The following is a 56,638-nucleotide window of genomic DNA, read 5'->3' as shown; positions in this document are numbered from 1 at the left end:
GGGATCGGGCGTTTCCTGAATGCACAGCTTGCCCTCGACCCGCGACAGAAGCGCGTCACGCGTCTCGGGGGGCAGGTTCGGGTCGAACCCCATCGTCGTCGCGCCGAGGCGCCAGATCGCCAGCGTCGTGAACAGATGGGCGGGCGAGTTGCGCAGCCCGAAGGCCACCACATCGCGCGGCGTCACGCCCTCTTCCATCAGCACGCGGGCATAGCGGTTGACCTGCGCATCCATCTCGGCCCAGGAGAACCGCGTCTCGCGATCATCGGCCGCGATATAGACCAGTGCCAGCGCCTCGCCACGTGCGGCGGCAAGTTCTGCAAGGCGTTCACCGAAGCTGCGGAGGCTGTCTGTCGTCATGGCGATGGTCCTGGAAATGCAGGGCCCCGAGCGCGCAGGCACATCAGGGGCCGGATGTATAATCGCGGCTAGATGTACCTGCCATCATGGGCTTGTCAAGGAAGGCCGCCCTCAGGCGACCATATCCATCATCCGGTAGAGCTGGGTGACCGAGACGATTCCCATCCGGCGTAGCGGCAATGCGGGCAGCTTCGGTGCGGGACCGTTGGGAACCTCGATCTGCGCCAGATTTCCTTTTTCGGCCATGACCTTGCCCACGAGGGTGCCATAGGAGCTGGCCATCGCCACGCCGCGGCCGCAATAGCCATAGGCCGTCCAGATGTTGGGGCGGGGCTGGTCGATACGGGGCATGAAGTCGCGCGTCATCCCGACCCGTCCGGCCCAGCGATGGCTGATGCCGATGTTTTTCAGCTCGGGATAGATGCGGTGCAGGGAGGCGATGACATGGGCGAAATCGCCATTCTTGCGCGGCCCGTCCAGCAAGCCGCGGGTGCCGAACAGCATCCGCCGGTCGCTTTCCATGTGCCAGTAATGCAGGATGCGGCGGCTGTCGGAGGCCGACTGGCCGTGACGCATGATCCGTGCCGCGATCTCCTCGGGGATCGGGTCGGTGGCGACCATATGGGTGTGGATGGTGGCCAGCTGCGCGCCGCTTTCACGGTCGAGCCCGTTGCCATAGGCATTGGTGGTGATCAGCACCTGTCCGGCCCGGACCACGCCCTGTGCGGTCCGCACCCTTGTGCCGTCCGGACCATGCTCGAGGCCGGTGACAGGGCTGTTTTCATGGAGGATGACGCCAAGGCCCTGCGCCGCACGGGCAAGGCCGCGCGCATAGGCCAGCGGGTTGAGCGCACCACATTCGTGGTCGATCATCGCCCCCATATAGGTCTCGGTGCCCAGATGCTCCGCCGTCTGGGCGCGGTCGAGCATCGCGAGGCCCTTCGTGCCATCGGCCGTCCAGCTCTCGCAACGTTCCCTGGTGCGCGCAAGCCCCGCCGCATTATGGGCGGGCAGGATCCAGCCGTTCTTGCGCAGATCGCATCTGATATCGAAGCGCGCGACCAGATCGAAGACCTGCTGCACGGTCCCGTCGCCGAATGCTGACATCGCGCCACCGCGCTCACGTCCATATTGAGCGATCAACCCCGTGCGGCTGGTCTTGAAGCCGCGGATGACAGAGCCGGAATTGCGCCCCGATCCGCCCCAGCCGACATGGCCCGCCTCGAGAAGGCGCACATCGAGCCCGCGCTCGGCCAGCGCGATCGCAGCCGTCAGCCCGCTATAGCCCGCACCGATCACCGCCACATCGCAACGGACCTCGCCCGCGAGAGGGGCCGCGCCCAGTGCGGGTTCCTGCGCGACATCGCCCCAATAGGCTGGAAACTTGACGCTGCAATCCGGCCGGTTTGCGGGCTGCGGGGTGGAAGGGGAAGACATTCGATACCTCGGTGCCGGTCAGGCCTTGGGAGTTGGGGTGATTTCGTGCAACCGCAGGGTGGTTGCATAATGGAAGTCGAGCTCGGCCTTGGCGGTGGCGCCATCGCGACGGGCGAGTGCTGCAAAGATCCGCTGGTGGTCGGCAAGGGCTGCAGCCGGACCGTTATCGCGTTCGAGCTCGTTCGAACGGATCAGACGGACCCTGTCGAGCACGCGGCGGGTCTCGGCGACGAGCATGCTATTTTGCGAAAGCTCCGCGATCAGCATGTGGAAATCGGCATCGAGTGCACTGAATTCGGCGCGTGAACTGCTGGCGAGGGCTCCCGATTGCCGGTCCAGAACATGGGCGATCCGGTCAAGGTCCTCGTCGCGCGCGGATTTCACCAGCCGGTCGACTGCCAGATGTTCGAGCGCCGCCCTGATCCGGTAGGTCACCTCGACCTCGTCATAGCTGTAGTTGCGCACGGCATATTTGCGCCCCACGCGCTCGACCAGCCCTTCGCTCTCGAGCCGTTTGAGCGCATCCCGTGCCGGAACCCGGCTCGCGCCGAACCATGTTGCGACATCCTCCTCGCGCAGGGGATCGCCCATCCGGAACTCATGGCTGATGAGCCGCGCCTTCAGCCCTTCATAGATTTCCGATCCGCGCGTCTGTGGTTGATGTTTTTCGGGCTGGGTCTGGGGAGTCATGAAAACCTCTTTTGGTTTCAGTATACCTAGTTGGAAAAGGCGTTCCATATCCGATTTTCACGAATATAAAAATTTACATAGTATTTGCAATGTTATCCGAATTTTAAGCGTTATATTTGTGCTGTGCCTGTCTTTTGCGCGTGTTGTGCGGGGTTGGTTATGCGCTGTGTTGGTCATTTCGGTATACATTATTGCAACTATAACCCGTGTCCGAGCGGGAGCGAAGCCGCAGGGTTGTCTCCGAAGGCCCCGTGATGCCGTGCGGCCAGTCGACGACCCGCGGCGGATGCGCAGGCCTGTTGCTCCTGTCGATACGGGGGCGAACAGATGGGCGCTTGCCGGTAACGTGCTGCAGAACACCGTAGACTTCGGTGCGTGGCGGGCCTGCGCTCCCGCTCACCGGTCTCCAGAGGGCCCGTTTTTCGCGCCGCGATTTCCAAGAGCCGCGGTATCGCCTAGACTATGTGCTGGATGATGGACAGCGGGCTTCGGCCCGACATGCTGGATGTGGATTGAAGACATGAAGATGATTATCGATACGGACCCGGGCGTTGATGACGCGATGGCGATCCTTTACGCCGCTGCGCACCCCGGGATCGAGTTGCTGGGGCTGACAACGGTCTTTGGCAATGTGACGGTCGAGCAGGCCACCCGCAACGCGCTGCATCTGGTCGAGCGGGCGGGCCTCGATATACCGGTGGCGCAGGGGGCCTTCAAGCCGTTGGTGAACGGGCCGATCGAGCCCAGTCAGCATGTGCACGGGCCGGAAGGGTTTGGCGATATTACCGATATCACCGTGTCGCGCAAAGCGATCTCCGAGAGCGCGCCGGAGTTTCTGGTCAGGATGGCGCGCGAATATCGTGGCGAGCTGGTCCTGTGCCCTGTCGGGCCGATCACCAATATCGCCCATGCGATCGCGCTCGATCCCGGTTTTGCCGGCAATCTGGCGGAGATCGTGTTCATGGGCGGGGCACTCGATGTGCCGGGCAATGTCTCGCCCGTGGCCGAGGCCAATACCTATCACGATCCCCATGCGCTGGATGTCGTGGTGCAGAGCGGCGCGAAGATCCGCATGGTCGGGCTGGATGTGACCAATAAGGTGCTGCTCGATGCCGCTGATTTCGCGGCGCTCGAAGGGATCAACCCCACCCACGGGGCCTTCCTGCGCGAGATGAGCCATTTCTATCTGGAGTTCTACAAATCCCGTGGCCAGATCGGATGCGGGCTTCATGATCCGTTGACATTGATGTCGGCGGTGATGCCGGATCTTCTGGGGCTGACAGTGACACCTCTGGCGGTGACGCTGGAGGGGCCCGAGGCAGGCGCTACGCGGCGTGGGGCAGGGCGTCCGCCGATCGAGGTGGCCACCAGTTGTAATCCCGATCAGGTCAAGGATCTGTTCTTCGCGCCCTTCCGCTAGGACGTGTCGCGCCACCTTCCGGGGTGGCGCGCTTATTCGGTGGCGGCCTTGTCAGGAGGTCGCACGGTTGCGATAGCGGGCCGAATGGATACGGTTGCCGCAGGTCTTGCTGTTGCAATAGAGCCGCTTGCCATTGCGGGTCGTATCCAGAAACAGCCGGTTGCAATCATGGCCTTCGCAGGTGCGCAGCCGTCCCCATTCCCCTATGATGATGAGGCGCGACAGTGCGTAGGTGGTGATCGCCTTGATATGGTCGATATAGCTCGCATCCTCCAGCGTATAATGGAAATGCGGGGTCGGATCCTCGGGGTGGGTCACGATCTGCGGGATCGCCGAGGCAGAGAAGAACAGTTCGTTGAGCATATCCATGCGCGGTTGCAGCTCTGGGGTACGGATGATTTCATTGAGCCGCTGGCGCAGATTGCGCATGGCCAGTAGCTCGGCCTGTGAGCCATCGGGCTGATAGAAGATTTGTAGCGCGCGCCCCATTCTCAGCAGCGACTCGCTATCGGGCAGCCCTTCCTGCCCGCCGCGTTCGGGCAACGAATTGACCAGCGCGACGGCCATTTCTGCCGATGGCTGGGTATCAGTACCAAAAAGCATCTTGCTCATTTTGCGGGCTTCCCTCTCTGGAGCGGGGTGGTATCGCCCCATAAATCAGCAAAAGATATTTAGTCAATGAATAAAACACTTCTGATCAATCCGGCGCAAGCTGAAAAATTTCCTTGTTTTAAAGACTAAAAATCGCATGAAAAATAGATATTGTCGGATTTTCTCCAGCAATTCGTCAGTTTCAAAACTATTGACAGACCTGTTTATGCTTCTGCTTACTTGTCCTGCATCGTGCTTTATTCGCCTGATGTTACCCATAAAATTATGAAGCGGATGACAATTTACTGATCCAAAAATCAATTTGCACATGGTTGTCATAGTCCCGCCCATGTCCCAACAGGAGCAAGCAAACAAGATGTCCCACATTTCTTTGCCGATACTCACGCGACACAGTTCCACAGCTTCGGCCCGCGCGGCGCTTGGCGCTGTCATGGTGGTCTGGGCAACGGGTCAGGCGTTCGCCGCCGATACCGACACGATCCATATCGCCTCGAGCGCCCCCCTGACCGGACCGGCCGCGGCCTACGGGATCGAAACGATGAACGGGCTGCATCTGGCCATCGACGAGATCAACAAGGCGGGCGGGATCGGTGGCAAGCAGATCGAGCTGACCGAGCTGGATGACCAATGCGATCCCACACAGGCGGCCACGGCGGCCAATCGTATCATCTCGGACCGCTCCATCGTGGCGGTGGTAGGCAATGTCTGCAGCTCGGCGACGCTGGCACAGATGCCGATCTTCGGACGGGTCAAGCTACCGGTCATTGCCGCGACCGCCAGCTCACCTGCCCTGTCGAAAAAGGGCTTCGCCAATTTCGCGCGCATCATTCCCAATGACGATCTGCAAGGCGCGGGCAGTGTCGAGCTCGGCACCGATGTGCTGGGATACAAGAAGCTCGCCGTGCTCTATCCCAGCGATGATTACGGACAGGTCTTGCTTGATATCGCTAAGGATACGGCGGCCAAAACGGGCGGCGAGATCGTGGCCTCCGAGACCTATGTCTCGGGCTCGACCAATGACTTCTCCTCGCTGCTGGCCAATGTCGCGGCCGCCAAACCCGATGCCCTGTTTCTTGCGGGCTATTATGCCGATATGGGTGCTGCGGTCAGCCAGTCTGTGCGGGCCTTTGGCGGCGAGAAGATCCCGCTTCTGGCCAATGCCCAGACACAGGTGCCCGAATATGTCGATCTGGCAGGCAAGGCCGCAGAGGGCACCTGGGTGACCAATGTCTATGATGTCCACAATCCCAGCCCGCAGAACCAAGCCTTTGTGAGCGCCTATGAAGCGACTTTCGATGCTACGCCCGGTGTTCAGGCGGCGGCCGGTTATGACAATATCTATGTGCTCAAACAGGCGATCGAGGATAATGGTGGCGAGACCTCCGATCTGATGCCGGCAATTCTCGCCTCGAAATATGACGGTGCGATGGGCCCGATCCGTTTCGACGAGACGGGCGACAATACCGGTGGCGCGCTCGTTGTGCTGCAGCTCAAGAACGGGTCGTGGGATTTCGATGAGACCCGCACCGAAGAGCTTCACGCCGACTGACGCCCGATATGCGCGGGTGCCGTCCCGCGCATCTTCTCCAGTTTCCCCAATCGGGCCGCTTCCGGCCAGCGGCTTTGCCATGCGCGATGGACGCGCATCCCAGAGAGGTGTTTTCCGATGCAATTCCTTGCAACCCAGATGCTGAACGGTCTGACCGCCGGTGTCGTCTATGCGATGCTCGCGGTGGGCTATTCGCTGGTCTACGGCATTCTGCAGCAGATCAATTTCGCCCATGGCTATGTCTATATGTTCGGCACCTTCGTGACCGCCTCGCTGATTGCGGGGGGCGCGCCCTTGTGGCTGGCAATCGTGGCTGGGCTCCTGACGGGGGCGGTAATGGCCATTGCCATCGAGCGCTTCGCCTACCGGCCCGTGCGCGGCAACCGCATGGCGCCCACGGTTACGGCCGTGGGGATCGGGCTCATCATCGAGAATGTCGCCCAGTTGATCTGGTCCTCGCGCATCCGCCCGATGCCCTTCCCGATGCAGGATGACATCTTCCATCTCGGTCCCGTGGTGCTGAGCCCGCTGCAGCTGGTCGTCGCAGTGGTCGGGCTGGCCATGGCCGGGCTCTTGTGGTTCCTCACGACCAAAACCGATCTGGGTCGCGCCATGCGCGCGGTGAAGGATGATCTGGCGACCGCCGAGCTGATGGGGGTGCCGGTCGATCGGGTGGTGGTCACCGTCTATGTGGTGGGCGCGATCTTCGGCGTGGTGGGCGGTATTCTCTATGGCGCCTATTACAACACCCTCTCCATCACGATGGGCTTTACCGGCACACTCAATGCCTTCACCGCCACGGTGATCGGCGGCATCGGGAGCGTCTGGGGGGCCTTTGCGGGCGGGCTGTTGCTGGGCGTCGTGCAGGCGATGGTCACGGGCTATGTCAGCTCGGCGCTCCTCAATACTGTCACCTTTTCGCTGCTGATCCTGTTCCTGCTCCTGCGTCCCACGGGGATCGCGGGTGTGCAGATCGCGCAACGTCCCTGAGGAGGCCATCATGAGCAATGTGTCGAATATGGAAAATACGGGAGCAATCGGGCAGGGGAGGAGTCTGCCCTGGCCCAGGGGCCGCATCGCGCTGGTCGCGGGCTGGGTGATCGGGCTTGCCATCGTGCTGGCGATCCCGCTGCTCGGGCTCTCGCCCATCTGGCAGGCGGCCGCGCTTCTGACGGTGATCTATGTGCCCGCAGCGGTGGGCCAGAACCTGATCATCGGCAATGCGGGGCTTCTGGCGATGGGTCAGGCGGCCTTTGTGGGCGTGGGCGCCTACGCTTCCTCGGTGCTGGCGGTGCGTTATAACCTTGATGCCTCGATCACCATTCTGGCGGCGATCGTCATTTCGGGCGGGGTCGGTGCGCTGGTGGGCTTTCCGGCGCTACGGATCAGCGGTGACTATCTCTTCATTGTCTCGCTGGGTTTCAACCTGATCGTCATCGACGTGATCTTGCAATGGGGCAGCGTCACGGGCGGGGCCACGGGGCTGACCGGCGTGCCGACCATGCGCCTCTTCGGCTATGATCTGGGGATCGGCCCGGCCTTCTATTTCGGGACGGTGGGGATCGTGCTTCTGAGCCTGCTGGCCACGCAGCGGATCGTCTCGAGCCGTTTCGGCCTGACGATGGAGGCGATCCGCGATGACGAGCTGGCCGCCGCCTCGGTGGGCATCAACACTGCTGCGCCCAAGATCTGTTTCTTCGCCATAGGCTCGGCACTTGCGGGGCTCTCGGGGGCGCTTCTGGGCTATAATCTGGGCTATGTCGGCTTCAAGAGCTTTGACGTTTCGGCGAGTCTGCTGATCTTCCAGATGGCGGTGATCGGCGGGCTCGGGCGCATCAGCGGCTCGATCCTGGGGGTGTGCATCATCATCCTTGTGCCCGAAGTGCTGCGTCCCTTGCAGGAATATCGCCAGCTTCTGGCGGGGCTCTTCATCGTGATCCTCATGGCCACCCGCCCCGAAGGGCTGCTGGGCAAGACCAAGATCACCAATCTGATCAAGAAATGAGGCAGTGATGTTTGATACTACTCCCACAGACACTCCTGCGCTGAGCGTCTCCGGCCTCTCGCTGTCCTATGGCGGGGTGAAGGCGCTCGAGGATGTGAGCGTGACGGTGCCCGAAGGCCGCATCATCGGGTTGATCGGACCGAACGGCTCGGGGAAATCGTCTTTTATCAACGTGATTTCAGGGGCCTATCAGGGCCCCTATGAGGGTGAGGTGCGGATCGGCGGGCGCGAGATGCGCGGCATCCCCGCCAATCGCCGCGCCAAGGCGGGGCTGGGGCGCATCTTTCAGGGGATCCGGCTCTTCGATACACTGACGATCGAGCAGAATATCCTGCTGGGCGGCCATATCCATTACGGTTCGGGCTTTGCCGGCAGCATCCTGCGCACCCCGCAGGCACGGCGCGAACTGGCCCGCCAGCGCGAGCGCGCCTACGAGATCATGGCGCTTTTCGGGGACCGGCTCTTGCCACGCGCGGGCCAGCAGGTTCTGTCACTCTCCTACGCCAATCGCCGGCGGGTCGAGATCGCGCGAGCGCTGATGTCGGCGCCCGAACTTCTCCTGCTCGATGAGCCGATGGCGGGGATGAATCCGCATGAGACCGAGGAGCTGACCGACCAGCTGCGTGCGCTCAATGACACCCGAAAAATCTCGATGCTCCTCGTCGAGCACAAGATGCAGGTGATCAGCGAGCTCTGCGACAGCACCTATGTGCTCAGCAGCGGCAAGATCATCACCCATGGGCCGGTGGCCCGGATCCAAGCAGATGAACGCGTGGTGGAGGCATTCCTTGGCTAATTTCCAGACTGCAGAGGCCGTCTCGGACGTGCCGCTACTCGAGCTTGACAATGTCAGCGTGAATTATGGCCGCTTCCGCGCGCTGAGCAATGTCGGCTACCGCATCTATCCCGGTCAGATCGTGGCGCTTCTGGGGGGCAATGCCTCCGGAAAATCCACCTCCATGAAAACTATCTCGGGCACCACCGATGTGACCGAGGGGCGCATCCTGTGGAAGGGCGAGGCGGTGACCGCCGATAAGACCCCAAAACGTATGTCACGCGGGATCGGCGTTGTGCCCGAGGGCCGGCGGATGTTCGCCTCGCTCACCGTGCTGGAAAACCTCCAGTTGGGTGCATGGGCGGGCGCAAAACGCGGCGCCTCGACCCGCGATATCGAGAAGGTGGTCGAGCTGTTTCCGCCGCTTGCCAAGCTCCTGCACCGCCCCTCGGGAGTGCTCTCGGGCGGCGAGCAGCAGATGGTGGCTTTCGGGCGCGCGCTGATCCGCAACCCCGAGCTGGTGATCATGGACGAGCCCTCCATGGGGCTGGCGCCCGCGCTGGTCAAACGTGTCTTCGAGATTATCGAGGAGATCCGTGCCCGCGGAGTAGCGGTCTTTATCGTCGAACAGAATGCCCGTGCGGCGCTGAAGGTCGCCGATTACGCCTATGTGCTGGCCGCAGGAAATGTCGTGCTGGAAGGCGCCCCTTCGGTCGTGGCGGATGCCCCGATGATGACCGAAGCCTATCTTGGAAAACGGAGTTAAGCCTATGGGTAAGAAGTGGACTATCGTCACAGGCGCGGGCAGTGGCATGGGGCAGGCCTTTGCGCGGCGCTTTATCGCGGCGGGTTGGGGGGTTCTGGCGATGGACCTCTCACCCGAGGGTCTGGCCGCGCTCTCCCCGCAGGACGGTCTGATCACCGCCGTCGTCGATGTGGCCGATCGTGCCGCAGTGGCGCGGGCGATCAAGGAGGCAGGCATCGGGCCCGATCTGCATGCCGCCGTGACCGCCGCCGGGATCTTCCCGCCCACCACGCTGGCGGATTACACCGAAGAGAAATTCACAAAGATCATGAGTGTCAATGTATTGGGGACATTGAACGTGGCGGCCGAAGCGATTTCGGTAATGCAGTCCCATGGCACGAAAGGGGCGATCGTCACCATCAGTTCGGCGGATGCGTTTACCGCCTCGACCGGGCAGCTGGTCTATAGCGCCTCCAAGGCCGCGGTAGTGTCGCTGACGCGGGTTCTGGCGGCAACTGTGGCGGCCTCGGATATCACCGTCAACGGGATCGCGCCCGGTTGGGTCAACACCCCCGGCAATGCCGCGACCGGTCGGATGGTGGGGGCGGAGAAACATATCCCGCTCGGGCGCGTGGCCCAGCCCGACGAGATCGGCCAATGGGTCTGGACCCTGGCCAGCCGCGAGGGCGCTCCCTTCGTCACGGGCGAAACGATCAAGGTCACCGGCGGCGAGCTGATGAGCTGATCCTTGGTGCAACATTTTACGGATTGGAGAAGATGATGGACAAGAAACCGCAACGTATCTGTGTAATCGGCTCTGGCGTGACCGGTCTCGTGGCGATCCGCGAGCTGCTGGCCGAGGGCTACGAGGTGCAGGCGTTCGAGAAATCGGGCGATGTGATCGGGGTCTGGGCGAATGTCTACGACTCTGTGCAGTTGCTGACCTCGCGCAAGGCCACCGCCTTCAAGGGCTATCCGATGCCCGAGGACACGGCGCAATTCCCTACAGGCCAGCAATATCGCGACTATATCCGCTCGGTCGCCAAGAAGGCCGGCCTGTTGCCGCATATCCGCTTCAATTGTGAGGTCGTCTCGGCCGAGCCGGTCGAGAAGGGCGCTAAAGGCTGGCAGATCACGCTGGGTGATGGCACACGCCAGCATTTCGATGCGGTGGTGGCGGCGCATGGCCATCTGTGGTCGCCGCGCATCCCGCAGGTAGAGGGCCGCTTTACCGGCAAGATGATGCATACCTCGCAGTATCGCAGCCCGCAGGATATGGAGGGCGAGAGCGTGCTGGTGGTGGGCTCGGGCAATTCGGCCTGTGATATGGTCACCGATGCCATCGCCTCGGGGCGGCAGGCCTATATGTCGCTCAACCGGCCCACATGGTTCGTGCCGCAATCCTTCTTCGGCACGCCGCGCGCAGATCTGACCTTCCCCGCGCATTTCCCCGGTACCTCGGGCGACGAGATGAACCATCTGATGGTGAAAATGTCGGTGGGCGAGCCGCAATCCTACGGCTTCCCGCAGCCCGCCGACGAGGACTGGAGCGCGCGGCCCCCGACCTTCTCCACGCTGGTTCCCTATTGGGCGCAGCGCGGGCGGGTGAAGCCTGTGCCCAAGATCGCGCGGTTCGAGGGCAGGCAGGTGACCTTCGTCGATGGTAGCACGCTGCAGGTCGACACGCTGATCTGGGCGACCGGCTATCTGGCCCCCGTGCCCTTCCTGCCCGAAGGGCTTCTGGACTATATCGGCGATTTCCCGGCCCGTAAGGTGGGCGGGCTTCTGGCGGCCAATCTGGACAATCTCTATTTCTCCGGCATGTGCAGCCCGCGCGGCGGTGCGCCCAACAATTACGGGCGCGGAGCCGAGACGTTGGCCAAGCTCGTGACCGCACGGTTCCGGCTCGGGGCCTCGCTCTGCGAGACGGTCTTTGCCGATGAGGCGCCGACGGGGCGGATGGACTGGATGCTGGCGCATTGGGTGGCGGAACTCGAGGCCGCCGAGGCCCGCCTTGTGCAGGCCTGCGCCGCGGCCCCCGCCCCTGTCGAAGAGGCGCTTGTCGACTGAGGGGGGACAAGCGGGCCAATGGACTCCAAAATATGTCCTCTGGTATATATTTCTATTTTATACGCTAGAGGACATATTGAAATTTTATATCTTTTGGGGCATATTCTCGACCAAAGGAGAGCCTGATGCCCCATCCCGGTCCCCTATTGGCCCGCACGCCCGCCGATATCGGTCATGCGATCCGCGCTGCTCGCAAGGCGCGCGGCCTGACACAAACCCAGCTCGCAACTCTGAGCAATGTCGGACAGGCCACGATCTCTAAGCTGGAAAGCGGGGCGGTGGTGCCGACGCTGGAGACGGTTTTCGATATTCTGGCGGTGCTGGATCTGGAGCTGCAGGTCACCCCCCGTAGCCGCTCGGGCGATCTCGAGGACCTGTTCTGATGGGGCGCAAACGCCATTTCGTGCCGCTCGATGTCTATCTCAACGGGCGTCAGGTGGGCCAGCTTGCCCGCGCCGCAAGCGGAGCGGTGTATTTTGCCTATGGCCGTGACTGGCTCGATTGGGAGCATAGCTTTCCGGTCTCGCTCTCGCTGCCGCTCCGCGAGGGCCGCTATAGTGGTGCGGTGGTGCTGGCGGTGTTCGACAACCTGCTGCCCGATTACGAGCCGATCCGTCGCCGTGTCGCCGAGCGGGTGGGGGCGCAGGGCGCCGATACCTACGGGCTTTTGTCGGCCATCGGGCGCGATTGCGTAGGGGCGTTGCAGTTTCTGCCCGAGGGCGAGGCGCCGCAGGCGCTCGACCGGCTCAGCGGCACCGTGCTGGACGAGGCGCAGATCGCCGCCCGTCTGCGCGATCTGGATCTCGCCCCACTGGGGCTGCGCGCTGAAAGCGGCTTCCGCATCTCGATTGCGGGTGCGCAGGAAAAGACGGCGCTCCTGTACCAGAACGGACAATGGATCGAGCCCGATGGCACCACACCCACGACCCATATCCTCAAGCCCCAGATCGGACGCCTGCCCAACGGAATGGACCTGTCGGACAGCGTCGAGAACGAGCATCTGTGCCTGACCCTTCTGGAGGCTTTCGGGCTGTCGGTGGCCCAGACGCGGATCGCGCGGTTCGAGGACCAGAAGGTGCTGGTGGTCGAGCGTTTCGACAGGCGTTGGGCGCGGGACGGGCGGCTGTTGCGGCTGCCGCAGGAGGATATGTGCCAGGCGCTGTCCATCCCGCCCTCGCGCAAATACCAGAACGAGGGCGGGCCGGGCATCGCCGAGATCATGGCGCTTTTGCGCGGCAGTGACCAGCCGCTACAGGACCGGCTGGATTTCTTCAGGGCCAATGTGCTCTTCTGGCTGATGGGCGCGACCGATGGGCATGCCAAGAATTTCAGCCTCGCGCTGGCACCGGGCGGGCGCTTCCGGATGACCCCGCTCTATGATGTGTTGAGCGTGCAGCCCGGCGTGGATACCCGCCAGATCCAGCGCAAGGAGTTCCGGCTGGCCATGCGCTGGGGAGGGTCCAACAATTACCGGGTCCAGGATATTGTCGGACGCCATATCATCGAGACGGGACTGGCCTCGGGCCTCTCGCGCGAGATGATCGCAAGCCTGTGCGAAGAGCTGCGGGACAGGGCCGAAGGCGCCATCGCGCGCAGCTACGGTGCGCTGCCCGAGGAGGTGCCAGAACGCATTCTCGACAGTATCGCTTCGGCGATGACCGCGCGGCTGCAACAGCTGGTCTGAGAAGTTGCCTTGCCCTGTCGCCGCTGCGGCGGAGCGGGCCTAGGACGTGGCGTGGCGCTCCACATCGAAGCCTGCGGCCTGCCATTCGGCAAAGCCTTCCTCGAGACGGCGGATGTTGTACCCCATCGCCCTAAGCTTTGCCACCAGCCGGAATGACGACACGCAATAGGTGCCGCGGCAATAGGCGACGATTTCCTGATCGCGGGGCAGCTTTTCCAGTATTGCCTCGATTGTCTCATCGGGCACGCTCAGCGCGCCGGGCAGATGGCCGAGCGCGTATTCGTCCTCGGGGCGGGCATCGAGCACCGTCACTGCCCCGTCCTGCAACCGCATCTGCAATTCATCGCGCGAGACAGGTTCCAGCGCATCCAGATTGCGGAAGTAATCCGACAAAACTTCGCGCAGGGTCGCGCTGCTTTGCTCGGCCAACACCGAGAGCGATTGCAGCACGGTCAGGATCTGGTCGCTGGCCAGCCGGTAGTGCACATGCTTGCCCTTGCGCCGCCCGACGACCAATGCGTTGCGCTTGAGCGATTGCAGATGCTGGGAGGTATTGGCGATAGACAGGCCCGTCAGTTCGGCCAGCCTTTCCACGCTGCGCTCTCCTTGCGAGACCAGTTGCAACAGCACCAGCCGGTGCGGATTGCCCAAGGCACGGGAAATCTCCGCCATGCGGTGGAACACCATATTCCGCGGATGGACCTTCGTCATGACGATCTCCTACTCTCCGAGCCAAACACGGGAGCATTTTCTTAATTTGTCCGGTCGAGGTCAAGTCGAGCCCCGATTACATTGACCATGCTTCATTCAATACTTTACTTGAATGGGAGAACGGCACAGCGCGCGAGGCCACGTAAGGGTGGTTCGGGCAGCTTAGGCCCGCATTTAAAAGGTTACGACCGGAGGCATCATGGAAGATCAAACTATCGCATTCATCGGTCTGGGGAATATGGGCGGCGCGATGTCGTCCAATCTGGTGAAGGCCGGCTACAAGGTAACGGGCTACGATCCCGCACAAGGCGCGCGGGCACAGGCCGAAGCGAATGGCGTGGCTCTGGCTGACAGCGCAGTCGAGGCGGTGGCTGGTGCCGACATCATCCTGACCATGTTGCCCGATGCCTCTTTCGTGCGCGACGTCTGGGCCGAGATCCTGCCCCATGCCAAGAAGGGTGCGCTGATCGCCGATAGCTCGACTATCGACGTGATGAGCGCACGCGAGATCCACCAGATGGCTGCTCAGGCGGGTCTGCAAAGCGTCGATGCGCCGGTCTCGGGCGGTGTTGCCGGTGCACAGGCGGCCAAGCTGACCTTCATGCTGGGCGGCTCCGAGGAGGCGCTCGCGCGGATCGAGCCGGTGCTGGCCGTTATGGGCCAGAAATCGGTGCGCTGCGGCGAGGCGGGCTCGGGGCAGGCGGCCAAGATCTGCAACAACATGATCTTGGGTGTGAATATCGTCGCCGTCTCCGAAGCATTCGCGCTGGCCGAGAAGCTGGGTCTTTCGGCACAGGCGATGTTCGATGTGGCTTCGGGATCGACGGGCCAGTGCTGGGCGCTGACGAGCTATTGCCCCGTGCCGGGCATCGTGCCGACCGCGCCGTCGAACAACGATTACAAACCTGGGGCTGCGGCGACCATGCTGCTCAAGGATCTGCGTCTGGCGCAGGAGGCGGCAGGGTCGGTCTCGGCCAACACCCCGCTGGGGACGCATGTGACCGAAATCTACGAGAAATTCGTCGAAGCCGGATTTGGTGGCGAGGATTTCTCGGCCATCATCAAATCCCTGCGCTAAGCGCCACGGAAGGAGAGGTTTGACAATGACATATCCCGGCCCCGTGGTCAGTGCGGACTGGTTGAAAGACCATCTTGCCGATCCGAATGTGGTGATCGTCGATGGCACCGTGCATCTGGCCGATACCGGTCGCAACGCCAAGGAGGAATATGCCGCCGCGCATATTCCCGGTGCGCTGTTCTTCGATCTCGATATCCTTGCCGATCCCGATAATCCGCGCCCGCGCAAGATCCCGAGCCGTGCGCGCTTCATCGACGAGGTCGGCAAGCTGGGCATAGCCGCGGGCCAGCATATCGTCGTCTACGATGTGCCCGGGCTCTATAGCGCAGCGCGTGTGTGGTGGCTGTTCCGCCAGTTCGGCTATGACAATGTCTCGGTGCTCGATGGCGGCATGGTGGCATGGAAGGCCGCAGGCGGCGCGCTCGAGACGGGCGTGGTCGAACGCTCCGCGACGGTCTTCGCATCGGGGGAGAGCCGCGACCTTCTGGCACTGGCGCCCGATGTTCTTGAGCGGTCCAACGCGGGCCAGCAGATCATCGATGCCCGCACCGCAGGGCGATGGGCAGGCACCGAGACCGACCGCTATCCGGGCGCACGGGCGGGCCATATCCCCAATAGCCTCAATCTCTACTGGGCCAATCTTCTGGACCCGCAGGCGCGCACTTTCCTGCCTGACGCAGAGATTGACGCGAAGTTCCGCGAGGCGGGGCTGGATCTGGATCAGCCGGTCACGATTTCCTGCGGCTCGGGGTTGACCGCCTGCATTCTGGCGCTCGCTCTGCACCGTCTGGGCCGCGATGACTGGCAGGTCTATGACGGCAGCTGGGACGAATGGGGCCGCAACCATGATCTGCCGGTGGCCGTGAAGGGAGAGGTGCAATGAGCAATACGATTGTATCGGTGGAGGAGCTTGCCGCCCATCCCGAATGGCGCGTCTTCGATTGCACCCATTCGATGAGCGACCCGCAAGCCGGCCACGCCGCCTATCTCGAGAGCCACATCCCCAATGCGCTGCATGCGCAGATGGAGACCGTTCTGTCGGGGCCGCGGAGCGGGAGCAATGGCCGCAACCCTCTGCCCGACCCGCAGGTTTTTGCGGATTGGCTGGGGCAGGCGGGGCTGCGCAGCGATGATCAGGTGGTCTGCTATGACCGTGGCGGCAATGCCGCCGCCGCCCGCATGTGGTGGATGCTGCGCTGGATCGGCTTCGAGAGGGTTGCCGTGCTGGATGGCGGGATGCAGGCATGGCAGGCGGCGGGGCTCCCTCTGACCTCCGAGGTGCCGGAATTCGCGCCGACCACGGTAAGCGCGCAACCCGATAACACCCGCTTTGTCGATCTTGAGGCAGTGAAAGCCAGCCTCGAAAGCGGTGATTTTGTCACCGTTGATGCGCGCGGGGCCGAGAAATATCACGGGATCAATGAGACCACCGATCCGCGTGGCGGGCATATTCCGGGGGCGCTGAACCGGCCGTTCTCGCAAAATACCGATGCTTCGGGGCTTTTCAAATCGCCCGAGGCGCTGCGGGAGGAATGGCAGGCCGTGTTGGGCGATCGCCCGATGGCGCAGGTGGTTGCGAGCTGCGGTTCGGGGGTGAGTGCGGCGCATAACCTCCTGTCGCTGGAACTTGCGGGCCTGAAGGGCGTGCGGCTTTACCCTGGCTCGTGGAGCGAGTGGAGCAGTCATCCCGATCTTCCGGCCGAAACCGAATAACCTATAGAAAAGAGAGCAAGACATGTCGCAATGGACCGATATGCTCAAGGGCATCCAGAAAGACTCGGCGCTTCTGAAGGACGCCAATCCGACAATCATCGAGGCCTTCAACGCCGTGCGCGAGGCAGGCCACAAGAATGACGCGATCGACGCCAAGACCCGCGAACTGATCGCGATCGGCGTGGCGGTGGCGCTGCATTGCGAGGGCTGCATCGCCTCGCATGTCTATCAGGCCAAGCGCGCGGGTGCGACAGCCGAGGAGGTTGCGGCAGCTGCCGGCACCGCCATGCTGATCGGGATCGGCTCCGCCTATACCAAGAGCATCGACGTGATGCGCGCCTACGAGGAATTCTGATCTTCTACGCGGCCGCAGGCCAAACCTTGCCCTGACCCTCCGCCGCCTCCGGGCGGAGGGAATATTTTTACGCGCCATTTCCGGGCGCCTCTCCTGTAAAGCCATCCTATAAGGGATCCCCTCATGAGCGTCCTGATCGTATTGGCGGCCCTGGCCGGACTGATCATCACGGCCTATCGCGGCCATAGCGTCATCCTGTTTGCACCTATCTTCGCGATGGCGGCGGTTGTTCTGACCCTGCCTGCCGCCGTGGCCCCCGCCTATTCGAGCCTCTTCATGGCAAAGATGGCGGGCTTCGTGCAGAGCTATTTTCCGGTCTTCCTGCTCGGCGCGATCTTCGGCAAACTCATGGAAGTATCGGGCTTCGCACACTCCATCGTGCAGGCAATGATCCGGCTTTTCGGCGCGCAGCGTTCGATTGCGGTGATCGCGCTGACGGCGACACTGCTGACCTATGGCGGTGTATCGGTCTTTGTGGTGGTCTTCGCGATCTACCCGTTCGGCGCGGCGGCCTTCCGTGCGGCGGGCATCCCCAAGCGGCTTTTGCCCGCAACCATCGCGCTTGGCGCAATGACCTATCCCATCGATGCACTCCCCGGCTCGCCGCAGATCCAGAACATCATCCCCACCACCTTTTTCGGCACTACCAGCTGGGCGGCACCGGTGCTGGGGCTCTTGGGAGCTGCGTTCATCTTCCTGCTGGGCTGGCAATATCTGGAACATCTCCGCCGCAAGGCGCAGGCGGCGGGCGAGGGCTACGGCGCACATGACGATGCCGATCCGGCTGCGTCTCACGATACGGCATTGTTCCATCCGTTGATCGCGATCGCGCCTCTGGTGCTGGTGGGTGTTGTGAATTTCGTCCTGACGCGCTGGCTACCGGTGATTTACGGCGAGAACTTCAGTCTCCAGCTTCCGGGTATGGCGAAGGCCACAGAGGTCGCGGTCAAGTCAAACCTCGGCATCTGGTCGGTGATGGCAGGAATGATCGTGGCGATCCTCTTCGTGCTGGTGGTCGCCCGCCGCCCGCTTGCGGGGCGTTTCACCGAAACAAGCAAACCGGCCATCGCGGGCGCGCTTCTGGCAACGATGAACACGGCGTCCGAATTCGGCTTCGGAGCGATCATCGCAGCGCTTCCGGGCTTTGTGGTGGTGGCCAACGCACTTGGCGCGATTCCCAATCCTCTTCTGAACGAGGCGGTGACGATCAATATCCTATCGGGGATCACGGGCTCTGCAGCGGCAGGTCTGAGCATTGCACTCGGATCGATGGCCGACCAGTTCGTGGCGGCGGCCAATGCCTCGGGCATCCCGATGGAGGTTCTGCACCGGGTCGCCGCGATGGCTGCGGGGGGTATGGATACCCTTCCGCATAACGGAGCGATCATTACATTGCTGGCGGTCACAGGGATGACCCACCGCGAGGCTTATGGTCCGATCTTCGTGATGACAGTTCTGAAGACGTTGGCCTCCTTCCTTGTTATCGCGCTCTTCTACGCCACCGGTTGGGTATAATCCTCCGGGGTCAGGACGCCGCCCGCGGGCGGCGTCCTGTGGTATTATTCTGCCGGTATAGCCTCGGATTTGACGACCTTATCGGGCGCGAGCGGGAAATGGCACGCCACGCGGATGCGCTCTCCGGCCGTATGCAGGTGCGGGTCACTCTCGCGGCATTTCGCCTGTGCGGCCGGGCAGCGTTCGGCAAAGGCACATCCGGGGGGCAGGCGGATCGGCGAGGGCGGTTCGCCATCGACCAGACATTCCGCAGGATCGTAGGGCGAGGCCTCAAGCGTGGGTGCCGCCGACAGAAGCGCGCGCGTATAGGGGTGGCGCGGATTCAGGAACAGCTCGTCATTGGGGCCCGCTTCCACGATCCGCCCCAGATACATCACCGCCACCCGTGAAGCCACGCGCCGCACCAGTGCCAGATCGTGGCTGATGAAGATGCAGGTGATCGCGCGGTCGCGTTGCAGCTGGCGGAAGAGCTCGATGAGGGGCGTTTGTTCCATCGGGTCGAGCGCCGAGAAGGTCTCGTCGAGAAGCAGCACCTTGGGTTCTAGAACGATGGCACGGGCCACGTTGATCCGCTGGCGCTGACCTGCCGACAACCCGCTGGGCAGTTTGTCATGCAGTGACGGGTCCAGCCCGACCTCGGCCATCGTGGCCTCGACCTTGGCGCGGCGCTCTTTACCCCCGAGCTTTGAGTGGAGCCTGAGCGATTCCGAAATTGTGCGGCCAATGGTCCAATGCGCGGGGATCGAGCCATAGGGGTCTTGCAGCACCAGCTGCAACTGTGCGCGCAGATCAAACCGTTCCTTGGTGGTGAAGGCTCCGACATTGCGCCCCTCGAAGGAGACCGAACCCTCGTCAGGGGCCTCAAGCCAGGTCAGAAGCCGCATCAGCGTGGATTTTCCGCAACCGGATTCCCCCACGATCGCAAGGCTTTCGCCCGGATAGACATCGAAATCGGCGCCGCGCACGGCCTGCACTTCAACCTTGCCAAAGAGCCTGTCCTTGCGGCGGACCTTATAGCTGCGCTTGAGGCCGGTAATGGCCAGCGCGGGCGGGCGGTTCATCACATCGGCCGCCGACAGGCTCTCGGGCGCCTGTGCTCCCCAGATACGCGGGCTCTGCGCGATCATGGTTTCTGCCTGCTGGGTCTTGGGCGCATCGATCAGCTGTTGGGTCGGGCCTTCCTCGACCACGCGGCCTTCATCCATGACGATGATCCGGTCGGCGAAATCCTTGATGACCGGCACAGAGGACGTGATGAACACAAAGGCCGTGCCAAGACGTTCTCGCAGATCCTGGAAGAGCCGGATGATCTGGGCGGCCACCGTCACATCGAGCGGCTGGGTGACGTTGTCGGCCACCACGACCTTGGTCTCGCCGATGATCGCATCCACGATCGCCGCGCGCTGGATCATGCCGCCCGAATATTTCGAGGGGAGTTCGTCCATCCGGTGGCGCGCCTCCGGGATCCGTACCAGATCGAAGAGTTCATGCACACGTTCGAGCGCCTCCTTCATCGAGACCTCGGGCCGCAGCATGCGGTATTTCTCGGCGATCTGGGTGCCGACGCTCAGCGTCGGGTCAAACACACGGGTCGGGTCGGCCCCGACATAGCCGATGCCGGTGCCGCGCAGACGCTGCAGATCACCGCCGCGGGCGGCAAGGATGTCCTCGCCCGCGATCTCGATACGGCCCGATTGCAGGCCCAGCGGCCGTTCGATCCAGCCGACCAATGCGCGGCCCAGCACGCTTTTGCCCGCGCCCGAGCGGCCGACGATGGCCACGGCCTCGCCTTTGGCAACCTCGAGCGAGAGGTTGTCGAGGATCGGCGGCAGGGCAGGGTTGGCGGTGTTGGTAATGCTCAGACCGGAAACCTTGAGAAGGGGATCGGACATTATTTCTCTCCTTCGAAGACGGCGTTACGGGCACGTTCCAGAGCGACACCCATCATGTTGAGCGAGAGCAGGAGCAGCATCAGGAACAGGCCGGGCAGGACGGTGACCCACCATGCGTTCATCAGGTATTTGCGGCCATCGGCGATGATCGACCCGAGCGTCGGGATCGGCGGCTGGAGGCCGATGCCGAGGAAATCGAGCACGCATTCGAAAATCATGATGCGGGCAAGGTCGAACACGGCGGCAAAGGCCATGGGCGGCAGCGCGACGGGGGCGACCATCAACAGGATGATGCGGATATCGCCTGCGCCCAGCACACGGGCGGCACGGACATATTCCTGCGAGCGCTCGGCCAGCGCGCTGGCACGGGTCAGGCGGGCATAGTTAGGCCATGTCGCCAGCACCAGAACCGAGATGATCAGCGCGGGTGTGGCCCGAGCCAGACCCAGGATGGTGATCGCCAGGATGATCGGCGGGATCGAGAGCTGGATATCGACGACGCGCATCAGGAGCTGGTCGATCTTGCCGCCCACAAAGCCGGCATAGAGCCCCACGGCCGAACCGATAACGAAGGACAGGAAGGTTGCGGCCACGCCGATCACGAAGGTGATCTGCAGGCCCACCAGGGCACGCGAGAGCATGTCACGTCCCAGCTGGTCGGTGCCGAGCGGGAAGTCGGGGTTTGAGCCCTCGAAGCCCCAAGGCGCGCTGAATTTCGCCACGAAATTCATCTTGGTCGGGTCGACATTGAAGACGAAGACCGAAACGAAGGCGAGAACCAGCAGGGCAGCGAAGAGGATTGCACCGCCCAGGAACCACGGCGAGGACCGTGTGGCCAGCCAGATTCGGCGACCCATGGCGAGTTCTTTGGTCTTGGGCTTGGCGGGGGTCATATTGGTGGTTTCGAGTGTCATCAGTATTCAAGCCTCGGGTCGAACAGGCCGCTTACGAAATCGACGGCAATATTGACCGCCACGAAGAAGGCGCTGATGATGATGGCGATGGCCTGCACCAGCGGGAAGTCGCGCTGCAGCACAGCCTCGACGGTCAGTTTGCCCAGTCCGGGGAAGTCGAAGACGAATTCGATCACCAGAAGGCTGCCGATCAGGCCGGTCAGCATTACGCCGAGCGTGTTGATGAAAGGCACGGCCGCGCCGCGGAGGATATGGCGGGTGAAGATGGTGCGACGGTCGAGACCGCGGGCAGGCGCTACCTGAATGAAATCGCGACGCGTCATCGACGAGATGGCGGAGGACCATGTGCGGATGAAGATGGGGGCCATTTCGATGGCCAGCACAATGGCCGGAAGGATCATATAGCTGAAGCCGTTATAGCCCACTGGTGGAAGCCATTGCAGCTTGATCGAGACAAGGAGAACCAGAAGCCCCGCGATCCAGAAGCTGGGCATCGAGACGAGGATCGAGGAGCCCATCAGGGTCAGTGCTTCGGGCATGCGGCCCGCGTTGAGCCCTGCCCAGATCCCGATTGGAGCCGAGATCACCAGCGCCAGCCCCATGCCGAGCGCGGCAAGCTCGAGGCTCAGCGGAAGGCGTGCCGCGATCAGACCGATCACATCGGCCTTACCGGCGGTCGGATTGTCGCCGCCACTTCCTGCCAGACCGGATTCCGAGCGGACATAGGATTTTCCGAAATCGCCATGCAGGACAATGCCACCGACATATTTTCCGAACTGCACGAGGAAGGGGTCATCAAGCCCCATTTCCTTGGCAAGCGCGTCGACGCTGGCCTGATCGGAGAGGCCGCCCGCCAGCATCCGTGCGGGATCGCCCGGACCGATGCGCAGGAGCGTGAAAACGATCAGTGCTGCGAGGAGGATGATGGCAACACCTTGTGAAAGGCGTCGGGTGAGAAACGAGACGATAGCTATCATGGAACTCCTCGCAGTCGCTGTCAGAGTGGCCACCCTCGCGGGAGGATGGCCTCGGGGAAAAAGGACCTCAGGCGAGGGTCGCTTGCGTCATATCCAGATCGCCTGCCGCGGTCATCCGCACGCCTTTGAGCGCGGCCGAAGTGGCGATCATCATGTTGGAGTTGTAGAGCACCAGATTGGGCATCTTCTCCGCGACCATCGGCAGCACTTCGTCGCTGATGATCTTGGCGCGCTTGTCCATATCGGTCTCGGACACCTGCTTGAGCAGGACCGCATCGAGCTCGGGCTCGTTCACGCCCGTAACCAGACCGATCTTGGAGTAGTATTGCAGCATGATCTGGATATTCGGCTCGGGGCTGTCGGGCGCCCAGCCACCGTCGATCATGTTGCCGGCATTGACGTTGTAATATTTATCATTCCATGCGGCGACTTCCATCACGGTCAGCGTGACGGGGAAGCCCTGCGCCTGCAACATCGCGGCAATCGCCTCGGAGACTTCCTTGCTCTTGGGGTAGAAGCCGGTGGAGGTGATATATTCGATCGGCGGCAGACCCTGACCGTTCGGATAGCCCGCCTCGGCCAGCAGCTTCTGGGTCAGCTCGGGGTCGAACTTGCCGTAATCTTCCTGATGGGTATAGCCCAGTTTCATCGGCGGCAGAACGCTATCTGCGGCATAGCCCGCATCTCCCACAAGCGACAGCAGGCCCTCGCGGTCGATGGCCGCAGCGGCGGCACGACGCACGCGATAATCATCGAAGGGCGGCTTGTTGCAGCGGAAATGCAGGTAGCGGTTCTCGACCGAGTTCACCTTCTGGGTGGCGACATTGGATTCCGCCGAGAGGCTCGCGAACTGTTCGGGCTCCAGACGTTCGATGATCTCCGCCTCGCCCGACATCAGGGCGAGCATGCGGGCGTTGCCATCGGGCACGTAGCGCACGGTGATCTTCTGGACGTCCTCGTTCAGCGGCCCCCAGTAATCGGCGAAGCGCTCGAAGCTGTGGCCATCGGCAGAGCTGCCGATATAGCGGTAGGCACCGGTGCCGTTCATGCCCGATTGCAGTTTGGCGGGCTCGGCGATGTCGGCGGCGCGCAGGATCGGCGAATATACCTGCAGGAAGAGGAAGGAGTGGGCAGGGAAATCGGGAACCGAGACGGTGAAGGTGTAATCATCCTTAACGGTGACGCCTACGGGTCCCGGATAGAAGGCCCGCGCGATGCCCGGGCGGCTGTAATATTCGAGCGAGGCCTTCACGTCATTGGCGGTCAGCTCGGAGCCGTCGTGGAACTTAACGCCTTTCTTGAGGACGAAATCGACGGTGTGCCCGTCGGTCATGTCATAGCTCTCGACCAGAAGCAGTTCGGGCTTGAGGACATCATCGCCCGGCACCATCGGATAGCGCAGCAGCGAGTCATAGGTCAGGAATTCGCAACGGATATTGGCCTGGGTCGTGTTGCCCGAGGGATCCCAGTTACCGGTGGTGTTTTCGGGGCTGAGCCAGCGCACATGGCCGGGTTCGGCCGCAAATGCCGCGGTGCCCGGAATGGCATAAACCAGCGGCAAGGCCGCGGTGGACTTCAGAAAGGTTCTGCGATTGAGAGCCATAAGATCCGTTCCCTGTTCATGCCGGAGATGGGTGTGCGCGGGTAGATCGGACCGCGGTCGTCTCCGGTTTTTTATGATGTGCTGGATTGTGGCAATTTGCTAATCCACACTCCAGATGCCTTTCATTTCCACATTGATCCACAAAACGGTCAAGAGATTCTCGGGCGTAGTGCGAGAATTGCCAGACCGATTGCCCTGTGTGTTGGAAAATTAGGCGATTGCGAGGCTTCTGTCTAATATTCAATCAAGAAGTTTATTGAATGAGGATGTCTGGCATGAAAAAGGCGCGGAATTCATAACAGAATTCCGCGCCAAATGTGCAAATCGGGATAATTTCAGCCGAGTTCGGCGTAATGGGTCTCGCCGCGAGGGAGTTTGAACGGTGCGGCATGGCTGTCGGTCACCAGATGCTCGACCTCGTCGAGGCGGCAGATTCCCACACGGCTTTCGGTGTTCAGCTTGGCCGAATGGCTCAGCACGATGCAGCTATGCGCGTTGCGGATCATCTTGCGGGCGACCTCAGCTTCATGAAGCTCATAGCTGGTCAATCCGCGAAGCTGGTCGATGGCCACCGGCGAGATGATCGCGAAATCGGCACGGAAGCGGTCGATCTCTGAAAGTGTCAACTCGCCATAGGTGGCGGGCACATCCACATGAGGCGTGCCGCCCAGCAGAAGCGTGTCGCAATTGCGCCCCTTCGTCATTTGCCGCGCTATGTCGAAGGAGTTGGTTATGACCCTATAATCGCCTTTTCTGGCAAGGGTTTGAGCGAATGCGGTGGTCGTGCTGCCGGCGTCGATGAAACAGGTGGACCCTTGCGGGATCAAAGACGCCGCCAGCTCGCCGATGGCCTGTTTCTGGTCGGTGAATTGCGAGACGCGCGATTCGAAGGCGGGCTCGGGTTCGACCTGTTCCTGGGTGACGGCCCCGCCATGGACCCGTTTCAGAACACCGCTGCGTTCCATTTCCAGAAGGTCGCGCCGCACCGTCTCGCGCGAGACATCGAAGCGGTCCGCCAGAAGATTGGTGGCAACCTTACCCTCCTGCTCAAGCAGTTGCAGGATTTTCGAGTGTCTTTCATGGGACCACATTTGGCATCTCCTTACTTAACCGACTCATAAGGGCGTTTGCCGCAGGAAGTCCACAAATTGCATGTGGCAGGAGCGTCTTCTGGCGGCGTTCTCACCTAAATTGCATCACTGCAGCCCATAAAGCAGTGTCTGGCACAGTATAAACTGCCTGTAATTTTAGCAGATGAGGAAAATCGCCATTTTTTCCAAGTCTGTTCTTGCGATTCCACAAATAATCCTAAAAACTCCACATGAACGCAACGAAAGACACTTACCATGACCTCCTCGCCCGAACTCTCCTTTGCCGCCTCTGTCGCAGATGCCGTGCGCGAGCAGGCGCTGCATTACTTCCGTAGTGACCTCAAGGTCGATGACAAGGCCGACAGCTCGCCCGTGACCGTCGCCGATCGCGAGATCGAGGCCTTCATGCGCCAAGAGATCGCCAAGCGCTTCCCCGAAGACGGTATCTTCGGTGAAGAACAGGCGGCAACGCAGCTCGATGCCCGCGATATCTGGGTTGTCGATCCGATCGACGGCACCAAATCCTTCGTCTCCGGTCACCCGCTCTTCGGCAACCTGATTGCCCGCCTGCGCGACGGCGCGCCCTATCTGGGCCAGATCGACATGCCGGCCCTCGGTGATCGCTGGCAGGGGCAGAAAGGCCAGCCCAGCACGTTCAACGGCCAGGTCTGTAAGACCAGCGGCTGCACCGATCTGGCCGAGGCGCGTGCCTACACGACCGATCCCGAGCTGTTCTTCGGCGAGACCCGTCCGGTCTACGAGGCGCTGCGCGAGGCGGTCCATCTCCTACGCTTCGGTGGTGATTGCTACAATTACGGCCTGCTTGCCTCGGGCTATTGCGATATGGTTCTCGAGATCGGCCTGCAGCCCTATGATTATCTGCCCACGGTGCAGATCATCGAGGGCGCGGGCGGTGTGATCACCGATTGGAGCGGCGCGCCGCTGGGCCTTACGTCCAAGGGCGATGTGCTGGCTTCGGCCACGCCCGAGCTGCACGCGGCCATGCTCGCGCGCATCGCGGCTTGTCGCCAACCCGCCTGAGGGCGTCCTATGGGGCCTGCCCGTCCCCGTGGCAGGCCCCGCCAAATTCCACCGGCCCCCAGTGGGCCGTTTGCCGACCGCCACAGAGGCCGGTCCGGAGCGTATAAGAAAGGCCAATCTCTATGTGGGATTTCTCCGCCACCAAACTTATCGAGCAGTATAAAAGCGGCGTGCTTTCGCCCGTGGAGGTCATGACGGCGCTTCTGACGCGCATTGATGAGGTCAATCCGAAGATCAACGCGCTCTATGAGGTCGATGCGGCAGGCGCGATGGCACAGGCCGAAGCATCGGAGGCGCGCTGGAAAGCGGGCGCACCGATGGGACCGCTCGACGGCGTGCCCTGCGTGATCAAAGACAGTTTTGCCGTGAAAGGTATGGTCATGCTGCGCGGGTTGAAGGCGCGCCGCGATGTAGCTCCCGACACCAAGGACTGCCCGCCCGTGGCCCGCTTGCGCGAGGCCGGTGCGATCATCTTCGCCAAGGGCACGATGCCCGATATGGGCTTCCTCGGTGCGGGTGTGAATTCTGCAAATGGGGTGACCCGTAACCCATGGGATCTGTCGCTCAATACCGGCGGGTCCTCGGCGGGTCCGGCCGCAGCCGTGGCGGCTGGGCTTGCCCCGATTTCGGTAGGTTCGGATGTCGGCGGTTCGGTCCGTCTTCCCGCGACCCATTGCGGCCTGTTTGCGCTCAAACCCACGGCTGGTGCGATCCCGCATCTGCCCTATAGCCGTGACCGTGCCGCGGGTCCGATCACCCGCGATGTCAGTGACGCGATCCTGATGATGTCGGTGCTGGGTCTACCCGATGCCGAAGCCTACGAGCCGGGTATGGACATTCCCGCGACGCTGACGCCGGCTGATCTCAAGGGCAAGCGTATCGGCCTTATGCTCTCTATCGGCGATAGCGATGCCCCCGCACCGGAGGTGGAGGCGCTGATCCGCAAGGCGGCGGAGGTCTTCAAAGGGCTGGGCGCCGATGTGACGGAGATGGACAACCCCGTGCCTTTCCCGTTCCTCGAGGCATTGACGAGCTATTTCGCGGTCAAGGCCGCGTCCGAGCGCGCTGGCCTGCCCGAAGACCGTCGCGGCGATATGCTGCCGATCCTGACGCGCTGCTGCGACAAGGGGGATGCGATGAGCGCGCGGGACTTCGCCAAGGCGCTGTCGACAGTGGAAAAGGCCGCGCTCGCGGTCAATCGGGCAACCGATGCCTATGATCTGGTGCTGGCACCCACAATGCCTGTCGCCAATTATCCCGCCGAATTTACATCGGCCGATCCCGAGTTTCCGCATCGGGGCGTTGGCTTCACCGCGCTTTTCAACCAGACGGGCCAGCCTGCGGCGACGGTCGCCTGCGGCTTTGCCGGCACCTCGCCCGTCGGGCTTCAGGTGATCGGGGCGAAAGGCGAGGATGCGGCGATCCTGAGCGCCTGCCTCGCCTATGAGGCAGCCCGCGGTCCGCTCAAGCCGTTTCCGCAAACCGTCGGGGAGTGATCGTGCATGACGCAAGCCAGTCTTACGCAAAACGGCGCCCCCCTGCCTCCCTTGTCAGACAGGGAAACCGCGGGGCTTGCGGCACTGCGTGCCGAACCTGCGGGTGACAGCCTGCCGGCCATTGCCAATCCGATGCATCAGGGGCTCGACGGGCTGACCCGTCCTGCCATCATCGGGGGGCAGGCTGCGCTGGTGAAGAGCTTCTATCAGGGGATCTTCCTGCCGCACGGGTTTGCAGGCGCGGTGGAGGCCACTCGGGCCGCGGCGGCCCTCGGGGTGACGCCGGACCTTCTGGGCGCGGATGACGTCTCGCAGACGATGGGCTTTGTCCGCTTGGGCGAAGACTGGCGTCCAGCGGGTCTGATCGATATGCTCGATCCCGAAATCTTCTCGGCAGTGCTGGCCGCCAAGAAACGGTTCCATGAGGGGGCGACGCTGTCCGGTGCGATCCCGCTGCGCGAGGAGTTCGCGCGGCTTCTTGAGGAGATCCGCCGTCATCCGGTTCTTGTCCCGCCGGTGACCATCCGTATGGGATGGGACCAGATTACCGATTGGGTCGAGCGGATCATTGAAGCCTGCGAAACGCCCATGCAGCCGGGCGCCTGCCATGGGGAGAACGCGCTCTCGAATATCATGATCGGGCCGGAGAAATCGGTGCAGTTGATCGATTTCGACCGGGCGACAATGGGCGATATCTGGCGCGATCTCGGGGCGATGGCGCAGGAGATCTGCGCCGATGACGAGGACCGCGAGGCCTTTATCGCGGCCTATACCGGCGCGCCTGCCACCGCCCCGCAGATGGCGCGGCTGAAGCTTTACGGCATGCTCGATGATGCGCTTTGGGCCATGCAGCTGATGCTGGGCGAGGTTTTCCCCGAACGTCACGGCCCCGAGCTTTACAAATATGCCGCCAACCGGCTGGTCCGGCTGCGCACCCAGATCTCTGCCAATGACATGGCCCGATTGCTGCGGGAGGCCCAAGCATGATCGACATCACTCAGGCGCTTGCCAAGGTTCCCCATTTCGAGGGCCGTGATCTCACGCCCTTCCGCATCAATGGCGGCATCACCAATATCAACTGGCGCGTGCGCGATAACACCTCGGGCGAGATGTTCTTCGTCAAGCAGCACGGTCCGGGCACGAGTGCCTATATCGACCGTCATACCGCGCTGAGTGCGGCCAAGATCGCCGCCGCCAAAGGGGTAGGGCCGCAGGTCATCTATCATGATGATGACGAGGGGCTGGAGGTCCACGAGTTCCTTCAGGGCTTCCGCAGCTGCTCGGTGCTCGATGCGCAGGATGCCGAGATCCGCGCCAAGATCATGACGGCCTATAAGGACATCCATGACGATCTGATGCTCGAGAAGGCCAATACCGGGCTCGAGCAGTTCGAGAGTTTTGCCCGCACCGTGACCCGCGAGAGCACGAATGACTCGCCCCTTCTGCCACGCGATCTGGAGCAGATGCTCTGGCAGGCGCGGCGTGCGGGCGCTGCGATCAAGGCGTCAGGGATCGATCTCGTGGGCTGCCTCAACGATGCCTATATCTCGAACTACATGCGCAACGAGGCTGGCGAGATCCGCCTGATCGATCTGGAATATGCCGCCGCCAACGACCCTTACTGGGATGTGGCGATGTTCAGCTTCGAGATCTTCTTCGATGATCTGCACGGGATTTCCTCCATTCTCGAGATGTATGAGGGGAAGGTCCGTCCCGAGGCTCTGGCACGCACCTATCTCTATATCGGGATCGCTATCACCCGCTGGGGGCTGTGGGCCGTGCATCAGAGCCTGAACTCCCCCATCGCCTTCGATTTCGCCAAATACTCGCGCACGCTTCTGATGCGCGCACGGCGGCAGATGCTGTCACCCGATTGGGAATGGGCACTGGCGCATGTGTGAGCACCTGCGCTAGAGAGAGCGGATGATGATTGTGACCACCCTGTTGATCGGCCTTGTTGCCACAGCCCTTGCGGATCTGTGGCAATACGGATTCCTGCGCTATTTCGATGGCTCCCGTCCGCATTGGGGCAAGGTGGGCCGCTGGGTCGTGGGCATCGCCCGCGAGGGCCGCGTGATCGATGCGGCTATCGGCAAACGTCCGGCGGTGCGGCACGAGAACGCGCTTGGCTGGGCTTTCCACTATGTGATCGGCATCGCCTATGCGGTGATTTATCTGGCCATTCTGGCGCTGCCTCGTCTGCCCAATTCGGCGCTTGCGGGGGCGATTTACGGTATCCTTACACTGGCGGCACCGCTTCTGTTCATGAAGCCCGCAATGGGTGGAGGGATCTGCGGGCGCAATGCGCCCGACCCTTGGGCGAGTTTCGCAAAGACCCTCTCGGCGCATCTGTCCTTCGGCCTGTGCCTATGGATTGCCACTGCCGTGCTGGGCTGAGCTTTGCCGCGTTCAAGGCCTGATGAATACATCTGCAGGCGCGAAGGCACGGAACCGCTCCTGCGCTATGCCCGCGGCATCCATATGCTGCGCCAATAGGGTGACGGGCTCCTCACGGGGCTCGTCGGTGAGCTGGAAAGTCCCCCAGTGGATGCCCAGACCATGGGCCGTGCCCACATCCTGAAAGATCCGCACAGCCTCTTCGGGGCCCACATGCTGTTCCGCCATGAACCAGCGCGGCGCATAGGCTCCGATCGGGATCAGCGCGATGTCGGGGGCGCCGTGATCGGTATGGATCTGGCGGAAGATTGCCCCGTCGCCATAGCCCGTATCTCCGGCAAACCAGATCCGGCCCGCTGCCGTCTCGATCCAGAACCCGCACCAGAGCGCCATACGCCGGTCGCCCAGACCACGGGCCGACCAGTGATGGGCGGGGGTCAGGATGATGCGGCATTCCGGCGTTGCCTCGATCCGGTCATGCCAGTCGCCACTGCGCAGGCGTGCGCGCGGCACCACAGGCGCAAGTGTTGCATCGGTCCCCAGAGGCAGGATGAAAAGAGGTTGATGGACCGCCTCGATACGGCGCAGCGTGGCAATATCGAGATGGTCGTAATGGTTATGGCTGATCAGGACGATGTCGATCTCCGGCAGATCCCCGAAACGGATGCCGGGCTGGATGACGCGTTTGGGGCCGGCAAAGCGCACCGGGCTCGCACGATGCGACCAGACCGGATCGGTGAGGATATTGAGGCCTGCGATCTGGATCAGGGTCGAGGAGTGGCCGACCATGGTGATCCGCGCCTGATTGCTGCGCGCGGGAGGCTGCACCGGGGTGACAGGCACATGGGCTGGCCATTGTGCGCGCTGGCCGTTGCGCTTCCATCGAAGGATCTCGCGCAGGCTCCGGTCGGTGCGCAGGCCCGCGGAGTGGAAGCGCAGCCCGTCGAAATGGGCGGAGGTCGGGCCATTGTAATACCGGTTGCGGGGCATGGACGGTCCTTCCACTCGAACATCTCGGATCAAGCCGATGCTCGGTGCCCGCGCGCCAAAACGCAAGGGCGCGGGTGGGGATTTCCCTCAGATCGGCTCAATTACGGGTGAGCGTAGCGTTAACGGGGCCATAGACGCGGCGCAGCACACCCAGAGCCACAAAGCCCAGAGCCCCTGCCAGCAGCGCCCCACCCGCGATATGCAGCGACAGGTTGAACCCCGATTGCAGATCGCTGACATGGTGCAGCACCAGCTGCACCGTTGCGGGGCCGAGGATCTGCCCGATCGCATAGGCCGCCGTCAACAGTCCGATCAGTTGGGAGACGCGGTTGGGATAGAGGCGCTGTGCCACATCCATCGCGAAGAAATTGATTGCCGTGAAGGGCAGGCCCGCCAGAAGCGCGCCCACCGCCAGCCCCGTCGCATCGGGGCGGAATGTGGTCCACATCACGCCCGCGCTCTGCATCAGGTAGCACAGGATCAGGATGTTCTGTGGCGGCAGCCTGTCATGCAGGCGTGTAGCCAGGAACGAGCCGAGGGCTGCGGCAAAACCGAAGAGCGGCCAGAAGAAATCGACAAGCGCCGATCCGGGCAGTTCGATCCGGGCGATCAGCGGTAGATAGGTGGCGGTGATGATATAGCCAAAGCCTGCAAGCCCGTAGGCCAACACGAAGAGCGCAAGCCTTGCACGGCTGGCCTGCGGGCGCGGCGCGGTAGCCTGTGCGGCGGGCTGTGCACGGGCCGAGGCGGGTGTGCACAGGGCCTCGCGCGCGGGCGTGGCGACAGACCATACAAATCCCGCCATCAGACAGCCGATCAGCGCGAAGCTGACCCAGAGGCTCTGCCAGTCGAGATCGGCTGCGATCATCGCCATACAGATCAGCCCCGAGATCCCGATGCCGAGCCCCACGCCGGTGAACATCGCACTGCCGAGTTTCGCATGCTGCAGATGGGCAAGCGACAGGAAGCACCAGCGCGCCGTCTGCACCATGGTTACCGCGCTGATCACCCCTGCCGCAAAGCGCAGGGCGATCCATAATGTGGGGGAGGGGATGATCATGGCAAGCGATGCCAGCACGGTCGCCAGCAGCCCCAGCCGCAGGATACGCGCGCTGGACTGGCGGGAGGGGATGGTCATACATCCCAAGGCTCCCACGAGATAGCCCAGATAATTGGCGGAGGCGAGGGTGCTGCCCAGCTTCAGATCAAGCGCGTTCTGCGCGATCATCACCGGCAGGATCGCGGTAAAAGCAAAGCGCCCGATCCCCATGGCCAGTGCCAGCGACATGGCCGCGGCGCAGACGATCAGGATAGGTGAGGGGAGTGCGGATCTGGGCGGGGAGGGCTGGGTCATGGCGGGTGTCTCCGGCGCGAGCGGTGGGGATAAGCGGTCCTGCTGCCCGCCTTCATTGCAATATTTCTCCACACATTTCCACGCATATACAGATCAATTCAGAAAAATTAGGTGTGAATATTCAGATATGCCTCGAAAAAGGGCAAATATCTCGTCTTTTTCCAACTATTATCACACAAGCTGGACATGCGGCGCGCGCCTGTCGCGAGCTGCTCACTCAGGTGGATCACTCCGGAGATATCCATTCGGGTGGGTCAGGGCCCGCATCATGACCTCGACCACCCTTGCCAGCAGAACAGAGGGGGTTTTCGGGCCGCTGCACAGGTAGATCTTGGAGCGGAACCTGTCTCCGATGGCGATCGGGCGGTAGCGCAGCCCGTCGAGGGACAACTGCATCGAACTGCGCGGGACCAGTGCAATCCCGAGGCCGCGATTGACGAAATGCAGGATCGAATGGGTCTGGCTCAACTCGAAGCGGATCCTCGGGCTGATCCCTTCATTGGCGAAGAGCGCATCCTGTATCTTGCGCAGGGCGCCACCGCGCTCGGAGGAATAGGCGATGAAATCGGTACTATCCAGATCGAACAGCGTGATCTCGTCACGCGCCAGAAGGCGGTGTCCTGCAGGCAGGGCAAGGACAAAAGGTTCGCTGACGGCGAGCTGCGCATTCAGTTCGCCGCGACGCCCGGGGCTTCGGGTCAGCCCCAGATCGAGCTGGCCGCTGATCAGTGCCTCGACGATCTCGTAACTCATCATCTCGGCGGGCCGGAACCGCACATCTGGCATCTCGCGGGTGAGCGCCGCGGCGATGTCGGGCACGAATCCCACCCCCGCCGAGGGCACAAAGCCCATCGATACCGCGCCCAACTCGCCCCGCTCGGCCTGTCGCGCCGAGAGCAGCGCGAACTCGGCGCGCTGCAGGATCTCGGTGGCGCTGACCAGAAGATTGGCACCAGCAGGGGTCAGCATCACCTGCCGTTTGCTGCGGTCGAACAGCGTCACCCCCATCGCATGTTCCAAAAGCCGGATCTGGCGCGACAAAGGCGGCTGGGTCATGTTCAGCCGCTCCGCCGCTCGCCGGAAATTCAGCTCCTCCGCCACCGCCACGAAGCAGCGCAGCTGGAAGAATTCGAATTTTTCCGAGGCCATTGTTCCCTCCATGAATTCGATACAAAAAATGTATCACATCGATCCATTCTTGGAAGGTAAAATCTCCGCGACGCTGATAGTCTTGCGGGTAGCGCCGTATCGCCCGACGGAGATTATCGTCGCGCGGGCCCATGCCGACAGAGGGAGGAAACTGTCGGCGAGGGTTGGTCCGGCGCGTTAGAGGAGGAAAAACATGTCTTTGAAAACATTCGCTGCCAAGCTGGTGATCGGCTTGGCGGGCAGCTTTGCCCTGTCTTCGGCCACCTACGCGGAAGGCTATCCGCCCAAACCCGTCCAAGTCATCGTGCCGGTCGGCGCGGGCGGTGATACCGATCTCAATGCGCGGCTCTTCAGCCGGTATATGGAGAAGGAGCTGGGTCAGTCCTTCGTTATCGTCAATGTGAAGGGCGCAGGCGGCACGATCGGCATGAAACGCGTGCGCGATGCCGATCCGGATGGCCAGACGGTTCTGTTTTACCACAATGAATCGATGATCCCCGAGCTGATGGGCATGTCCGACATCACGCTCTCGGATTTCGAGATGGCGGGGATCGGTGTGCTGGACAATACGACAGTTCTCGCCGTCAGTAACGACGCGCCCTACAAAAGTCTTGCCGATTTCTCCACCTATGCCAAAGCCCATCCGGGCGAGGTCGAATTCGCGATCCTGACGGGCGGTTATCCGCATCTGGTGGGGCTTGCGCTGGAAGAGGCGATGGGGATCAAGCTGAATATGGTCGATGTTGGCGGCAACTCGGCCAAGATGGTCGCGCTCAAGGGCAAGAAGACCGATATGATCAACATCCAGTATGGTCTGGCGCGCGATTACTTTGCCTCGGGTGATTTCGTGAGCCTCGGCCTGCTCTCGCCCGAGCGCAATCCGCTGATCCCCGATGTGGTCACCACCGCGGAGGAGGGCTATCCGCTCGCCTTTAACAAGTTCTTCTTCTACGCGATGCCCGAAGGCACGCCCGAGGAGACCGTCGAGATCTTCTCTGCCGCGATGAAACGTGTCGTGGAAAACCCAGACTACCAGGCCGAGGCGGAAAAGATCTTCGTGACGCCCACATGGATGAGCCCCGCAGACAGCGCGGCTTATGCCGCAGGCCAGCGCGAGATCTACGCGAAATACGCTGACCTTCTCAAGCAGGGCAACTGAGCGCCCCCGATAGCCCCACCGGCCGGAGCCTCTGCGCCCGGCCGGTGCCTGCTGTGACATAGCCGCGAGCGCATGTTCGCGGATCGGGAGAGATCCACCATGTTCCGTTACCATAACGCGCTGACAGGCGGCGCTATGATCCTGCTCGGGATCGGCCTGTATCTTTCGAGCCTCGATTTCATGGAATTCGGTCGCTCCGCCGTGGGCGCTGACTTCATGCCCAAGCTCTGTGCGGTGCTTCTCGTGGCCTTGGGCGCGCTTTTGCTGCTGGGCGATGTCCGCAGGCCGAAAGCAGCGCCATTCCGCCCCCGCCCGATTGAGGGCGATGCGCCTACCCCCAAAGAGGACCGCCCGCTCATCGGTGGCGGCCTTGCGGTGATCGTGTCGCTGGTGCTGATGCTGGCCTATGTCGCGGCGCTGCCGGTGCTTGGCTATATCCTGTGCTCGGCCCTCTATATCTTCGTCCAGATCCTGATCATCTCGCCCTTCCGGCGCGCGCGTCTGCCGCTCTATCTGGGGATTTCCGTGGCAGTGGCTGCGGGCAGCTATGCGCTGTTCGTGCATGTCTTTCAGGTCACCATCCCCGCCGGATTGCTCGGCTGAGCCGAAAGGAACCCAACGATGATACTTACCGGTATTCTTTCCGTCCTGACGCTGAAAACCCTTCTGATGATCCTTGGCGGCACGATCGTCGGCATTATCGTGGGCTCCGTTCCAGGGCTGACGGTGACGATGGGCGTGGCGCTGTTCTTGCCGATCACCTTCGGTATGAGCCCCGTCGAGGGGCTGTCCCTACTCATGGCGCTCTATATCGGCGGCACCTCGGGGGGGCTGATCTCGGCGATCCTGCTCAAGATCCCCGGCACGCCCGCCTCGATCGCCACCACTTTCGACGGGGCGCCGATGGCGGCGCGCGGCGAGGCGGGGCGGGCGCTCGGCATCGGGATCGTGTTCTCCTTCATCGGGGGCATGCTGAGCCTTGTGGTGCTCTTTACCCTCTCGCCCTTCCTTGCGGATGTGGCGCTGCAATTCGGGCCCTTCGAGTATTTCTCCATCGCGCTCTTCTCGCTCACGCTGGTGGCGGGGCTGTCGGGCAATTCGCTCCTGCGTGGCACGATTGCCGCCGTGCTCGGGGTCTCGGTCGCGCTGGTGGGCATGGCGCCGATCACCGGTTTCCCGCGCCTGACCTTCGGGATCAGCGAGTTGGATGCGGGGATCTCGCTCCTGCCGGCGCTGATCGGGCTGTTCGCGATCTCGCAGGTGCTCGATTATGCCGAGGGCGACACCGATGGCGCGGTCAGTGCCGAGGAACTCAAACGCCATCCGATCAGGGGTTTCGGGCTGTCGCTGCAGGAAACACTGGGCCAGACATGGAACGCGCTGCGCTCCTCGGCCATCGGGGTGGCCATTGGCATCCTGCCGGGTCTGGGCGCCGCAGTCTGCAATATCATCGCCTATGGTGCGGCGCGTAAAGCTTCGAAAACGCCCGAGAAATTCGGCACCGGCATTATCGACGGCATCGTGGCCTCGGAAAGCTCGAACAATGCCTCGACGGGCGGGGCGATGGTGCCGCTGATGACGCTGGGCATACCGGGCGACAATACCACCGCGATCCTTCTGGCGGGGTTCATGATCCATGGCATTACCCCCGGACCGCTTCTGTTCGATAATGATGCGGTGCTGGTCTATGGCATCTTCACCGCGCTGGTGGTGGCCAATGTGGCGATGCTGGGGGCGCTGTTCTTCGGGCTGCCCTTCTTCGTGAAGGTGCTGGCGGTGCCGCGCAATATTCTGTTGCCGGTGATCGTCTCGCTCTGTGTGATCGGCGCCTATGCGATCAACAACCGCATGTTCGATGTCTGGACCATGCTGGCCTTCGGTCTGGTGGGCTATGCGATGAAAAAGGCTCGGCTACCCACGACCCCGTTGCTTCTGGGCTTCATTCTGGCCCCGATCATCGAGACCAACCTGCGTCGTGGCCTGCAGAAAAGCCAGGACAGTTTCCTGCCCTTCCTCACCGAGCCGATCTCGGGCACGATCCTTGTTATGACGCTTATCGTGGTGATCTACACGCTCTGGGCACAGCTGGGTCTGCGCCGACACAAGCGTGCGCAGCCGGTAGCCGAGGCGCGCCGCCGCGAGGCGTGAGTGCCTGGGCCTGCCCGCATCCATGCGCTGGATGCGGGCGGGCTTTCCGACCATCCCCTTTTACTTCACAGACGGAACAGCCGCTATGAAACCCAGAATATTGCAGACCGGTGCGCTGTCGCCGGGTCTTGATGCCCAACTGGCCGAAGAGTTCGATGTGCTCAGACTATGGGAATGCGATACACCGCTTGCCGCGCTTGCGGACTCCGGCGCTCCGGTTCGCGGGATCGCGACCTCGGCGCCGGTGGGCGTCCCCGATGACCTACTGGCGGCTTTGCCCGATCTGGAGGTGATCTCGTGCCGCGGGGTCGGGCTTGACCGGATCGATCTTGCCAGCTGCCGTGCACGCGGCATTCAGGTGGCGGGCACCTTCGGTGTGCTCAGCGATTGCGTGGCCGATCTGGCCCTCGGGCTGATGATCGACGCCGCGCGCCGGATCAGCGAGGCGGAGCGCTTCGTGCGGGCCGGACGCTGGAGCCGCGAGAAATTCCCGCTCGCCACGCGGATCAGCGGACAGCGGCTGGGGATCGTGGGGCTCGGGCAGATCGGGCAGGCGGTGGCCCGCCGCGCGGCCGCATTCGACATGGAGATCCGCTATACCGGACGGATGGAGAAGATCGGCCAACCATGGGCTTATGAGGACTCTCTGGTCGAGTTGGCGGCATGGGCGGATATGCTGGTGCTTACGGTCTTGGGCGGGGCTTCGACCGAAGGGATGGTCTCGGCCGAGGTGCTCGAGGCGCTGGGGCCGCGGGGGTATCTGATCAATGTGGCGCGCGGTTCGGTGGTGGACGAGGCGGCCCTTCTCGGGGCGCTGGCCGGAGGCGGGATCGCGGGAGCGGCGCTCGATGTTTTCGCCGACGAGCCGCATGTGCCCGAGGCATTCCTTGCGCTCGAGAATGTGGTGCTCCTGCCGCATATCGGGTCAGGCACCAAAGAGACACGGCGTGATATGGAGGCGCTGGTGCTGCGCAATTTGCAGAGCTACTTCCGCACAGGCGCGGTAGTGACCCCCGCCCCGGATCCGGGGGCAGAACGCGTCCCGCAGAGCCTGCCGGTCTAGCCATTTGACAAGGGGATCATGGGGGCCGAGGGCTGCCATGTGGATTGGTCCATCGCGAAAGCCGGCTCTCGGCAGAGCCCGTCTCTGACCGATGATGCCATCCAAATGCTGAACGAGGATAATTCCTTAGCGGTTTCATAGGCGTCCCGCCGAGGGCGGGATTAACGGCAAGGAGGCCCTTGGCGTTGCGCTGGGGCTGGGGCTGGCCCATAGCGCAGCACAGACCCCGAACACCGGCAGGGGCGGCAGGTCGGGTCCGATGGCGACCGAAGGCACTGCGCTGCCGACCGGCACGGGGCTGTCCATGCTGGTGGATTTCCACCTGCATGACGCCTCGCTGACCGGGCGTGTCGCGCTGCTCACCCCTGTGCGCCCCATCCTCGCACTGCAGACCGGCCACGCCCTCCGGTGCTACTGCGTTTGCAGATCCTTACGCAGGCTGGCCATGTCGCCCGTATCCACTGCAGGCGCGGCATTGCCCCACGAGTTGCGGATATAATCCAGCACGGCGGCCACCTGGGCATTATCGAGCGTTGCACCGAAGCTGGGCATCACGGGGCCTGTAGGCGCCGCAGCCGTCGCCCCCGCCTGCGACCCCGCGAGCACGACACGACCCAGACTGGTCGGATCATCGGCCACCACCAGTGGGGCGCCCGAGAGCCTTGGATAGAGCCCCGCCACCCCTTTGCCATCCGCCGCATGGCAGGCCGAGCACCGGTCACCATAGATCGCGGCCCCCGCCTGCATACTGGCGCTTTGCGCATCGAGCGGGTCGGGCGCTTTGGCAGAGGCGGGCGCGTCCACCTCGCCTTCCTTGAGATAGGCCGCCACCGAGGCAAGATCGCCATCGCTCCATTTCGACGAAGACAGCGCTACTTCCTCGGCCATCGGTCCCGACGCGGTATCATAGGCGTTATGGCCGGTCTTGAGATAGGCAATGATCTCGTCTTCCGACCATCCGCCCACGCCCAGACGCGGATCGGCAGTGATATCGGGCGCATGCCAGTTCTCGAGCGTCGCGCCGGTCAGGAAATCATCGCCCGTCTTCTCGCCGCCCGTCAGATTGCGCGGGCTGTGGCAGGCAGCACAATGGCCCGGCCCCATGACGATATAGCGCCCCTTGTTCCACTCCTCAGATTTGTCGGGGTTTGTCTCGTAGGTCGCATCGGTCTGGTTGACGAGGTTCCAGCCATAGAGCGCCACCCGCATATTGAGCGGGAAGGGCAGCTGGTTCTCCTCGACCTCGTTGTGGACCGCAGGCACCGTCTGTAGATAATCGTAGATCGCATCGACATCGGCATCGGTCATATTGGCGTAATCGGTATAGGGCATGGCCGGATAGAGGAGATGTCCGTCGGCGGCCTTGCCAGATTTCACCGCGCGGCGGAACTCTTCCTTGGTCCAGCGCCCGATGCCCGTGGCCTGATCGGGGGTGATGTTCGAGCCCACAAGCGTTCCGAAGGGCGTCTCGAGCGGCACACCTCCTGCGAATTCTCCCGCATCTCCCGTATGGCAGGCGGCGCAATCGGCAGTGATCGCCAGTTTGCGACCTTTCTCGACGGCGTTGAAATCCTGCGCGTGGGCGGCGGTGCCTGCCAGAAGCGCGGCGATCAGAACGGGTTTCATCAGCGCGCTCCTCATGCCTGCACCAGCGGTTGATGGGGTGCTTTGAGATAGTCGCGGGTGATGGCCCATGCGGCTTTCACCGCCAGCGCGCCTACCGTGCCCGTGGGGTTGTAGCCCGGGTTTTGCGGGAAGGCATTGGCGCCGACCACGAAGAGATTGGGCACCTGCCAGCTCTGGAGGTATTTATTGGTCCCCGAGGTTTCGGGATCTGCCCCCATCACGAAGCCGCCCACCACATGCGAGGACTGGTAGGGCACGGTGTTCCAATGGCCCGTCATCGCGTTGCGCTCGATCGAGCGCGGGTTCATCGCGCGCCCGATCTCCTCGATCTTGTCGGTGACATATTGCGACATTCTCAGATCGTTTTCGGGGAAGTCGAAAGTGACGCGCAGCAACGGTCTGCCCAGCCGGTCCTTGTAATTGGGATCGAGCGAAAGGTAATTGCCGCGCTGCGCATAGGAGGAACTCTCGCAGCCGATCGACATGGAGCGGTTATAGTTCTCGGTCGTGGCCTGTTTCCATTTGCTGCCCCATTTCGGTGTGCCCTCGGGGACGGGACGCGATCCGATGGGCGGCGCGCCGATCGGCCCCACGCGGGTCGAGCCGCCGCCCACGAAGCCCAGGCCCGAATGGTCGAAATTGTCATTATTCGTCTCGTCGATGGCCATGCCGATGGCGCCGCCGCCGATGAAACTGTTGAATTCCTTGTCGTCGAAAAAGAGCCGCACATTATTGGCGGTCTGGTAGCAGTAGTTGCGCCCTGTCTGGCCTTTGCCCGTGGCCGGATCATAGGGCGTGCCGATCCCCGACAGGAGCATCAGCCGGACGTTCTCGAAGGTGAAAGCTGCGGAGACCACGATATCGGCGGGCTGGAACCATTCCTGCCCGTCGGAGTCGACGAAAGTCACGCCAGTGGCTTTGGTGCCGGTGCTATCGGTCTCGATTTTCAGCACTTCCGAGCGGGTGCGGGCGGTGAAGCCCTGCTGGCGCACAAGCGCAGGCAGCACGCAGGTGATGGCCGAGGCTTTGGACAGGTTCGCGCAGCCGTAATTGGTGCAGAAGCCGCAATAAGTGCAGGGGCCCATCTGCATGCCGTAGATATTGGTATAGGCTTCCGAGAGGATAGAGGAGGGCGTGTGGAAAGGCTTGTAACCCAGATCCTCGGCCACCTGCGCGAAGAGCTTGGGCGCATAGGTGGGGATCGTCGGTCCGGTGGGATAATCGCGGGTGCGCGCGCCCTCGAACGGGTTGCCGCCCGCGAGGATCTCGCCATTGATATTGCCGGCCTTGCCCGAGACGCCTGCGATGCGCTCGAAATAGTCATAGGCCGGTTCCATCTCCGACCAGTCCGTGCCCCAGTCCTGTAACGTCAGGTTCGGGTCGACCTCATCGCCATATTTCTCGCTCAGATACGAGGCGAGGCGGAACTCCTCGGGCTGGAAGCGCCATGTGATGCCTGCCCAGTGCAGCCCCGCGCCGCCCGTGCCATTGCCGGGATGGAACGAGCCCCATTTGCGCATCGGCAGCGCCTCCTGCGCACTGTTGTTGCGCGCGGTCACGGTGTTTTGCACAGTCTGCAGCATCAGCTCCTGACGGCGGGCATAGCGCAGCTCGTCGGGCGCGGTGTTGATGTTGAAATCCACCCCCGTCTCGATCCACCCGCCGCGTTCGAGCCCCACGACATCGAGCCCCGCATCCACCATTTCCTTGGCGATAATCGATCCGGCCCAGCCAAGGCCAATGACAACAGCATCCGTATGAGGAAGTCTTTTTGCTGGTCCGGTCATTGGGTCGCCTCCGTTTGCCATGCTGCGCGGCCTGCCATGGAGACCGGCTCTAGGTCGAGTTTCTCGTTGTATTTCATAAGGTAGGGGCGGTAATCATAGCGCGCGCCCGGAAAGCCAAGCATCTTCCAAGAGGCCATATCGCGATTGCCGCCATAAAGCGGATCGGCAAAGAAGCCCTCCATCACATTGTTCAGGATATCGGAGAACAGAGTCTTGGACGGGATCGGGCTGAGGGCGATATCGCCCGTCTCGAGCCCGCTCAGCACCTCGTCCTGCGTCTCTCCGTCCAGATCGGCGAACTCGTTGGAATAGGTCTTGCGGCAATATTCCGAGAGCGAGGCGAGCCCCATCCGGTAGCGCTCGGCCATGGTCCAGGGGAGCTGGTCGCCCTGTTCGGGCGTGCCTTCCTTGAACGGGCCCTGCATATAGAGCTTCTCGCCCGTGCCATAGCTTCCGGCCAGCTGGCCATCGATGAACTCGGCGCAGCCCGCCTCGCGCCCCGAGACCGACAGATCGTCGGCCGGGATCATCCTATCGGCCATCGCGCCAATGGTGCGGGCCTCGGCCTCGTTGAAAAACCGCCATGTGCCGGTCCAACCCTGTTCGGGCGGATTGGCTGCAAAGGGCTGCCACGGTGCGGTCCCATCAAGAACACGCGCATAGGCGCCGGTAGATATCAGGCTGAGGCCCGCGGCGGCGCTGGCAAGCAGCCGTCTGCGGGTCAATAAGGGGGGCTTCAGGCTCATGGGCTCGCTTTCCATTGCTGGCTGCGTGCTTGGCCCGTTCCGAAATGGGAACGTTAACTAAGCAAGCTAATGAAGATCCAGCTATGCCCACACCTCCGTCGCGCAACTCACAGGGGCGTGAGGATAGGAACGGATTTCTTCAAGTTGTTGTTCTCACGTCAGAAAAAATACGTCATTTTGATGTGTGATTTGGTGTTGTTCCGGGTGTCGCACGGATTTCCCCTAGGGAAGGAGTGGCCGCCCCTATGCCCTGTATAAGCGGCGGAGGGACGGGCTCGGTTCTGGCCGCGTTTACCTGAAAACCGGCGGCACGCGCTCGCGGTCTCCTGCCCAGTCAGGCAGGGCCATCCTGAACAGGCGGAAGGGAGGCTCGATCATGTTCTTGCCGTCGGGCCCGCGATTGGCGGCCAGTCGTCCGGTCTGCGGGATCGGAACATAAAGCGCGCGGTCATCGCTGATTACCATCGCATCCGGACCCCAGAGCCGGTCATCCTGTGCCAGAACGCGCAAGGTTCCGTCGGGCGAGAGCACCGTGATCCGGGGGCGGTCCATCTCGGCCATATAGAGATTGCCCTTGCTATCCATCGCGGTGCCCACGAGCGGTGGCGTGTCATAGACAAATTCCACCTGTTTCTCGAGATCCGCCTCGGACAGGGTCTCATCGCGCAGCGCCTTGGTGGGCACACGGTAGAGCGGGCCGCTCAGCGGTTGGTAATAGAGCCATTGTCCGTCCGGGGAGATCTCGATCGGATCGGAATGGACCTGTATCTGCGCGCCCTGCGGATTGGTCAGGATCTGGCCTTTCTCGCCGATGGGCGGGCGCTGGGGATTTGCGGTGACCGAGACATGCCCGTCGAGCCTGCGCAGCGCCTTGCCGGTCTCGAGGTTGACGATCACGATGCCGCCCAGACCGGAATCGGTGAAATAGGCATTTTCCGCATCGAGGCGCAGATCATTGAGCGAGCCGCCCTCCGGCAGGATATCGGGGCCGAGCACGATCTTGCGCAGGAGCTTGCCGGTCTTGGTGTCGAATTGCAGCACCTTGGCGGCGGCCTCATCGACCTTCGGCCCGAAGAACGGTGTCCCCTGATCGACCGCCCAGAGCGTGTCGTCATCGAAAATATGGATCGTGTTGACATTTACCAGCGCCTCGCCTGTGGGTGCGTCGGGGGTCCAAGTGTTCCACGCGCCTCCCGGAAAGGCGCGTAGCGTATCGGACTGCGGGTCGAGAACCGCGATACCGGGTGTCGCCTCGTAGCCGGGCCAGCGCGGCAGACCGAGAAAGATCGTGCCGTCACTGGTGAGCGCCGCGGCATTGGCGAGCCACGGATAGGTCCCGACCTCGGTCAGGGGCGCACCGGCCTTTGCGCCATAATCGATCGGGGCGGGGCTCACGCTCTGGGCGATGGTCTGGGTTGGTAGGAAGGACGCCATGAGCAGGCTCATGATCGTGAGCGGACGGGTCCAGTGTGAGAGCGGATTTTGCATCGGGTTCCTCCTGAAAATGACATGGCCCGATCGCCGTGTAGGGGCATGATCTGGCGTGGCCTGTCGGGGGGACCCGTAAAAATGCTTCTTGCGCAAGGGGATGGTCCCCCGCGCGATAAAGATGGTTTGTCCGGCGCTTATGTCGGATGCCGAAATCTGAAAGCGAAACAGGGTCCTCCCCGAACCTGTTCCTGCACCCCCTCCCAAGGGCACAACGTGAAGCTGTATCCTGCATCGCCCTTTGTCAACGCCAAAACGCGCCCCGTTCGGGGGCGCGCGTCTGGGCATCTCGTTGGGAGGTCAGGCGGACAGCATGGCCTCGGCTTCGATCTCCACGCGGTAGGGCCCGATGAGTCTGGCGACCTGCAACAGGGTGTTGGCGGGGGGGTGTTGGGCAAAGAAGCGGCCATGGGCGCGCGAGACCGCCTCGCAATCTTCCGCATCGGTCAGATAGATGCGCGTGCGCACCACATGTTCGGGACCTGCGCCATGCGCGCGCAGCGCCGCGACGATCTTGTCGAGGATATAGGTCGTCTGTGCGCCCGCATTGTCGGGCGCGATCGCATGATCGGCGCCATGCGTGGCCGTAGTGCCCGACACCAGAATACGCTCGCCGACCCTCACCGCGCGGCAATAGCCCGCGATAGGCTCCCATCTGGACCCCGAGAAGACCCGCGCACGGTCGGGCAGAATAGGGTCGGGCAGCGCCGGATGGAGGGGGGCGATGGAATTGAGATGATGGGAAAGATCGCCGGACGCAGTCAGGAACGGCGGCTTACGGTATTCGTCGCCGCAATCGCCCGGCACCATTTTCATCCGCGCAAACACCGCTTCGAGGCGGGCGCGATCTTCGTCATCGAGGGCAAAGCCGAAGATCTGCAGGTTATCCGCGCGATGCTCGGCTTCGGTGATGCGGGCGCCGATGATGGTCGCGGCAACCGAAGGCGTTTCCAGCACCCAGGTAGAGGCGACATTCGAAAGAGAGACCCCGTGTTTGCGCCCGATCTCGTGGGCCGCCGCCAGAAGGTCCTGAAATGTCGCCCATCCTCCCGCCGCATCGATGAAACGCTTGTATTTCATCCGGCTCCAGTCGGTGATCTCGGTGGGTTCGGGCTGGCCCAGCCATTTCTCCGAGATAAACCCGCCGCAAAGCGTGCCATAGGCCAGAAGCTTCACATCATAGCGGGCGCAAAGATCGGTCAGTGCCCCTGCCGCACGGCGGTCGACGAGCGAGAAACTCACCTGATTGGAGACGATCTCGATCCCCTCGGCCAGCGCCAGCTCCAGATGGGTCGCATCGAAATTGGTCACACCGATCGCGCCGATCAGCCCCTCCTGCCGCAGCGCCTCGATCTCGCGCAGCGCATCGAGCCAGCGCGGGTCCTCGAAGCTCCACCAGTGGAATTGCAGGAGGTCGATACGCGAGGTCCGCATCCGCTCGAGCCGTTCGACAATCCCCGCCCGCACGATCTCGGGCGTCATCGGGCCCGGTTCGGGGCACCATTTGGTGAAGGCACGCACGCCGCCCATGCCGGCCCGATTGGTCAATTCGCCCGTGATGATCTCGGCGCTACCATAATGGTCGGCCATATCGAATGTGTCGAACCCCGCTTTGGCATAGGCCTCAAGCTGGTTGGCCGCCAGCACCGGGTCAAGCGTCGTGCCGTCCTTTTCCAGATCGGCCACCTGCCATAAGCCGCAGACAAGCCGCGCAATATTCAATCCCGGCGCCAGATCGATGCGTGGCAGGGGGGTGGAGAAAGAGCTGTCAGGCATTGGTTTTGGATCCTTTGGAGTGAGTGCCTTTGGAGAGGGAGGCTTTGGAAAACAGGGCAGGACGACGCGCGCGCAAAGTCCCCGCCTCGCCCAGGAGCCCGCGCGGACGCAGCAGGAGCACCGCGCAGAGCGCCACCCCGATCATGACGATCTGCAGCGAGGCGGCACGGGCCTGTGCCTCGGGCGGAAACAGCGCACTGACCGCTGATCCCGAGAGCGCCCAGATCGCCCAGACGAGCACTGCGCCCAGAATGGCGCCACGCATATTGCCGGATCCGCCCACGATCAACATGGTCCAGACCTGGAAGGTCAGGATGGGCAGATAGTTGTCCGGCGCGATGAAGCCGATGAAATGGGCCTGTGCCGCACCGCCTAGCCCCATGAAGAAGCCGCCGATGGCAAAGGCCTGCAGGCGGTAGGTCACGGGGTTCTTGCCAAGCGCACGCGCGGCGGTCTCGTCCTCGCGCAGCGCCCGCAGCACGCGCCCCCAGGGCGAGCGCACCAGATGCTCGAGCACCAGATAGCTCAGGAGCACCGTCGCTGCCATTACGCCAAGATTGGCCAGTGTGAAAAGGTTGGCGTGACTTTGCAGGGTGCCGAAGGGACGGGGGATGAAGCCGATGCCGAAGGGCCCGCCGGTGATCCCCTCCAGATTGAGAAGCGCCAGCTGGATGACAACGGCGGCACCGAATGTGGCAATCGCCAGATAGTCGGCCCGCAGACGCAGTGTCAGCGCTCCGAGGAGGAAGCATAAAACACCCGCCGCCAGCCCGCCGCCCAGCCAGCCGATCAGGATCGGCAGGCCGAAGCCGCCGAGCCGTCCGTCGATGGCGGGGGTGGTCAGCAGCGCCGAGACATAAGCACCCACGGCCACAAAGCCCGCGATCCCCACGTTGAACAGCCCCGTCTGCCCCCATTGCAGGTTCAGCCCCAGACACATGATGGCATAGGTCAGCGCCATGGTCAGGAAGAAGGCGGCGTATATCAGAAGATCCATCAGGCCATTGCCTTTCCGAAAATACCCTGCGGGCGCAGGAGAAGCACCGCAACAAGGATGACAAAGGAAACCGCCGCACGCCATTCGGCACCGATGATCTGCACGGTGAAGGCCTCGGCCAGCCCGACGATGAGGCCTGCCAGCATGGCGCCTGGCACAGAGCCTATCCCGCCCAGAATGGCGGCGGCAAAGAGCGGCAGCAGCAGGTCATGGCCCATGGTGGGCCGGATCTGCACTACCACCCCCGACATGATCCCCCCGATGGCGGCAAGCCCCGCACCGAGGATCCAGACCATGCGGATGACCCCGCGCGCATCAATGCCCACAAGAGCGGCCAGCTGCGGATTTTCCGACACGGCGCGCATGGCGCGCCCTGCGGCGCTGCGCGTGAGCACCAGATGCACCGCGATCACCAACACGACGCCCAGCCCCACCACAAGCATCTGGTCGGGCGTGGCCCTGAGGCCCGGCAGGATCTCGCGGCTGATCTGCAGCGCATTGGTGAAATATTGCGGGCTCGAGGTATAGGCGAATTCGATGAGGTTGCGCAGGGCAAGTGCCGCACCGAAAGAGGCCATGACCAGAATGATCGTGGCCGCTCCCGAGCGCCGGAGCCGCTCGAACAGCAGCCAGTCGGTGGCCAATGTCAGCGCGGCGGTGGCGAGGATCGATCCGGCCATGGCAATAGGCACCGACCAGCCGAAGCTGAACGGCCCGATAGGCGTGCCGAGTGCGGGCAGCATCGCGCCAAGCGCCGCGCTGATGGTGAGCGCCAGATAGGCACCCCAGCTGAGGAGTTCGCCATGGGCGAAATTGGCAAAGCGCAGGATGGAATAGGTGAGTGTGACGCCGATCGCGCCAAGGCCGATGATCGCCCCGTTCACGAGGCCGTCCATGACAGGTTGCAATATCACAGCGCACCCTCCCTCGCGGGGGCGGCGGCATGGCCACCCAGATAAAGATCGGCCACCACCGGATCATTGGCCAAGATGGCCGATGGCGCATCATGGGCCACACGACCCTCGACCAGAATGACCCCGCGGCTGGCAATTCCCAGCCCCGCGCGGACATTCTGCTCGACCAAAAGGATGGTGATGCCGGTCTGGTTGATCGCGCGCAGGCGGTCGAACACATCCGCCACCATCAGGGGCGAGAGCCCTGCCGAGGGCTCGTCGAGGATCAGCACCTGCGGGTCCACGATCATCGCGCGCGCCACGGCCAGCATCTGGCGTTGCCCGCCCGAGAGGCTACCCGCGCGGGTGGCGGGGCGACGGGCCAGATCGGGGAAGGTCTCCATCATCGCGGCCATCCGTTCCGCCCGCTCTGCCTTTGGCAGGATCTGCGCGGCAAGCTGCAGGTTCTCGCGAATGCTCATCTGGGCGAAGATGTTCTCGGTCTGCGGCACGAAGGCCAGCCTGTGGCGCAGCCGCAGATGGGCGGGCAGTCTGGAGATCTCCTCGCCGTAGAGCTTGATCGCCCCCTCATGGACGGGCACCAGCCCCGCGATGGTCTTGACCAGCGTCGATTTGCCCGCCCCGTTGGGGCCAAGCAGCACCACGAACTCGCCTTGGCCCACGACCAGATCCACGCCTTTGAGGATCGGCAGATCGGGCTGGTAACCGCCATGCAGGCCACGGATACGCACCACATCCTTCATGCGGCATCTCCCAGATAGGCGCGGATGACCTGTGGCTCGCGGATCACCGCGTCGGGGGCGCCCTGTGCCAGCTCGGCACCCTGCGCCATCACCACTACGCGCGAGCATAGCCGCGCCACCATATCCATATTGTGCTCGATCAGCAGGATCGAGACGCCCTGCGCATTCAGCGCGACGATCCGGCCCATGATCTCCTCGAGAAGGCTCGGGTTCACTCCGGCGGCGGGCTCGTCAAGCAGGAGCACCTTGGGATCGGCCATCAGCAGGCGCGCGAGTTCCAGCAGCTTGCGCTGCCCGCCCGAAAGCACCCGCGCGGGCTGATCCACCAGATGGCCTAGCAGCAGGAACTCGATGATCTGGCGGGCTTTCTCCAGCGCGCGGGCCTCGTCACGGCGCGCGGCCCCCAGCCGGAAGGCCGCCCCCCAGACGCTTTCGCCGCTCTGCCTCTGGGCCCCGCACAGGACATTCTCCAGCACTGTCATCTCGGGGAAGGGGCGCGGGATCTGGAAGCTGCGGCCCAGACCGCGGCCCAGCCGTTTCTCGGCCCCCTCGCGGGTCACGTCATGGCCCGCAAGCTCGATCCGCCCCGAAGAGGGCGGCAGCGCGCCCGCCAGCATATTGAACATCGTGGTCTTTCCGGCCCCGTTAGGGCCGATCAGGCCGAGCAACTCGCCGGGATGGAGCGACAGGGACATATTGTCCACGGCGCGCACCCCCTGAAAGCTCCGGCTGAGACCATGGGCGGCAAGCACCGCCTCTCGGGTCTGGTCCATTCCCTCTTCCCTGTTGCTGCCGGAATCGCCGCGCATTTAGGCAGGGGTTCCGGTTTCATTGTGTCTTTGATCAAAGATCATTGACAGATTTCGCCATGGCAAGTCAAAAAGGTGAAATATCCTTGGTTGATGATGCGGGAGATTAAATGGACAGCACTTCGCCCATTGCGGGGCCACCCGACACCGCCGTGCCGGGCCTTGCGCGGGTCGGCCGCGCCTCGCTGCAGACCCGCGTCTATGACGAGCTGACCCGATCGCTGACCCATGGTGCCTTCGCGGCGGGGCAGGTGCTCAGGATGCAGGCGCTGGCCGACACGATGGGTGTCTCGATCATGCCGGTGCGCGAGGCGTTGGGGCGGCTGGCCACCGAGCGCGCACTCGAGATCATGCCCAACCGCTCGGCGCGTGTGCCGCTGATCACCGAGGAGCGGTTGACCGATCTGGCGCGGGCGCGCTGTCTGGTGGAGGGCGAACTGGTGCGGATGGCCGTCCCTAGGCTGACCCCCGAGGACTGGGCCGTGCTGCGCGCCCAGACTGCCGAATGCGAGACCGCCTTCAACCGTCTCGACGAGGAACATGCCAGCCAGACTTCGCAGCTCAATCACCAGTTCCATTTCACCATTTACGGGGCGGCGGGCTCCGATGTGTTGCTGCCGATCGTGCGCAGCCTGTGGATGCAGTCGGGCCCCTGTGTGCGCGCCTCGGCCATCATTTACGGGCGCAACCCCTCGCTGACGGCGGTGCATCACCATTGGGCGCTGATCGAGGCGCTGGAGGCACGCGATGCCGAGGCGGCGGTGCGTGCGCTCCATGCCGATATCACCCAGTCCTTCGCGCTGATCCGCGAGGATATGCGAAAGGCGGCAGGCGATGGATGATACATTCGAGCTCTGGGACCTGCGGGTCGAGGTGACGGCTCCCGAGGGCGGCGCGATCTATTGCAACGCCAAGCGCGGCGATTATTTCGAGCTGCGCGGCGAGATGCTCCATCTGCCGCCCGGACAGGGGTTCTCGATCTACTCGCTGTCTGCCGTGCTGCCGCTGCTGGCGGCCAAACAGCGCCAGACCCACCCCAATGACTGGATGAGCACCGATGCCGAGGTGGCCTGTCCCGACCCGAACTGTTCCACCCGTTTCCGGATTACCCGTTTGGGCAAACGGCGCTTCAGCCATGCCCAGACCACCGCCGTATCTCTGACAAAGGATGACTGACATGACCCTTCCCCGCGCCACACTCGGCCCAGGCTACGAGATTTCCCGCGTGATCCGTGGCGGCTGGCAGCTGGCGGGCGGACATGGCGCGATCGATCAGGCAGAGGCGGTGGAGGATCTGGTCGCCACCGCGCAGGCCGGCATCACCACCTTCGATTGCGCCGATATCTATACCGGCGTCGAGGAGATCATCGGCGCCTTCCGCCGCACCTATGCCAGCCGGTTCGGGGCAGAGGCGCTTGGCCAGATCCGCGTCCATACCAAATGCGTGCCCGATCTCGACAAGCTTGCCCGCCTCACCCGCCCGATGCTGCGGGAAACTGTGGCGCGTTCGGCGCAGCGGCTCGGGGTCGAGCGACTCGATCTGGTGCAGTTCCATTGGTGGGATTACGCACAGGGCGACTGGCTCGAAGCGGCATCTTGGCTCAGGGAGTTTCAGGACGAGGGGCTGATCCATCTTCTATCGGGGACCAATTTCGGCACCGATCAGGTGGCAGCGATGTTCGGGGCGGGGATCCGTCTGGCCACGCTCCAGACCCAGTATTCGCTCCTCGACCTGCGCCCCGAAAAGCGGATGGCCGCTCTGGCCGCGCGCGAGGGGATGCAGTTTTTGTGCTATGGCACCGTGGCGGGCGGATTCCTGTCGGACCGCTGGCTGGGCCGGCCCGATCCCAAGGGCGAGATGGAGAACCGCTCGCTCACGAAATACCATCTGATCATCGAGGATTTCGGCGGCTGGGATCTGTTCCAGAGCCTGCTCGGATGTCTGCGCACCGTTGCCGACCGTCACCGGAGCGATATCGCGACCGTGGCCTCGGCGGTGATGCTGACCCGCCCGCAGGTGGCAGGGGTCATCGTGGGCGCGCGCAACCGTGCGCATCTGGCGGCCAATCTGCGGATCGGGACGCTGGCGCTCTTGCCCGAGGATCTGGCCGCGATCGAGGCGGTGCTGGCGCAATCCGTCCCGCTCAAGGGAGATGTCTACGAACTCGAGCGGGACCGTCACGGCCGCCACGGCGCCATCATGAAATACAATCTCAATAAAGAAGAGGCCTGAGCCTCCGATCCCCGCCCGACAAAGGGCATTTCCAACAGGAGTTGACTGATATGAAGGAATTACTGCTTGCCGGAGCGGCCAGCGCCGCCTTTGGCTCCGCCGCGATGGCCCAGGATTGCAAGATCGACGTAGGGATGGTCATGGAATTGACTGGTCCCGCCGGTGTCTATGGTCAGGCCGGTGCCAAGGCCGTGGATATGGCGTTTCGCGATTTCAACGAGGCAGGTGGCGCGGGGGGCTGCCAGATCGCGTCGGAGATCCGCGACAGCCAGAGCCAGGGCAATGTGGCCGTCGATCAGGCCACACAGCTCGTCAATATCAAGAAGGTGCCGGTCGTGATCGGCGGGATCATCTCCTCGGTAACGCTGCCGATCCTCACCTCGGTGACCGCGCCCGCCAAGGTCGTGCAGGTCTCGCCCGCTTCCTCCTCGCCCACACTCACCCAGCTGGGGCAGGAGGGCAAGACGGGCGGCTATTTCTTCCGCACCATTACCTCGGATGCGCTGCAAGGGACGGCTGCGGCCAAATATGCCATCGATCAGGGCATGAAAAAGCTTGCCATCATTCATGTGAACAATGATTTCGGCGTCAATATGATGCGCGAGTTCACGACCGCCTATACCGCGCTCGGCGGCGAGATCACCTCCGTCACCCCCTATAACGAGAAACAGGCCTATTATTCCTCCGAGGCGACCGCCGCGCTGAAAGGGGATCCCGAGGGGCTTTACTTGATCTCCTATCCGGTCGATGGCGCGACCATCGCGCGGGCATGGATTTCCTCGGGCGGGCCGCAGAAATTCCTTCTCAATGACGGAATGAACTCCTCCGATTTCATCAAAGCTGTCGGGGCGCAATATCTCGAGGCGGCCTATGGCACCTCCTCGGGCACGTCCGAGAGCCCCTCGACCAAATATTTCTACGATAATTTCGAAACTTTCTCGGGCGGGATCGCCCCTAATGCGCCCGCCGCCGACCGCTCCTATGATGCGGGGGCGATCGTGGCGCTGGCGATTGCCGAGGCAGGCGAACCAACGCCTGACAAGATCCGCGCCGCCATCCCCGAGGTGACCGGCACCGAGGGCGAACCGATCTATGCAGGTCCTGCCGAGTTCAAGAAGGCGCTGGAGCTGATCAAGGAAGGTAAGAAAATCCGTTACGAGGGGGTGATCGGCCCTGTCGCCTTCGATCAGTACGGCGATATCACCGGCCCGTTCCGCCTGTGGAAGATCACCGATGGAACTGTCGAGACGACCGGCACGATGTCGCCCGAAGAGGTGGCGCAGGTAAAGGCTGAAACCACCCCGTAAGCACCCGGGGCGTTCGTGCCGTCCATCCCGCCCGTGCCAGCACAGGGGCGGGAGTTTTCATACGCGCCGCTGTGCGTATTGGCCTCCGGTTCCGCGTGGGCTGCATTTGAACGCTGGGTTCCTTTGCGGCTTTCTTGATCTACATCACATTATAAGCAGGCTATTCGTTCTGGCGGCCATAATCTATATGCGCTTCGCCTGAAGGACACTGCCAGCGGCAATGTCCCCCTGAAAACCTGCGGCAAATTTAAAACTGTTCCTGACCGTAAACGATCGTAATCGCTCATCCCGGTCTCCCCAATCCGATCGCCCGATGGGGCCCGCGCCGCTCTCTGCCGCGCGGCGCAACGGACCTATGCTGTTTGTTTCGGGGCAGGTCGGGATCGATCCTTTGAGCGGGGCACTTGCGGGGTCCGACATCACCAGCCAGACGCGGCAAGTTCTCGAGAATATGAAATCGCTCGTCGAGGCGGGCGGGCTGAGCATGGCCGATGTGATGAAGGTCGGGATCTTTCCGGTGAATGGCGATGATTTCGCCGCGATGAACGCTGTCTATGCCGAGTATTTCGATGCGCCATTCTCGGCGCGCGCCACGGTGGGCATCCGCCTCAACGATCCGCGCCTTCTGGTCGAGATGGATGCGATCGCGATGGAGCGTCAGGCGTGATGCATATCCATATTGAAACTGATGGCGGTCCCCTGTCGCTCTGCGCCGACCGTCTGCGCGCGGCTTTGGATCAGGCGGGGATCACCGGGATGGAGATCTCCAAAAACGCCGATTCTGCGGCGTTTGAGACCGCCGTGGCACAGGCCGATATCCTCTTTGCCTGCTGCAAACCCGACCTGCGCGAGCTGCGTGTTAAGGCGCCGAAGCTCGACTGGATCCAGGTGATCTCGGCGGGCATCGAGACCCTGACCCCTATCTGCCCGAGGGTGTGGCGCTGACCAATGCCTCGGGTGTGCATGGCGCGAAAGGTGGCGTGTTCCTCCTGACGGCGGCCTTGATGCCCAACTATGCCACCCCGCAATTCGCCAGCTACAAGACGGCGTGAACATGGGCATCCGTCTTTGGACACTTCTGTGCGTGGGCGGGATCGGCTCGGCTGCGGTGCCGCTCTTGCGCGGATTGGGCGCGGTGGTCACCGGCGTGACCCGCAGTAGCCGCTCCACCGCCGCTCTCGATGCCTGCCTGCCCGTCGGCACGCTCGACGATGTGCTGCCCCGCACGGATATCCTCTTCTCCAGCCTGCCGCTAACCCCCGAGACCAAGAACCTCGTCTCGGCCTCCCGTCTGGGCCTTCTGCCACGCGGGGCAGGGGTGGTCAGCGTGGGGCGCGCGAGGGTAATCGATCATATGGCCCTCGTGGCCGCCCTGCGTGAGGGCGCATTCGGGGGCGCGGTGCTCGATGTCTTCCCCGTGGAGCCCCTCGCCATGAGGCCCACCTACCAGAACGGTTCGTTCAACGTGCCGCCGACCTCGATCGGCAGCGGTCGCGTGCATAGCTGCCCCATTCTTTATGTCACTGACGAGCGTGGGCTGTTGCGCGAGGCTGTAACTGATCTGGAGACACAGGCTCGCGCGGGCGAGGTCTTCTCACGCGGCGGCCTGCCCGCGCTTGCCCGAAATCGAAGCCCGCCCCGATAGCTCGCAGAATGCGCGGATCGTAAAGATCTCCATCGATGCGGGCATCACCGCGACATTGCGACATCAAGGGCAAAGTGCTCTGCGGGGCCTATTGTGACCGGATGCGGGCCTATTCGTCAAATATGTTCCAGTATTCCGTCGAGTAGACGGTAGCGCATGCCGATGTAGCGGTCGATGCCGGTCGTATGGGCCTGCCATTCGGCTGGGAGCCCTGCGGGCAGGATATGCGGAAAGATCTAGGGTCAGCGCTCATTTCCATCCAGAGCCAGAACAAGCTGGTAGCAGCGAGTGCGATCGCCAAGAGATAGGTGATTGGGCATCGGTCATATCGAGTAGCCACCCGCCGCCAGTGCTTCAGTCGTCCGAACATGATCTCGATGCGATTGCGTCGCTTGTAACGGCGCTTGTCATATCCGATGAGTGCCTTGCGGGACTTCCGAATCGGGATTCACACTTTCATCCCCTTGTCTTTCAACGCTTCTCTGAGCCAATCTACATCATATCCCCGATCGCCCAGCATCCATTTCGCCTGTGGCAGGCTGTCGAGCAACGCCTGCGCACCGGTGAAGTCGCTGAGCTGAGCTGCTGTCATGAACAGTCGGATCGGGCGGCCTTTCATGTCGGCGATGGCGTAGAGCTTCGTGTTCATCCCGCCCTTCGTGCGACCGATCAGGCGTCCACGCCCCCTTTTTGACCCGCAGGCTGGATGCCGTGCAATGCGCTTTCAGATATGTCGCATCGATCATCACGGTTCGAGTGTCGGAATTTTCGGAGGTCAGGCCTTCCATGATCCGAGCGAAGACACCCATTCGGCTCCAACGATTGTAGAGCGTTTTGGGCGGACCAAATTCCTTGGGGCGCGTCACGCCACCTCAACCCATTGCGATTAATGAAGACAACTCGCTCAACACACGCAGATCATCGACGCGAGGCCGCCCACGGCTTTTCGGAAAATAGGGGCCAATGCGCTTCATCTGCGCCTCGGTCAGCCAGAACAAGTTACTCATCACGTCAAACTCCAGATCGTTCAGATCCAGATTCGACTTCAAAAGTTAATAGATCCTGGGCCTTTGATAAACAGCCCGCAGACCAATCCTGGCCATGCGCCTTCTGACCCGCTTGCGCCAGAGGCAATGTCCTTGGTTGCGCAGATGCCGCGCCATATGACGGCTGCCGTAGAACGGCGTCTCCATGAACTGCGCGTCGACAAGCTTCATCAAGGCTAGGTTCAACGGCGGCTCGGGTCTGCTCGGGCTGTAAAACGCCAAGCGGCTCAGCCCGAGTACGGCGCATTGCCGCAGGATCGACAGCTCGGGATAATGGGGAGCGATCATGTCCCGCCACAGCTATACCCTCGCCGTCCGCTCGCCGTCGCCAGCGGCGCTCGAACCGGTGGCGCAGTAACGGCTCGCCTCGCGCTCAAAAATCCCGCGTCACCACAAGCTGGCCGATCTTCGCATGCAGCTTCTCGATCTCGTCCTCGCTCGCTTCGGCCTTTCCCGAGAGGATCCCCGATATGCCCTTGAGCGCTTGGCGCTTCCATGCGTTGATTACCATCTGATGCACGCCGTACTTAGCCACCAGATCGCCGATCGTTGCCTCATCGCGGATCGCCCCGCGTGCCACTTTCGCCTTGAACGCAGGCTCTATAGTTCTTCCGTTATCCAGCCATGCCGTTCGTCCTCGTTGACGGCAAGCTCGAGCCAGACTGTTCGAGTTTCGCGGGCCACATCATTTTTACCAATTGTGTCTATGTCTTTTGAGCTCGATCAACGTCATAATAAGTATTATGTAACCATGGCTATAATGGAATATGTGTTCAGTAGCGCCCATTTTACAAAACTACGTACATTAATCTAGGCGGCGTTGCGATCTGGACGCCTGTACAAGAACCTGCAGTCTACCCGGTCAGGATACAAAGCATAGTTTGCAATGCGGGTAGACTTTCCTTGTGGGCAGTTTGGTGCAGGTGCAAATTATCAAGGGCTGTATCCGATCTTCCAGCGCCGCCTGGATCCTTTGTCGCTGATCGCGCAGATGCGCGGGCTTTCCTTGGGCCAATTTGCTTGGCGAACAAGCCTTTGATGGCTTAGAGAGGTTATAGCCTGTATGATGTTTTTCAGAGCGCGGACGCGGATCTGCGACCCTTCAGCACATTACTGTGCGTCCGCTTGCTGCCGAGTTGGCCTTGGCAGCTGCGGCCCATACAGTCTTCGTCACTTAAAATGTCGCGGGTGCCGAGGCATCGGTGAGATGGTCCGCGAGAAAACGCTGGGCCGGTGCGACATCCCGGCAATTGGCAGGTCGTTTCAGCTTTCCGGATCGTGTCCCACGGGATGGTGTAGCTCAGGTGGCCATCGGGTTTCTTAGTAAGGTCGGGTTGCTAGACTCAATCTGATCCAAGGATGACACCCGATGACCAAACCTATGATGGACCTTCGCGCGCTTGTCGAACAGAGCGGCGATGCAGATTTACTGCGTGAGATGATTGGCTTTGCCGCCGAGCGACTAATGGAGCTCGAGGTTGGCGCCAAGACCGGCGCGGACTATGGCGAGAAGAGTGCCGAACGACTG

53 protein-coding genes and 3 pseudogenes (1 of these 56 cut by a window edge) are annotated in these 56,638 nt (G+C 62.6%); 32 read left to right on the top strand and 24 right to left on the bottom strand.

The window, feature by feature from the left end:
* The 3 genes from VSX56_RS11455 to VSX56_RS11445 form a co-directional block, all read right to left on the bottom strand.
* Positions 1–360, bottom strand: the start of a protein-coding gene (locus tag VSX56_RS11455) for an AMP-binding protein (RefSeq protein WP_350937196.1). 1,143 nt of this gene lie to the left of the window's left edge; 360 of the gene's 1,503 nt are visible here — the first part of the coding sequence; it begins with the start codon at positions 358–360; its stop codon lies beyond the left edge, outside the window.
* 111 nt (positions 361–471) lie between these two features.
* Complete coding sequence (locus VSX56_RS11450) at positions 472–1,797, bottom strand: NAD(P)/FAD-dependent oxidoreductase (protein ID WP_350937194.1); 1,326 nt, start codon at positions 1,795–1,797, stop codon at positions 472–474.
* Between the two features lie 18 nt (positions 1,798–1,815).
* On the bottom strand, positions 1,816–2,487 hold the full coding sequence (locus tag VSX56_RS11445) for a GntR family transcriptional regulator (protein WP_350937192.1): 672 nt from the start codon (positions 2,485–2,487) through the stop codon (positions 1,816–1,818).
* Between the two features lie 520 nt (positions 2,488–3,007).
* On the opposite strand from VSX56_RS11445, the gene VSX56_RS11440 reads away from it, so the two are divergent.
* Positions 3,008–3,907, top strand: a complete 900-nt coding sequence (locus VSX56_RS11440) for a nucleoside hydrolase (protein WP_350937190.1) — start codon at positions 3,008–3,010, stop codon at positions 3,905–3,907.
* Between the two features lie 51 nt (positions 3,908–3,958).
* Here the strand turns inward: VSX56_RS11440 and VSX56_RS11435 are convergent, their stop codons facing one another.
* A complete protein-coding gene (locus VSX56_RS11435) occupies positions 3,959–4,519 on the bottom strand; it encodes a CGNR zinc finger domain-containing protein (RefSeq protein ID WP_350937187.1) in 561 nt (186 codons plus the stop codon).
* Positions 4,520–4,874: 355 nt separating this feature from the next.
* On the opposite strand from VSX56_RS11435, the gene VSX56_RS11430 reads away from it, so the two are divergent.
* The 9 genes from VSX56_RS11430 (at position 4,875) to VSX56_RS11390 (ending at position 13,347) form a co-directional block, all read left to right on the top strand.
* Positions 4,875–6,068, top strand: coding sequence for an ABC transporter substrate-binding protein (locus VSX56_RS11430; RefSeq protein WP_350937185.1), 1,194 nt, complete (start codon positions 4,875–4,877; stop codon positions 6,066–6,068).
* 117 nt (positions 6,069–6,185) lie between these two features.
* Entirely contained in the window at positions 6,186–7,058 is an 873-nt protein-coding gene (locus VSX56_RS11425) for a branched-chain amino acid ABC transporter permease (protein WP_339115494.1), read from the top strand.
* Between the two features lie 10 nt (positions 7,059–7,068).
* Positions 7,069–8,073, top strand: coding sequence for a branched-chain amino acid ABC transporter permease (locus tag VSX56_RS11420; RefSeq protein WP_339115495.1), 1,005 nt, complete (start codon positions 7,069–7,071; stop codon positions 8,071–8,073).
* A gap of 7 nt (positions 8,074–8,080) precedes the next feature.
* Complete coding sequence (locus VSX56_RS11415; RefSeq protein WP_350937182.1) at positions 8,081–8,869, top strand: ABC transporter ATP-binding protein; 789 nt, start codon at positions 8,081–8,083, stop codon at positions 8,867–8,869.
* A complete protein-coding gene (locus VSX56_RS11410; protein WP_339115497.1) occupies positions 8,862–9,614 on the top strand; it encodes an ABC transporter ATP-binding protein in 753 nt (250 codons plus the stop codon). Before VSX56_RS11415 ends, VSX56_RS11410 begins: the two co-directional genes overlap by 8 nt.
* A gap of 4 nt (positions 9,615–9,618) precedes the next feature.
* Complete coding sequence (locus tag VSX56_RS11405; RefSeq protein ID WP_349294999.1) at positions 9,619–10,338, top strand: SDR family NAD(P)-dependent oxidoreductase; 720 nt, start codon at positions 9,619–9,621, stop codon at positions 10,336–10,338.
* A gap of 32 nt (positions 10,339–10,370) precedes the next feature.
* Entirely contained in the window at positions 10,371–11,663 is a 1,293-nt protein-coding gene (locus tag VSX56_RS11400; protein ID WP_350937178.1) for a flavin-containing monooxygenase, read from the top strand.
* Between the two features lie 125 nt (positions 11,664–11,788).
* Positions 11,789–12,046 (top strand): helix-turn-helix domain-containing protein, encoded by a 258-nt coding sequence (locus VSX56_RS11395; RefSeq protein WP_350937176.1) that lies wholly within the window; start codon positions 11,789–11,791, stop codon positions 12,044–12,046.
* Positions 12,046–13,347, top strand: coding sequence for a type II toxin-antitoxin system HipA family toxin (locus tag VSX56_RS11390; RefSeq protein ID WP_350937174.1), 1,302 nt, complete (start codon positions 12,046–12,048; stop codon positions 13,345–13,347). Before VSX56_RS11395 ends, VSX56_RS11390 begins: the two co-directional genes overlap by 1 nt.
* Before the next feature lie 39 nt (positions 13,348–13,386).
* Here VSX56_RS11390 and VSX56_RS11385 read toward each other — a convergent pair whose 3' ends face one another.
* Entirely contained in the window at positions 13,387–14,058 is a 672-nt protein-coding gene (locus VSX56_RS11385; protein ID WP_350937171.1) for an ArsR/SmtB family transcription factor, read from the bottom strand.
* A 199-nt stretch (positions 14,059–14,257) separates the two neighbouring features.
* On the opposite strand from VSX56_RS11385, the gene mmsB reads away from it, so the two are divergent.
* The 5 genes from mmsB (at position 14,258) to VSX56_RS11360 (ending at position 18,719) form a co-directional block, all read left to right on the top strand.
* A complete protein-coding gene (mmsB, locus tag VSX56_RS11380; protein ID WP_339115503.1) occupies positions 14,258–15,136 on the top strand; it encodes a 3-hydroxyisobutyrate dehydrogenase in 879 nt (292 codons plus the stop codon).
* A 25-nt stretch (positions 15,137–15,161) separates the two neighbouring features.
* Positions 15,162–16,019 (top strand): 3-mercaptopyruvate sulfurtransferase, encoded by an 858-nt coding sequence (gene sseA, locus VSX56_RS11375; RefSeq protein ID WP_350937169.1) that lies wholly within the window; start codon positions 15,162–15,164, stop codon positions 16,017–16,019.
* Complete coding sequence (locus tag VSX56_RS11370) at positions 16,016–16,849, top strand: sulfurtransferase (RefSeq protein WP_350937167.1); 834 nt, start codon at positions 16,016–16,018, stop codon at positions 16,847–16,849. The genes sseA and VSX56_RS11370 overlap by 4 nt, the downstream gene beginning before the upstream one ends.
* Positions 16,850–16,871: 22 nt before the next feature.
* On the top strand, positions 16,872–17,204 hold the full coding sequence (locus VSX56_RS11365) for a carboxymuconolactone decarboxylase family protein (RefSeq protein WP_339115506.1): 333 nt from the start codon (positions 16,872–16,874) through the stop codon (positions 17,202–17,204).
* Positions 17,205–17,327: 123 nt separating this feature from the next.
* A complete protein-coding gene (locus VSX56_RS11360; protein WP_349295004.1) occupies positions 17,328–18,719 on the top strand; it encodes a GntP family permease in 1,392 nt (463 codons plus the stop codon).
* 44 nt (positions 18,720–18,763) lie between these two features.
* Here the strand turns inward: VSX56_RS11360 and VSX56_RS11355 are convergent, their stop codons facing one another.
* The 5 genes from VSX56_RS11355 to VSX56_RS11335 all read right to left on the bottom strand — a co-directional run bounded on the left by VSX56_RS11355 (position 18,764) and on the right by VSX56_RS11335 (position 25,196).
* A complete protein-coding gene (locus tag VSX56_RS11355; RefSeq protein ID WP_350937164.1) occupies positions 18,764–20,611 on the bottom strand; it encodes an ABC transporter ATP-binding protein in 1,848 nt (615 codons plus the stop codon).
* Positions 20,611–21,525, bottom strand: a complete 915-nt coding sequence (locus VSX56_RS11350) for an ABC transporter permease (RefSeq protein ID WP_339115509.1) — start codon at positions 21,523–21,525, stop codon at positions 20,611–20,613. The genes VSX56_RS11355 and VSX56_RS11350 overlap by 1 nt, the downstream gene beginning before the upstream one ends.
* Positions 21,525–22,502, bottom strand: coding sequence for an ABC transporter permease (locus VSX56_RS11345; protein ID WP_339115510.1), 978 nt, complete (start codon positions 22,500–22,502; stop codon positions 21,525–21,527). Before VSX56_RS11345 ends, VSX56_RS11350 begins: the two co-directional genes overlap by 1 nt.
* A 67-nt stretch (positions 22,503–22,569) precedes the next feature.
* Positions 22,570–24,105 (bottom strand): ABC transporter substrate-binding protein, encoded by a 1,536-nt coding sequence (locus VSX56_RS11340; protein ID WP_339115511.1) that lies wholly within the window; start codon positions 24,103–24,105, stop codon positions 22,570–22,572.
* 335 nt (positions 24,106–24,440) lie between these two features.
* Positions 24,441–25,196: a DeoR/GlpR family DNA-binding transcription regulator gene (locus tag VSX56_RS11335; protein WP_339115512.1), complete on the bottom strand. Its 756-nt coding sequence runs from the start codon at positions 25,194–25,196 to the stop codon at positions 24,441–24,443.
* 255 nt (positions 25,197–25,451) lie between these two features.
* Here VSX56_RS11335 and VSX56_RS11330 point away from each other — a divergent pair, with 255 nt between their 5' ends.
* The 5 genes from VSX56_RS11330 (at position 25,452) to VSX56_RS11310 (ending at position 30,130) form a co-directional block, all read left to right on the top strand.
* The gene (locus VSX56_RS11330; protein ID WP_339115513.1) at positions 25,452–26,237 is read left to right on the top strand and encodes an inositol monophosphatase family protein; all 786 of its coding nucleotides are present in this window, start codon (positions 25,452–25,454) and stop codon (positions 26,235–26,237) included.
* A gap of 122 nt (positions 26,238–26,359) precedes the next feature.
* Positions 26,360–27,733 (top strand): amidase family protein, encoded by a 1,374-nt coding sequence (locus tag VSX56_RS11325; protein ID WP_350937160.1) that lies wholly within the window; start codon positions 26,360–26,362, stop codon positions 27,731–27,733.
* A gap of 6 nt (positions 27,734–27,739) precedes the next feature.
* Positions 27,740–28,720, top strand: a complete 981-nt coding sequence (locus tag VSX56_RS11320) for a phosphotransferase family protein (RefSeq protein WP_350937158.1) — start codon at positions 27,740–27,742, stop codon at positions 28,718–28,720.
* A complete protein-coding gene (locus VSX56_RS11315; protein WP_349295008.1) occupies positions 28,717–29,634 on the top strand; it encodes a choline/ethanolamine kinase family protein in 918 nt (305 codons plus the stop codon). Before VSX56_RS11320 ends, VSX56_RS11315 begins: the two co-directional genes overlap by 4 nt.
* Before the next feature lie 22 nt (positions 29,635–29,656).
* Positions 29,657–30,130, top strand: coding sequence for a DUF2938 family protein (locus VSX56_RS11310; RefSeq protein ID WP_350937155.1), 474 nt, complete (start codon positions 29,657–29,659; stop codon positions 30,128–30,130).
* Positions 30,131–30,142: 12 nt separating this feature from the next.
* Here the strand turns inward: VSX56_RS11310 and VSX56_RS11305 are convergent, their stop codons facing one another.
* The 3 genes from VSX56_RS11305 to VSX56_RS11295 all read right to left on the bottom strand — a co-directional run bounded on the left by VSX56_RS11305 (position 30,143) and on the right by VSX56_RS11295 (position 33,623).
* Positions 30,143–31,120, bottom strand: coding sequence for an MBL fold metallo-hydrolase (locus VSX56_RS11305; protein ID WP_350937153.1), 978 nt, complete (start codon positions 31,118–31,120; stop codon positions 30,143–30,145).
* A 97-nt stretch (positions 31,121–31,217) separates the two neighbouring features.
* Entirely contained in the window at positions 31,218–32,474 is a 1,257-nt protein-coding gene (locus tag VSX56_RS11300; protein WP_350937150.1) for a YbfB/YjiJ family MFS transporter, read from the bottom strand.
* Positions 32,475–32,687: 213 nt separating this feature from the next.
* On the bottom strand, positions 32,688–33,623 hold the full coding sequence (locus tag VSX56_RS11295; protein WP_350937148.1) for a LysR family transcriptional regulator: 936 nt from the start codon (positions 33,621–33,623) through the stop codon (positions 32,688–32,690).
* A gap of 193 nt (positions 33,624–33,816) precedes the next feature.
* On the opposite strand from VSX56_RS11295, the gene VSX56_RS11290 reads away from it, so the two are divergent.
* The 4 genes from VSX56_RS11290 to VSX56_RS11275 all read left to right on the top strand — a co-directional run bounded on the left by VSX56_RS11290 (position 33,817) and on the right by VSX56_RS11275 (position 37,993).
* Positions 33,817–34,782 carry a tripartite tricarboxylate transporter substrate binding protein gene (locus tag VSX56_RS11290; RefSeq protein WP_350937146.1) on the top strand — a complete coding sequence of 322 codons (966 nt, stop codon included), beginning with the start codon at positions 33,817–33,819 and terminating at the stop codon, positions 34,780–34,782.
* Between the two features lie 99 nt (positions 34,783–34,881).
* The gene (locus tag VSX56_RS11285; protein WP_350937144.1) at positions 34,882–35,385 is read left to right on the top strand and encodes a tripartite tricarboxylate transporter TctB family protein; all 504 of its coding nucleotides are present in this window, start codon (positions 34,882–34,884) and stop codon (positions 35,383–35,385) included.
* Positions 35,386–35,403: 18 nt separating this feature from the next.
* Entirely contained in the window at positions 35,404–36,930 is a 1,527-nt protein-coding gene (locus tag VSX56_RS11280; RefSeq protein WP_350937142.1) for a tripartite tricarboxylate transporter permease, read from the top strand.
* A gap of 85 nt (positions 36,931–37,015) precedes the next feature.
* On the top strand, positions 37,016–37,993 hold the full coding sequence (locus VSX56_RS11275; RefSeq protein WP_350937140.1) for a 2-hydroxyacid dehydrogenase: 978 nt from the start codon (positions 37,016–37,018) through the stop codon (positions 37,991–37,993).
* A 411-nt stretch (positions 37,994–38,404) separates the two neighbouring features.
* On the opposite strand, the gene VSX56_RS11270 is transcribed toward VSX56_RS11275, so the two are convergent.
* The 9 genes from VSX56_RS11270 to VSX56_RS11230 form a co-directional block, all read right to left on the bottom strand.
* Positions 38,405–39,619: a cytochrome c gene (locus VSX56_RS11270; protein WP_350937138.1), complete on the bottom strand. Its 1,215-nt coding sequence runs from the start codon at positions 39,617–39,619 to the stop codon at positions 38,405–38,407.
* Between the two features lie 11 nt (positions 39,620–39,630).
* The gene (locus VSX56_RS11265; RefSeq protein WP_350937136.1) at positions 39,631–41,406 is read right to left on the bottom strand and encodes a GMC family oxidoreductase; all 1,776 of its coding nucleotides are present in this window, start codon (positions 41,404–41,406) and stop codon (positions 39,631–39,633) included.
* Complete coding sequence (locus tag VSX56_RS11260; RefSeq protein WP_339115526.1) at positions 41,403–42,152, bottom strand: gluconate 2-dehydrogenase subunit 3 family protein; 750 nt, start codon at positions 42,150–42,152, stop codon at positions 41,403–41,405. The genes VSX56_RS11265 and VSX56_RS11260 overlap by 4 nt, the downstream gene beginning before the upstream one ends.
* Before the next feature lie 291 nt (positions 42,153–42,443).
* On the bottom strand, positions 42,444–43,640 hold the full coding sequence (locus tag VSX56_RS11255; RefSeq protein ID WP_350937132.1) for an L-dopachrome tautomerase-related protein: 1,197 nt from the start codon (positions 43,638–43,640) through the stop codon (positions 42,444–42,446).
* Positions 43,641–43,940: 300 nt separating this feature from the next.
* Positions 43,941–45,416 (bottom strand): aldo/keto reductase, encoded by a 1,476-nt coding sequence (locus VSX56_RS11250; protein WP_350937130.1) that lies wholly within the window; start codon positions 45,414–45,416, stop codon positions 43,941–43,943.
* The gene (locus tag VSX56_RS11245) at positions 45,409–46,413 is read right to left on the bottom strand and encodes a branched-chain amino acid ABC transporter permease (RefSeq protein WP_350937128.1); all 1,005 of its coding nucleotides are present in this window, start codon (positions 46,411–46,413) and stop codon (positions 45,409–45,411) included. Before VSX56_RS11245 ends, VSX56_RS11250 begins: the two co-directional genes overlap by 8 nt.
* Positions 46,413–47,327: a branched-chain amino acid ABC transporter permease gene (locus tag VSX56_RS11240; RefSeq protein WP_349295018.1), complete on the bottom strand. Its 915-nt coding sequence runs from the start codon at positions 47,325–47,327 to the stop codon at positions 46,413–46,415. Before VSX56_RS11240 ends, VSX56_RS11245 begins: the two co-directional genes overlap by 1 nt.
* Positions 47,324–48,070, bottom strand: coding sequence for an ABC transporter ATP-binding protein (locus VSX56_RS11235; RefSeq protein WP_350937126.1), 747 nt, complete (start codon positions 48,068–48,070; stop codon positions 47,324–47,326). The genes VSX56_RS11240 and VSX56_RS11235 overlap by 4 nt, the downstream gene beginning before the upstream one ends.
* Entirely contained in the window at positions 48,067–48,843 is a 777-nt protein-coding gene (locus VSX56_RS11230; protein ID WP_350937124.1) for an ABC transporter ATP-binding protein, read from the bottom strand. Before VSX56_RS11230 ends, VSX56_RS11235 begins: the two co-directional genes overlap by 4 nt.
* A 146-nt stretch (positions 48,844–48,989) precedes the next feature.
* Between VSX56_RS11230 and VSX56_RS11225 the strand changes: the two genes are divergently transcribed.
* The 7 genes from VSX56_RS11225 to VSX56_RS11195 all read left to right on the top strand — a co-directional run bounded on the left by VSX56_RS11225 (position 48,990) and on the right by VSX56_RS11195 (position 54,064).
* Positions 48,990–49,721 (top strand): GntR family transcriptional regulator, encoded by a 732-nt coding sequence (locus tag VSX56_RS11225; RefSeq protein ID WP_350937122.1) that lies wholly within the window; start codon positions 48,990–48,992, stop codon positions 49,719–49,721.
* Complete coding sequence (locus tag VSX56_RS11220) at positions 49,714–50,055, top strand: TIGR04076 family protein (protein WP_349295022.1); 342 nt, start codon at positions 49,714–49,716, stop codon at positions 50,053–50,055. The genes VSX56_RS11225 and VSX56_RS11220 overlap by 8 nt, the downstream gene beginning before the upstream one ends.
* 1 nt (position 50,056) lies before the next feature.
* A complete protein-coding gene (locus tag VSX56_RS11215) occupies positions 50,057–51,112 on the top strand; it encodes an aldo/keto reductase (RefSeq protein WP_349295023.1) in 1,056 nt (351 codons plus the stop codon).
* A 50-nt stretch (positions 51,113–51,162) separates the two neighbouring features.
* On the top strand, positions 51,163–52,419 hold the full coding sequence (locus VSX56_RS11210; protein WP_350937118.1) for an ABC transporter substrate-binding protein: 1,257 nt from the start codon (positions 51,163–51,165) through the stop codon (positions 52,417–52,419).
* A gap of 313 nt (positions 52,420–52,732) precedes the next feature.
* Positions 52,733–53,086, top strand: a complete 354-nt coding sequence (locus VSX56_RS11205) for a Rid family hydrolase (RefSeq protein WP_339115537.1) — start codon at positions 52,733–52,735, stop codon at positions 53,084–53,086.
* Positions 53,086–53,364, top strand: coding sequence for a Rossmann-fold NAD(P)-binding domain-containing protein (locus VSX56_RS11200; protein ID WP_339115538.1), 279 nt, complete (start codon positions 53,086–53,088; stop codon positions 53,362–53,364). The genes VSX56_RS11205 and VSX56_RS11200 overlap by 1 nt, the downstream gene beginning before the upstream one ends.
* Positions 53,365–53,473: 109 nt before the next feature.
* Complete coding sequence (locus tag VSX56_RS11195; RefSeq protein ID WP_339115539.1) at positions 53,474–54,064, top strand: NAD(P)-dependent oxidoreductase; 591 nt, start codon at positions 53,474–53,476, stop codon at positions 54,062–54,064.
* A gap of 262 nt (positions 54,065–54,326) precedes the next feature.
* Here the strand turns inward: VSX56_RS11195 and VSX56_RS11190 are convergent.
* Both VSX56_RS11190 and VSX56_RS11185 read right to left on the bottom strand, forming a co-directional pair.
* Positions 54,327–55,071: pseudogene (locus VSX56_RS11190) on the bottom strand (IS5 family transposase); the annotation flags it as partial.
* A gap of 54 nt (positions 55,072–55,125) precedes the next feature.
* Positions 55,126–55,732, bottom strand: a pseudogene (locus tag VSX56_RS11185) (IS3 family transposase); the annotation flags it as partial.
* Positions 55,733–56,479: 747 nt separating this feature from the next.
* On the opposite strand from VSX56_RS11185, the pseudogene VSX56_RS11180 reads away from it, so the two are divergent.
* Positions 56,480–56,638, top strand: a pseudogene (locus tag VSX56_RS11180) (IS256 family transposase); the annotation flags it as partial.

The sequence above is a fragment of the Thioclava kandeliae genome, assembly GCF_040297545.1.
GTDB lineage: Bacteria > Pseudomonadota > Alphaproteobacteria > Rhodobacterales > Rhodobacteraceae > Thioclava > Thioclava kandeliae.
This window is presented reverse-complemented; position numbering and strand designations above follow the sequence as displayed.

Bases quoted from the DNA above. Each gene is read 5' to 3' on its own strand.
- VSX56_RS11450 (WP_350937194.1), bottom strand. From the start codon at position 1,797: ATGTCTTCCCCTTCCACCCCGCAGCCCGCAAACCGGCCGGATTGCAGC.
- VSX56_RS11445 (WP_350937192.1), bottom strand. From the start codon at position 2,487: ATGACTCCCCAGACCCAGCCCGAAAAACATCAACCACAGACGCGCGGA.
- VSX56_RS11440 (WP_350937190.1), top strand. From the start codon at position 3,008: ATGAAGATGATTATCGATACGGACCCGGGCGTTGATGACGCGATGGCG.
- VSX56_RS11435 (WP_350937187.1), bottom strand. From the start codon at position 4,519: ATGAGCAAGATGCTTTTTGGTACTGATACCCAGCCATCGGCAGAAATG.
- VSX56_RS11430 (WP_350937185.1), top strand. From the start codon at position 4,875: ATGTCCCACATTTCTTTGCCGATACTCACGCGACACAGTTCCACAGCT.
- VSX56_RS11425 (WP_339115494.1), top strand. From the start codon at position 6,186: ATGCAATTCCTTGCAACCCAGATGCTGAACGGTCTGACCGCCGGTGTC.
- VSX56_RS11420 (WP_339115495.1), top strand. From the start codon at position 7,069: ATGAGCAATGTGTCGAATATGGAAAATACGGGAGCAATCGGGCAGGGG.
- VSX56_RS11415 (WP_350937182.1), top strand. From the start codon at position 8,081: ATGTTTGATACTACTCCCACAGACACTCCTGCGCTGAGCGTCTCCGGC.
- VSX56_RS11405 (WP_349294999.1), top strand. From the start codon at position 9,619: ATGGGTAAGAAGTGGACTATCGTCACAGGCGCGGGCAGTGGCATGGGG.
- VSX56_RS11400 (WP_350937178.1), top strand. From the start codon at position 10,371: ATGATGGACAAGAAACCGCAACGTATCTGTGTAATCGGCTCTGGCGTG.
- VSX56_RS11395 (WP_350937176.1), top strand. From the start codon at position 11,789: ATGCCCCATCCCGGTCCCCTATTGGCCCGCACGCCCGCCGATATCGGT.
- VSX56_RS11390 (WP_350937174.1), top strand. From the start codon at position 12,046: ATGGGGCGCAAACGCCATTTCGTGCCGCTCGATGTCTATCTCAACGGG.
- VSX56_RS11385 (WP_350937171.1), bottom strand. From the start codon at position 14,058: ATGACGAAGGTCCATCCGCGGAATATGGTGTTCCACCGCATGGCGGAG.
- mmsB (WP_339115503.1), top strand. From the start codon at position 14,258: ATGGAAGATCAAACTATCGCATTCATCGGTCTGGGGAATATGGGCGGC.
- sseA (WP_350937169.1), top strand. From the start codon at position 15,162: ATGACATATCCCGGCCCCGTGGTCAGTGCGGACTGGTTGAAAGACCAT.
- VSX56_RS11370 (WP_350937167.1), top strand. From the start codon at position 16,016: ATGAGCAATACGATTGTATCGGTGGAGGAGCTTGCCGCCCATCCCGAA.
- VSX56_RS11365 (WP_339115506.1), top strand. From the start codon at position 16,872: ATGTCGCAATGGACCGATATGCTCAAGGGCATCCAGAAAGACTCGGCG.
- VSX56_RS11360 (WP_349295004.1), top strand. From the start codon at position 17,328: ATGAGCGTCCTGATCGTATTGGCGGCCCTGGCCGGACTGATCATCACG.
- VSX56_RS11355 (WP_350937164.1), bottom strand. From the start codon at position 20,611: ATGTCCGATCCCCTTCTCAAGGTTTCCGGTCTGAGCATTACCAACACC.
- VSX56_RS11350 (WP_339115509.1), bottom strand. From the start codon at position 21,525: ATGACACTCGAAACCACCAATATGACCCCCGCCAAGCCCAAGACCAAA.
- VSX56_RS11345 (WP_339115510.1), bottom strand. From the start codon at position 22,502: ATGATAGCTATCGTCTCGTTTCTCACCCGACGCCTTTCACAAGGTGTT.
- VSX56_RS11340 (WP_339115511.1), bottom strand. From the start codon at position 24,105: ATGGCTCTCAATCGCAGAACCTTTCTGAAGTCCACCGCGGCCTTGCCG.
- VSX56_RS11335 (WP_339115512.1), bottom strand. From the start codon at position 25,196: ATGTGGTCCCATGAAAGACACTCGAAAATCCTGCAACTGCTTGAGCAG.
- VSX56_RS11330 (WP_339115513.1), top strand. From the start codon at position 25,452: ATGACCTCCTCGCCCGAACTCTCCTTTGCCGCCTCTGTCGCAGATGCC.
- VSX56_RS11325 (WP_350937160.1), top strand. From the start codon at position 26,360: ATGTGGGATTTCTCCGCCACCAAACTTATCGAGCAGTATAAAAGCGGC.
- VSX56_RS11320 (WP_350937158.1), top strand. From the start codon at position 27,740: ATGACGCAAGCCAGTCTTACGCAAAACGGCGCCCCCCTGCCTCCCTTG.
- VSX56_RS11315 (WP_349295008.1), top strand. From the start codon at position 28,717: ATGATCGACATCACTCAGGCGCTTGCCAAGGTTCCCCATTTCGAGGGC.
- VSX56_RS11310 (WP_350937155.1), top strand. From the start codon at position 29,657: ATGATGATTGTGACCACCCTGTTGATCGGCCTTGTTGCCACAGCCCTT.
- VSX56_RS11305 (WP_350937153.1), bottom strand. From the start codon at position 31,120: ATGCCCCGCAACCGGTATTACAATGGCCCGACCTCCGCCCATTTCGAC.
- VSX56_RS11300 (WP_350937150.1), bottom strand. From the start codon at position 32,474: ATGACCCAGCCCTCCCCGCCCAGATCCGCACTCCCCTCACCTATCCTG.
- VSX56_RS11295 (WP_350937148.1), bottom strand. From the start codon at position 33,623: ATGGCCTCGGAAAAATTCGAATTCTTCCAGCTGCGCTGCTTCGTGGCG.
- VSX56_RS11290 (WP_350937146.1), top strand. From the start codon at position 33,817: ATGTCTTTGAAAACATTCGCTGCCAAGCTGGTGATCGGCTTGGCGGGC.
- VSX56_RS11285 (WP_350937144.1), top strand. From the start codon at position 34,882: ATGTTCCGTTACCATAACGCGCTGACAGGCGGCGCTATGATCCTGCTC.
- VSX56_RS11280 (WP_350937142.1), top strand. From the start codon at position 35,404: ATGATACTTACCGGTATTCTTTCCGTCCTGACGCTGAAAACCCTTCTG.
- VSX56_RS11275 (WP_350937140.1), top strand. From the start codon at position 37,016: ATGAAACCCAGAATATTGCAGACCGGTGCGCTGTCGCCGGGTCTTGAT.
- VSX56_RS11270 (WP_350937138.1), bottom strand. From the start codon at position 39,619: ATGAAACCCGTTCTGATCGCCGCGCTTCTGGCAGGCACCGCCGCCCAC.
- VSX56_RS11265 (WP_350937136.1), bottom strand. From the start codon at position 41,406: ATGACCGGACCAGCAAAAAGACTTCCTCATACGGATGCTGTTGTCATT.
- VSX56_RS11260 (WP_339115526.1), bottom strand. From the start codon at position 42,152: ATGAGCCTGAAGCCCCCCTTATTGACCCGCAGACGGCTGCTTGCCAGC.
- VSX56_RS11255 (WP_350937132.1), bottom strand. From the start codon at position 43,640: ATGCAAAATCCGCTCTCACACTGGACCCGTCCGCTCACGATCATGAGC.
- VSX56_RS11250 (WP_350937130.1), bottom strand. From the start codon at position 45,416: ATGCCTGACAGCTCTTTCTCCACCCCCCTGCCACGCATCGATCTGGCG.
- VSX56_RS11245 (WP_350937128.1), bottom strand. From the start codon at position 46,413: ATGGATCTTCTGATATACGCCGCCTTCTTCCTGACCATGGCGCTGACC.
- VSX56_RS11235 (WP_350937126.1), bottom strand. From the start codon at position 48,070: ATGAAGGATGTGGTGCGTATCCGTGGCCTGCATGGCGGTTACCAGCCC.
- VSX56_RS11230 (WP_350937124.1), bottom strand. From the start codon at position 48,843: ATGGACCAGACCCGAGAGGCGGTGCTTGCCGCCCATGGTCTCAGCCGG.
- VSX56_RS11225 (WP_350937122.1), top strand. From the start codon at position 48,990: ATGGACAGCACTTCGCCCATTGCGGGGCCACCCGACACCGCCGTGCCG.
- VSX56_RS11220 (WP_349295022.1), top strand. From the start codon at position 49,714: ATGGATGATACATTCGAGCTCTGGGACCTGCGGGTCGAGGTGACGGCT.
- VSX56_RS11215 (WP_349295023.1), top strand. From the start codon at position 50,057: ATGACCCTTCCCCGCGCCACACTCGGCCCAGGCTACGAGATTTCCCGC.
- VSX56_RS11210 (WP_350937118.1), top strand. From the start codon at position 51,163: ATGAAGGAATTACTGCTTGCCGGAGCGGCCAGCGCCGCCTTTGGCTCC.
- VSX56_RS11205 (WP_339115537.1), top strand. From the start codon at position 52,733: ATGGGGCCCGCGCCGCTCTCTGCCGCGCGGCGCAACGGACCTATGCTG.
- VSX56_RS11200 (WP_339115538.1), top strand. From the start codon at position 53,086: ATGCATATCCATATTGAAACTGATGGCGGTCCCCTGTCGCTCTGCGCC.
- VSX56_RS11195 (WP_339115539.1), top strand. From the start codon at position 53,474: ATGGGCATCCGTCTTTGGACACTTCTGTGCGTGGGCGGGATCGGCTCG.